General features: G+C 59.6%; 46 protein-coding genes (1 of these 46 running past the window's edge). 29 read left to right on the top strand and 17 right to left on the bottom strand.

Annotation, left to right across the window (positions count from 1 at the left end; all coding sequences use genetic code 11):
- The 16 genes from aceA to PMI36_RS25165 form a co-directional block, all read left to right on the top strand.
- Window positions 1-552 carry the end of an isocitrate lyase gene (gene aceA / locus PMI36_RS25090; RefSeq protein WP_007905048.1) on the top strand. Its footprint begins 774 nt before the window's first position, so 552 of the gene's 1326 nt are visible here — the last part of the coding sequence; its start codon lies off the left edge, out of view; its stop codon occupies window positions 550-552.
- Between the two features lie 639 nt (window positions 553-1191).
- Window positions 1192-1605 carry an NADH-quinone oxidoreductase subunit A gene (locus PMI36_RS25095; RefSeq protein WP_007905050.1) on the top strand — a complete coding sequence of 138 codons (414 nt, stop codon included), beginning with the start codon at window positions 1192-1194 and terminating at the stop codon, window positions 1603-1605.
- 10 nt (window positions 1606-1615) lie between these two features.
- Window positions 1616-2290, top strand: coding sequence for a NuoB/complex I 20 kDa subunit family protein (locus PMI36_RS25100; RefSeq protein WP_007905053.1), 675 nt, complete (start codon window positions 1616-1618; stop codon window positions 2288-2290).
- 72 nt (window positions 2291-2362) lie between these two features.
- Complete coding sequence (nuoC, locus tag PMI36_RS25105) at window positions 2363-4147, top strand: NADH-quinone oxidoreductase subunit C/D (protein WP_007905056.1); 1785 nt, start codon at window positions 2363-2365, stop codon at window positions 4145-4147.
- 2 nt (window positions 4148-4149) lie between these two features.
- Window positions 4150-4647 (top strand): NADH-quinone oxidoreductase subunit NuoE, encoded by a 498-nt coding sequence (gene nuoE, locus PMI36_RS25110; protein WP_007905058.1) that lies wholly within the window; start codon window positions 4150-4152, stop codon window positions 4645-4647.
- Entirely contained in the window at window positions 4644-5999 is a 1356-nt protein-coding gene (gene nuoF / locus PMI36_RS25115) for an NADH-quinone oxidoreductase subunit NuoF (protein WP_008068294.1), read from the top strand. Before nuoE ends, nuoF begins: the two co-directional genes overlap by 4 nt.
- A gap of 137 nt (window positions 6000-6136) precedes the next feature.
- Entirely contained in the window at window positions 6137-8851 is a 2715-nt protein-coding gene (nuoG, locus tag PMI36_RS25120; RefSeq protein WP_008068292.1) for an NADH-quinone oxidoreductase subunit NuoG, read from the top strand.
- Complete coding sequence (gene nuoH / locus PMI36_RS25125) at window positions 8848-9855, top strand: NADH-quinone oxidoreductase subunit NuoH (protein ID WP_008068290.1); 1008 nt, start codon at window positions 8848-8850, stop codon at window positions 9853-9855. Before nuoG ends, nuoH begins: the two co-directional genes overlap by 4 nt.
- A gap of 12 nt (window positions 9856-9867) precedes the next feature.
- Window positions 9868-10413, top strand: coding sequence for an NADH-quinone oxidoreductase subunit NuoI (gene nuoI, locus PMI36_RS25130; protein WP_008014903.1), 546 nt, complete (start codon window positions 9868-9870; stop codon window positions 10411-10413).
- Between the two features lie 9 nt (window positions 10414-10422).
- Entirely contained in the window at window positions 10423-10926 is a 504-nt protein-coding gene (gene nuoJ, locus PMI36_RS25135; RefSeq protein ID WP_007905076.1) for an NADH-quinone oxidoreductase subunit J, read from the top strand.
- A gap of 2 nt (window positions 10927-10928) precedes the next feature.
- Window positions 10929-11237, top strand: coding sequence for an NADH-quinone oxidoreductase subunit NuoK (gene nuoK, locus PMI36_RS25140; protein WP_007905077.1), 309 nt, complete (start codon window positions 10929-10931; stop codon window positions 11235-11237).
- Window positions 11234-13087 carry an NADH-quinone oxidoreductase subunit L gene (gene nuoL, locus PMI36_RS25145; protein WP_008068287.1) on the top strand — a complete coding sequence of 618 codons (1854 nt, stop codon included), beginning with the start codon at window positions 11234-11236 and terminating at the stop codon, window positions 13085-13087. The genes nuoK and nuoL overlap by 4 nt, the downstream gene beginning before the upstream one ends.
- A 39-nt stretch (window positions 13088-13126) precedes the next feature.
- A complete protein-coding gene (gene nuoM / locus PMI36_RS25150; protein ID WP_007905080.1) occupies window positions 13127-14659 on the top strand; it encodes an NADH-quinone oxidoreductase subunit M in 1533 nt (510 codons plus the stop codon).
- 7 nt (window positions 14660-14666) lie between these two features.
- Complete coding sequence (gene nuoN / locus PMI36_RS25155; protein WP_007905081.1) at window positions 14667-16130, top strand: NADH-quinone oxidoreductase subunit NuoN; 1464 nt, start codon at window positions 14667-14669, stop codon at window positions 16128-16130.
- A gap of 321 nt (window positions 16131-16451) precedes the next feature.
- The gene (locus tag PMI36_RS25160; RefSeq protein WP_008068285.1) at window positions 16452-16802 is read left to right on the top strand and encodes a hypothetical protein; all 351 of its coding nucleotides are present in this window, start codon (window positions 16452-16454) and stop codon (window positions 16800-16802) included.
- A complete protein-coding gene (locus PMI36_RS25165; RefSeq protein ID WP_008068284.1) occupies window positions 16792-17106 on the top strand; it encodes a helix-turn-helix domain-containing protein in 315 nt (104 codons plus the stop codon). The genes PMI36_RS25160 and PMI36_RS25165 overlap by 11 nt, the downstream gene beginning before the upstream one ends.
- Before the next feature lie 189 nt (window positions 17107-17295).
- On the opposite strand, the gene PMI36_RS25170 is transcribed toward PMI36_RS25165, so the two are convergent.
- The 6 genes from PMI36_RS25170 to PMI36_RS25195 are packed head-to-tail and all read right to left on the bottom strand — an operon-like array spanning window position 17296 to window position 23233.
- Window positions 17296-19038 carry an ABC transporter substrate-binding protein gene (locus tag PMI36_RS25170; protein WP_008068282.1) on the bottom strand — a complete coding sequence of 581 codons (1743 nt, stop codon included), beginning with the start codon at window positions 19036-19038 and terminating at the stop codon, window positions 17296-17298.
- A 48-nt stretch (window positions 19039-19086) separates the two neighbouring features.
- Complete coding sequence (locus PMI36_RS25175) at window positions 19087-19359, bottom strand: DUF2160 domain-containing protein (RefSeq protein WP_032830117.1); 273 nt, start codon at window positions 19357-19359, stop codon at window positions 19087-19089.
- Between the two features lie 10 nt (window positions 19360-19369).
- The gene (locus tag PMI36_RS25180) at window positions 19370-20170 is read right to left on the bottom strand and encodes a carbohydrate ABC transporter permease (protein ID WP_007896138.1); all 801 of its coding nucleotides are present in this window, start codon (window positions 20168-20170) and stop codon (window positions 19370-19372) included.
- A gap of 8 nt (window positions 20171-20178) precedes the next feature.
- The gene (locus PMI36_RS25185; RefSeq protein WP_008068280.1) at window positions 20179-21045 is read right to left on the bottom strand and encodes a carbohydrate ABC transporter permease; all 867 of its coding nucleotides are present in this window, start codon (window positions 21043-21045) and stop codon (window positions 20179-20181) included.
- Window positions 21042-22139 carry an ABC transporter ATP-binding protein gene (locus PMI36_RS25190; RefSeq protein WP_008068279.1) on the bottom strand — a complete coding sequence of 366 codons (1098 nt, stop codon included), beginning with the start codon at window positions 22137-22139 and terminating at the stop codon, window positions 21042-21044. Before PMI36_RS25190 ends, PMI36_RS25185 begins: the two co-directional genes overlap by 4 nt.
- Entirely contained in the window at window positions 22139-23233 is a 1095-nt protein-coding gene (locus tag PMI36_RS25195; protein ID WP_008068278.1) for an ABC transporter ATP-binding protein, read from the bottom strand. Before PMI36_RS25195 ends, PMI36_RS25190 begins: the two co-directional genes overlap by 1 nt.
- A 455-nt stretch (window positions 23234-23688) precedes the next feature.
- Between PMI36_RS25195 and PMI36_RS25200 the strand changes: the two genes are divergently transcribed.
- Window positions 23689-25554 carry a sigma-54-dependent Fis family transcriptional regulator gene (locus tag PMI36_RS25200; RefSeq protein WP_008068276.1) on the top strand — a complete coding sequence of 622 codons (1866 nt, stop codon included), beginning with the start codon at window positions 23689-23691 and terminating at the stop codon, window positions 25552-25554.
- 173 nt (window positions 25555-25727) lie between these two features.
- Here PMI36_RS25200 and cysS read toward each other — a convergent pair whose 3' ends face one another.
- Both cysS and PMI36_RS25210 read right to left on the bottom strand, forming a co-directional pair.
- On the bottom strand, window positions 25728-27110 hold the full coding sequence (gene cysS / locus PMI36_RS25205; RefSeq protein WP_008068274.1) for a cysteine--tRNA ligase: 1383 nt from the start codon (window positions 27108-27110) through the stop codon (window positions 25728-25730).
- An 18-nt stretch (window positions 27111-27128) separates the two neighbouring features.
- Complete coding sequence (locus PMI36_RS25210) at window positions 27129-28826, bottom strand: glutamine--tRNA ligase/YqeY domain fusion protein (protein WP_008068272.1); 1698 nt, start codon at window positions 28824-28826, stop codon at window positions 27129-27131.
- A gap of 262 nt (window positions 28827-29088) precedes the next feature.
- Between PMI36_RS25210 and PMI36_RS25215 the strand changes: the two genes are divergently transcribed.
- Window positions 29089-29592 (top strand): peptidylprolyl isomerase, encoded by a 504-nt coding sequence (locus tag PMI36_RS25215; RefSeq protein ID WP_008068271.1) that lies wholly within the window; start codon window positions 29089-29091, stop codon window positions 29590-29592.
- On the top strand, window positions 29589-30317 hold the full coding sequence (gene lpxH / locus PMI36_RS25220; RefSeq protein WP_008068269.1) for a UDP-2,3-diacylglucosamine diphosphatase: 729 nt from the start codon (window positions 29589-29591) through the stop codon (window positions 30315-30317). Before PMI36_RS25215 ends, lpxH begins: the two co-directional genes overlap by 4 nt.
- Before the next feature lie 131 nt (window positions 30318-30448).
- Here lpxH and PMI36_RS25225 read toward each other — a convergent pair whose 3' ends face one another.
- The 7 genes from PMI36_RS25225 to PMI36_RS25255 all read right to left on the bottom strand — a co-directional run bounded on the left by PMI36_RS25225 (window position 30449) and on the right by PMI36_RS25255 (window position 41703).
- On the bottom strand, window positions 30449-31978 hold the full coding sequence (locus PMI36_RS25225; protein ID WP_008068266.1) for a DHA2 family efflux MFS transporter permease subunit: 1530 nt from the start codon (window positions 31976-31978) through the stop codon (window positions 30449-30451).
- A 201-nt stretch (window positions 31979-32179) separates the two neighbouring features.
- Complete coding sequence (locus PMI36_RS25230) at window positions 32180-33382, bottom strand: HlyD family secretion protein (RefSeq protein ID WP_008068259.1); 1203 nt, start codon at window positions 33380-33382, stop codon at window positions 32180-32182.
- Between the two features lie 15 nt (window positions 33383-33397).
- Entirely contained in the window at window positions 33398-34867 is a 1470-nt protein-coding gene (locus tag PMI36_RS25235; protein ID WP_008068258.1) for an efflux transporter outer membrane subunit, read from the bottom strand.
- Window positions 34857-35336, bottom strand: a complete 480-nt coding sequence (locus PMI36_RS25240; protein WP_008068257.1) for a MarR family winged helix-turn-helix transcriptional regulator — start codon at window positions 35334-35336, stop codon at window positions 34857-34859. The genes PMI36_RS25235 and PMI36_RS25240 overlap by 11 nt, the downstream gene beginning before the upstream one ends.
- A 252-nt stretch (window positions 35337-35588) precedes the next feature.
- A complete protein-coding gene (locus tag PMI36_RS25245; protein WP_008068256.1) occupies window positions 35589-39263 on the bottom strand; it encodes a translocation/assembly module TamB domain-containing protein in 3675 nt (1224 codons plus the stop codon).
- Window positions 39260-40987 carry an autotransporter assembly complex protein TamA gene (locus PMI36_RS25250; RefSeq protein ID WP_008068255.1) on the bottom strand — a complete coding sequence of 576 codons (1728 nt, stop codon included), beginning with the start codon at window positions 40985-40987 and terminating at the stop codon, window positions 39260-39262. The genes PMI36_RS25245 and PMI36_RS25250 overlap by 4 nt, the downstream gene beginning before the upstream one ends.
- 65 nt (window positions 40988-41052) lie before the next feature.
- A complete protein-coding gene (locus PMI36_RS25255) occupies window positions 41053-41703 on the bottom strand; it encodes a GNAT family N-acetyltransferase (protein WP_008068254.1) in 651 nt (216 codons plus the stop codon).
- Between the two features lie 329 nt (window positions 41704-42032).
- Between PMI36_RS25255 and xthA the strand changes: the two genes are divergently transcribed.
- On the top strand, window positions 42033-42845 hold the full coding sequence (gene xthA, locus PMI36_RS25260; RefSeq protein ID WP_008068252.1) for an exodeoxyribonuclease III: 813 nt from the start codon (window positions 42033-42035) through the stop codon (window positions 42843-42845).
- Window positions 42846-43036: 191 nt separating this feature from the next.
- Window positions 43037-44377 carry a substrate-binding domain-containing protein gene (locus PMI36_RS25265; RefSeq protein WP_008068250.1) on the top strand — a complete coding sequence of 447 codons (1341 nt, stop codon included), beginning with the start codon at window positions 43037-43039 and terminating at the stop codon, window positions 44375-44377.
- Window positions 44378-44509: 132 nt separating this feature from the next.
- Here the strand turns inward: PMI36_RS25265 and PMI36_RS25270 are convergent, their stop codons facing one another.
- Window positions 44510-45739 carry an acyl-CoA dehydrogenase gene (locus PMI36_RS25270; protein WP_008068248.1) on the bottom strand — a complete coding sequence of 410 codons (1230 nt, stop codon included), beginning with the start codon at window positions 45737-45739 and terminating at the stop codon, window positions 44510-44512.
- Between the two features lie 164 nt (window positions 45740-45903).
- Here PMI36_RS25270 and PMI36_RS25275 point away from each other — a divergent pair, with 164 nt between their 5' ends.
- The 4 genes from PMI36_RS25275 to PMI36_RS25290 all read left to right on the top strand — a co-directional run bounded on the left by PMI36_RS25275 (window position 45904) and on the right by PMI36_RS25290 (window position 50320).
- The gene (locus PMI36_RS25275; protein ID WP_008068246.1) at window positions 45904-46833 is read left to right on the top strand and encodes a LysR family transcriptional regulator; all 930 of its coding nucleotides are present in this window, start codon (window positions 45904-45906) and stop codon (window positions 46831-46833) included.
- Window positions 46834-47030: 197 nt separating this feature from the next.
- Window positions 47031-47432 (top strand): MerR family transcriptional regulator, encoded by a 402-nt coding sequence (locus tag PMI36_RS25280; RefSeq protein ID WP_008068244.1) that lies wholly within the window; start codon window positions 47031-47033, stop codon window positions 47430-47432.
- A 145-nt stretch (window positions 47433-47577) separates the two neighbouring features.
- The gene (locus PMI36_RS25285) at window positions 47578-48477 is read left to right on the top strand and encodes a hydroxymethylglutaryl-CoA lyase (RefSeq protein ID WP_008068242.1); all 900 of its coding nucleotides are present in this window, start codon (window positions 47578-47580) and stop codon (window positions 48475-48477) included.
- A 781-nt stretch (window positions 48478-49258) separates the two neighbouring features.
- Window positions 49259-50320 carry a 2-oxoglutarate and iron-dependent oxygenase domain-containing protein gene (locus PMI36_RS25290; RefSeq protein ID WP_008068240.1) on the top strand — a complete coding sequence of 354 codons (1062 nt, stop codon included), beginning with the start codon at window positions 49259-49261 and terminating at the stop codon, window positions 50318-50320.
- A gap of 38 nt (window positions 50321-50358) precedes the next feature.
- On the opposite strand, the gene PMI36_RS25295 is transcribed toward PMI36_RS25290, so the two are convergent.
- Complete coding sequence (locus PMI36_RS25295) at window positions 50359-52065, bottom strand: AMP-binding protein (RefSeq protein ID WP_008068239.1); 1707 nt, start codon at window positions 52063-52065, stop codon at window positions 50359-50361.
- Between the two features lie 257 nt (window positions 52066-52322).
- Between PMI36_RS25295 and PMI36_RS25300 the strand changes: the two genes are divergently transcribed.
- From PMI36_RS25300 to PMI36_RS25315, 4 genes are all read left to right on the top strand, one after another.
- Window positions 52323-53486, top strand: a complete 1164-nt coding sequence (locus PMI36_RS25300; protein WP_007904074.1) for an isovaleryl-CoA dehydrogenase — start codon at window positions 52323-52325, stop codon at window positions 53484-53486.
- Between the two features lie 12 nt (window positions 53487-53498).
- Complete coding sequence (locus PMI36_RS25305) at window positions 53499-55106, top strand: carboxyl transferase domain-containing protein (RefSeq protein WP_008068237.1); 1608 nt, start codon at window positions 53499-53501, stop codon at window positions 55104-55106.
- Window positions 55107-55221: 115 nt separating this feature from the next.
- The gene (locus PMI36_RS25310; protein WP_007904070.1) at window positions 55222-56037 is read left to right on the top strand and encodes a gamma-carboxygeranoyl-CoA hydratase; all 816 of its coding nucleotides are present in this window, start codon (window positions 55222-55224) and stop codon (window positions 56035-56037) included.
- Window positions 56037-57671, top strand: a 1635-nt coding sequence (locus PMI36_RS25315; RefSeq protein ID WP_008068235.1) for an acetyl-CoA carboxylase biotin carboxylase subunit, incomplete at its 3' end; no start/stop codon positions are given. The genes PMI36_RS25310 and PMI36_RS25315, both read left to right, overlap by 1 nt.

Below are 57671 nucleotides of genomic sequence, written 5' to 3'. Positions count from 1 at the left end.
CCATTCGTGACTGGCGAACGCACCCAGGAAGGTTTCTACAAAGTGCGCGCCGGTCTCGACCAGGCCATCGCTCGCGGCCTGGCCTACGCGCCGTTCGCCGACCTGATCTGGTGCGAAACCGCCAAGCCGGATCTGGACGAGGCTCGTCGCTTCGCTGAAGCGATCAAAAAGGAATACCCGGACCAACTGCTGTCGTACAACTGCTCGCCTTCCTTCAACTGGAAGAAAAACCTGGACGACGCGACCATCGCCAAGTTCCAGCGCGAACTGTCCGCCATGGGCTACAAGCACCAGTTCATCACCCTGGCCGGCATTCACAACATGTGGCACAGCATGTTCAACCTGGCGCACGACTACGCCCGCAACGACATGACTGCCTATGTGAAGCTGCAAGAGCAAGAGTTCGCTGACGCTGCCAAGGGTTACACCTTCGTGGCTCACCAGCAGGAAGTGGGCACCGGCTACTTCGACGACATGACCACCGTGATCCAGGGTGGCACGTCCTCGGTGACCGCGCTGACCGGTTCGACCGAAGAAGAACAGTTCCACTGATCTGCTTCATCCGAGTAAACGGCCGTTGCGGACCGAATAAAAGCTAACCGCAGCGCTGCATATCTGACGCCCCGACTGGTTCGGGGCGTTTTTTTTGCCTGCGATTTCACAAACACCACCGACCACTGTGGGAGCGGGCTTGCTCGCGAAGGCGTCGGATCAGCCAGCATCAATGTTGAATGACACACCGCTTTCGCGAGCAAGCCCGCTCCCACAGTGGTCGGCGGTACCCCAGGGAAAACATTGATCCAGAGCAGTTTCATGACCCGGAAAATCAGGTAAAAGGAGCACGCGTGCTACTTGCAGTAACGCGCATATAAGACAACTTCCCAGCCACTCACCCGTTAAACAGTTTGAAAACCACGCCAAATAATATTGATTATCATTTATCGACAACTATGTTCGTTACATTCCCTACAAAACATATTTGACAAAACCCCCGCTAATGCCCGAGCGGCATGGGCTACAGGGCTTTGGAGGCACGCTATGTCCTTATTCTTGTAAATAATTTCGCTATCTGAATTTTACTTGCTCGGTGTTTAGCCATAAAATCACCGCGATTGATTGCTGCGACATATCGTCACTGCTTTGTTTCTTTTCAAGCTCAGAGACCTTTGCTCTCTGTTAAGGATTTCCAGCATGCCCGAAGCGACCGGACTCATGGCCCACAACTGGGGCTTTGCCATTTTCCTTCTGGGTGTCGGCGGCCTTTGCGCCTTCATGCTCGGCGTCTCCAGCCTCCTCGGGTCAAAAGCCTGGGGTCGCAGCAAAAACGAACCGTTCGAGTCCGGCATGCTACCTACCGGTGGCGCCCGCTTGCGGCTCTCAGCCAAATTCTATCTGGTCGCGATGCTCTTCGTGATCTTCGATATCGAAGCCCTTTTTCTCTTTGCCTGGTCTGTGTCCGTCCGCGAAAGCGGCTGGACCGGATTCGTCGAAGCTCTCGTTTTCATAGCAATTCTGTTGGCAGGCCTTGTCTACCTATTCCGAGTGGGCGCCCTTGACTGGGCTCCGGAAGCTCGGCGCAAGCGGCAAGCGAAGCTGAAACAATGAGGCTTTGGCAATGCAATACAATCTCACCAGGATCGACCCCGATGCTCCTAACGAGCAGTATCCGATTGGCAAACGGGAAACCGTTTCCGATCCGTTAGAAGATCAAGTCCACAAAAACATTTTCATGGGCAAGCTCGAAGACGTGCTCAACGGCACGATCAACTGGGGGCGCAAGAACTCCCTGTGGCCGTATAACTTCGGTCTTTCGTGCTGCTACGTGGAAATGACCACCGCCTTCACGGCGCCCCACGACATCGCGCGCTTTGGCGCCGAGGTTATCCGGGCATCGCCGCGTCAGGCGGATTTCATGGTTATCGCCGGTACCTGCTTCATCAAGATGGCGCCGATCATTCAGCGTCTCTACGAGCAAATGCTCGAGCCTAAATGGGTCATCTCCATGGGTTCGTGCGCCAACTCCGGTGGCATGTACGACATCTACTCCGTCGTTCAAGGGGTGGACAAGTTCCTGCCCGTGGACGTCTACGTGCCTGGCTGCCCGCCCCGCCCTGAAGCTTTTCTGCAAGGCTTGATGCTGTTGCAGGAGTCGATTGGCCAGGAGCGTCGTCCACTTTCCTGGGTCGTTGGTGATCAAGGCGTCTATCGCGCCGAGATGCCTTCCGAAAAGGAAAAGCGCCGCGAACAGCGTATTCAGGTAACCAACCTGCGCAGCCCCGACGAAGTCTGATCCAGATCTGTTCTTACAAAGAAACGAGAAACTGGCTTCATTCTTTACGTTGACCGAAAGCGATAAATAACCATGACTACAGGCAGTGCTCTGTACATCCCGCCTTACAAGGCAGACGACCAGGATGTGGTCGTCGAACTGAACAATCGTTTTGGCCCGGAGGCGTTCACCGCCCAGCCTACCCGCACCGGCATGCCGGTGCTTTGGGTTGCCCGCGCCAAACTCGTCGAAGTCCTGACCTTCCTGCGTAACCTGCCCAAGCCGTACGTCATGCTCTATGACCTGCACGGCGTGGACGAGCGTCTGCGCACCAAGCGTCAAGGGCTGCCAAGCGGCGCCGACTTCACTGTGTTCTATCACTTGATGTCGATCGAACGTAATAGTGACGTAATGATCAAGGTCGCCTTGTCCGAGAGCGACCTCAGCGTGCCGACCGTTACCGGTCTCTGGCCGAACGCCAACTGGTACGAGCGTGAAGTGTGGGACATGTACGGCATCAACTTTGCCGGTCACCCGCACCTGACCCGCATCATGATGCCGCCGACCTGGGAAGGTCACCCGCTGCGCAAGGACTTCCCGGCCCGCGCCACCGAGTTCGACCCGTTCAGCCTGACCCTGGCCAAGCAACAGCTTGAGGAAGAAGCCGCACGCTTCAAGCCTGAAGACTGGGGCATGAAGCGTTCCGGTGCGAACGAGGACTACATGTTCCTCAACTTAGGTCCCAACCACCCTTCGGCGCACGGTGCGTTCCGCATCATTCTGCAGCTGGACGGTGAAGAGATCGTCGACTGCGTGCCGGACGTCGGTTACCACCACCGTGGTGCCGAGAAGATGGCCGAGCGTCAGTCCTGGCACAGCTTCATCCCGTACACCGACCGTATCGACTACCTTGGCGGCGTGATGAACAACCTGCCGTACGTGCTCTCGGTCGAGAAGCTGGCCGGTATCAAGGTGCCCGAGAAGGTCGACGTCATCCGCATCATGATGGCCGAGTTCTTCCGGATCACCAGCCACCTGCTGTTCCTGGGGACTTACATCCAGGACGTCGGCGCCATGACCCCGGTGTTCTTCACCTTCACCGACCGCCAGAAGGCGTACACGGTGATCGAAGCCATCACCGGTTTCCGTCTGCACCCGGCCTGGTACCGCATCGGTGGCGTCGCTCACGACTTGCCGCGCGGCTGGGAAAAACTGGTCAAGGATTTCGTCGAGTGGATGCCAAAGCGTCTGGACGAATACCAGAAAGCCGCACTGGACAACAGCATCCTGCGTGGCCGGACCATCGGCGTCGCCGCCTACAACACCAAGGAAGCCCTGGAATGGGGCGTCACCGGTGCCGGCCTGCGTTCCACCGGTTGCGATTTCGACCTGCGTAAGGCTCGCCCTTACTCCGGCTACGAAAACTTCGAATTCGAAATCCCGCTGGCGGCCAATGGCGATGCCTACGACCGTTGCATCGTTCGCGTCGAAGAAATGCGCCAGAGCATCAAGATCATCGAGCAGTGCATGCGCAACATGCCGGAAGGCCCGTACAAGGCGGATCACCCGCTGACCACGCCGCCACCCAAAGAGCGCACGCTGCAACACATCGAGACCCTGATCACGCACTTCCTGCAAGTTTCGTGGGGCCCGGTCATGCCGGCCAACGAATCCTTCCAGATGATCGAAGCGACCAAGGGCATCAACAGTTATTACCTGACGAGCGATGGCGGCACCATGAGCTACCGCACCCGGATTCGTACCCCAAGCTTCCCGCACCTGCAGCAGATCCCTTCGGTGATCAAAGGCAGCATGGTCGCGGACTTGATCGCGTACCTGGGTAGTATCGATTTCGTTATGGCCGACGTGGACCGTTAAGCATGAACAGCACGCTTATCCTGACAGACCGTTTCGCCCTGAGCGAAACCGAGCGCTCGGCCATCGAGCATGAGTTGCATCACTACGAAGACCCGCGCGCGGCGTCGATCGAAGCCCTGAAGATCGTCCAGAAGGAACGTGGCTGGGTGCCTGACGGCGCGCTCTACGCCATCGGCGAAATCCTCGGCATCCCGGCCAGCGACGTTGAAGGTGTGGCGACGTTCTACAGCCAGATCTTCCGTCAACCGGTGGGCCGTCACATCATTCGCGTCTGCGACAGCATGGTCTGCTACATCGGCGGTCACGAGTCGGTGGTCAGCGAAATCCAGAGCAAGCTGGGCATCGGCCTGGGTCAAACCACCGCCGACGGTCGTTTCACCCTGCTGCCGGTCTGCTGCCTCGGCAACTGCGACAAGGCGCCGGCGTTGATGATCGATGACGACACGTTCGGTGATGTGCAGCCTGCCGGTGTTGCCAAATTGCTCGAGGGCTACGTATGACCCTGACTTCCTTCGGTCCAGCCAACCGCATCAAGCGTTCGGCCGAGACTCACCCGCTCACCTGGCGTCTGCGTGACGACGGCGAAGCCGTATGGCTCGACGAATACCAGGCCAAGAACGGTTACGCCGCTGCGCGCAAGGCCTTCGCCGACATGGCCCAGGACGATATCGTCCAGACCGTGAAAGACTCCGGCCTCAAGGGCCGCGGCGGTGCAGGCTTCCCCACGGGCGTGAAGTGGGGCCTGATGCCCAAGGACGAATCCATCAACATCCGCTACCTGCTGTGCAACGCGGATGAGATGGAGCCGAACACCTGGAAAGACCGCATGCTGATGGAGCAACTGCCCCATCTGCTGATCGAAGGCATGCTGATCAGTGCTCGCGCGCTGAAAACCTACCGTGGCTACATCTTCCTGCGTGGCGAATACACCACCGCCGCCAAGCACCTCAACCGTGCCGTGGAAGAAGCCAAGGCAGCAGGCCTGCTGGGTAAAAACATCCTGGGCAGCGGCTTCGATTTCGAACTGTTCGTGCACACCGGCGCCGGGCGTTACATCTGCGGTGAAGAAACCGCACTGATCAACTCCCTCGAAGGCCGTCGCGCCAACCCGCGTTCCAAGCCGCCCTTCCCTGCCGCCGTCGGCGTGTGGGGCAAGCCGACTTGCGTGAACAACGTCGAAACCCTGTGCAACGTGCCGGCGATCATCGCCGACGGCGTGGACTGGTACAAATCGTTGGCCCGCGAAGGCAGCGAAGACATGGGCACCAAGCTCATGGGCTTCTCCGGCAAGGTCAAGAACCCTGGCCTGTGGGAATTGCCGTTCGGCGTCACCGGTCGCGAGTTGTTCGAAGATTACGCCGGCGGCATGCGCGACGGTTACAAGCTCAAGTGCTGGCAGCCAGGCGGCGCCGGTACCGGTTTCCTGTTGCCGGAACACCTGGACGCACAAATGTATGCCGGCGGCATCGCCAAAGTGGGCACCCGTATGGGTACCGGCCTGGCCATGGCGGTGGACGACAGCGTCAACATGGTGTCGTTGCTGCGCAACATGGAAGAGTTCTTCTCCCGCGAATCCTGCGGCTTCTGCACCCCGTGCCGTGACGGTCTGCCGTGGAGCGTCAAGCTGCTGCGCGCGATCGAGAACGGTGAAGGCCAAGCCGGCGATATCGAGACCCTGCTGGGTCTGGTCGGTTTCCTCGGCCCGGGCAAGACCTTCTGTGCTCACGCACCAGGTGCCGTGGAGCCGTTGGGCAGTGCCATCAAATACTTCCGTCCAGAGTTCGAAGCCGGCATCGCGCCTACCAGCGCCGTCGTCCCGCCTCTGGCAAGGCCGATCGTAGTCGGCGCGTAAACGCTTAAAAAAGCGAAGGGTCCGTGCCCTTCGCTTTGTCGTGTGATGACGCCGTAAACGGCTGTGTTGATTCACGCGAATAACAAGATTCCATTAGCCACGCCCGCTGACACCGGGCCAACGAAGAACTTTGAACCATGGCCACTATCCACGTAGACGGCAAAGAGCTCGAAGTCGATGGGGCAGACAACCTGTTACAGGCGTGTCTGTCGCTAGGCCTCGATATCCCTTATTTCTGCTGGCACCCAGCCCTTGGCAGCGTTGGCGCTTGCCGCCAGTGCGCGGTCAAGCAGTACACCGACGAGAACGACAAGCGTGGTCGGATCGTCATGTCCTGCATGACCCCCGCCACCGACGGCAGCTGGATCTCCATCGACGACGAAGAAGCGAAAGTGTTTCGCGCCAGCGTCGTTGAATGGTTGATGACCAACCACCCTCACGACTGCCCGGTCTGTGAGGAAGGCGGTCACTGCCACCTGCAAGACATGACGGTGATGACCGGCCACAACGAGCGCCGTTATCGCTTCACCAAGCGTACTCACCAGAACCAGCAACTGGGCCCGTTCATTTCCCACGAAATGAACCGCTGCATCGCTTGCTATCGCTGCGTGCGCTTCTATAAAGACTACGCTGGCGGCACCGACCTCGGTGTATTCGGCGCCCACGACAACGTGTACTTCGGTCGCGTTGAAGACGGCACCCTCGAAAGCGAGTTCTCCGGCAACCTCACCGAGGTCTGCCCGACCGGTGTGTTCACCGACAAGACGCATTCCGAGCGCTACAACCGCAAGTGGGACATGCAGTTCTCGCCGAGCATCTGCCATGGCTGCTCCAGCGGTTGCAACATTTCCCCGGGCGAGCGTTACGGCGAACTGCGTCGCATCGAAAACCGTTTCAACGGTTCGGTGAACCAGTACTTCCTGTGCGACCGCGGCCGTTTCGGCTACGGCTACGTCAACCGCGAAGACCGCCCGCGTCAGCCACTGCTGGCCAACGGCGCCAAGCTGAGCCTCGACGAAGCGCTGGATAAAGCCGCCGACCTGTTGCGCGGTCGCAATATCGTCGGTATCGGTTCGCCGCGCGCCAGCCTCGAAAGCAACTACGCGTTGCTGGAACTGGTCGGTGCCGAGCACTTCTACTCCGGTATCGAAGCTGCTGAACTTGAGCGCATTCGCCTGGTTGTGCAGGTGCTCAAAGACAGCCCGCTGCCGATCCCGAACATGCGCGACATCGAAGATCACGATGCGATTTTCGTCCTCGGCGAAGACCTGACCCAGACTGCTGCGCGCATGGCCCTGGCCCTGCGTCAATCGGTCAAGGGCAAGGCCGAAGACATGGCCGACGCCATGCGCGTTCAGCCATGGCTCGATGCTGCGGTGAAGAACATCGGTCAGGACGCGCTGAACCCGCTGTTCATCGCCAGCCTGGCTGAAACCAAGCTCGACGACGTGGCTGAAGAATGCGTTCACGCCGCTCCCGACGACCTGGCCCGCATCGGTTTCGCCGTGGCTCACGCCCTCGATGCCAGCGCTCCAGCGGTTGAAGGCCTCGATGCCGAAGCCCTCGAACTGGCCAAACGCATTGCCGACGCCCTGCTCGCGGCCAAGCGTCCACTGATCATTGCCGGTACCTCGCTGGGTTCCAAGGCGCTGATCGAAGCTGCTGCGAACATCGCCAAGGCCCTGAAGCTGCGCGAGAAGAACGGTTCCATCAGCCTGATCGTGCCAGAGGCCAACAGCCTCGGCCTGGCCATGCTCGGTGGTGACTCGGTCGACGCAGCCCTGCAAGCGGTGATCGACGGCAAGGCCGACGCCATCGTCGTGCTGGAAAACGATCTGTACACCCGTACCGACAAAGCCCGTGTCGATGCTGCCCTGAACGCCGCGAAAGTGGTGATCGTGGCGGACCATCAGAAGACCGCCACCAGCGATCGCGCGCATCTGGTGCTGCCAGCGGCCAGCTTCGCTGAAGGCGACGGTACGCTGGTCAGCCAGGAAGGCCGCGCCCAGCGTTTCTTCCAGGTCTTCGACCCGACTTACCTCGACGCAAGCATTCTGGTTCACGAAGGCTGGCGCTGGCTGCATGCCCTGCGTTCGACCCTGTTGAACCAGCCGATCGACTGGACCCAACTGGACCACGTCACCGCTGCCGTTGCTGCGAGCAAACCGCAACTGGCGCGCATCGTCGATGCCGCACCGTCGGCCGCGTTCCGCATCAAAGGCCTGAAACTGGCTCGCGAACCGCTACGTTACAGCGGCCGGACCGCCATGCGCGCCGATATCAGCGTGCACGAACCGCGTACTTCCCAGGACAACGACACCGCGTTCTCGTTCTCCATGGAAGGTTACTCGGGCTCGGTCGAACCGCGTCAGCAAGTACCCTTCGCCTGGTCTCCGGGCTGGAACTCGCCGCAAGCCTGGAACAAGTTCCAGGACGAAGTCGGTGGTCACCTCCGTGCGGGCGACCCGGGCACTCGCCTGATCGAAAGCACCGGTGATTCGCTGAACTGGTTCGCCAGTGTTCCGCGCGCGTTCAACCCGGCTCCGGGCACCTGGCAGGTCGTGCCGTTCTTCCACCTGTTCGGCAGCGAAGAGAACTCTTCCAAAGCCGCACCGGTTCAGGAACGCATCCCGGCCGCTTATGTGTCGCTGGCCAAGTCCGAAGCCGACCGCCTGGGTGTCAATGACGGTGCCCTGCTGAGCCTGAACGTAGCCGGCCAGACCCTGCGTCTGCCGCTGCGCATCAACGAAGAGCTGGGTGCCGGTCTGGTCGCATTGCCGGCCGGTATCGCCGGTATTCCGCCAGCGATCTTTGGCAAATCCGTTGACGGTCTGCAGGAGGCAGCGCTATGACCTGGTTCACTCCTGAAGTGATCGACGTAATCATCGCGGTCCTCAAGGCCATCGTGATTCTGCTCGCCGTGGTGGTGTGCGGCGCGCTGCTGAGCTGGGTCGAGCGTCGTCTGCTCGCCCTCTGGCAGGACCGTTACGGTCCGAACCGCGTCGGCCCGTTCGGCGCGTTCCAGATCGCCGCCGACATGATCAAGATGTTCTTCAAGGAAGACTGGACCCCGCCGTTCGCCGACAAAGTGATCTTCACCTTGGCGCCGGTCGTGGCCATGAGCGCCTTGCTGATGGCCTTCGCGATCATCCCGATCACCCCGACCTGGGGCGTGGCGGATATCAACATCGGCATCCTGTTCTTCTTTGCCATGGCCGGTCTGTCGGTCTACGCGGTGCTGTTCGCCGGCTGGTCGAGTAACAACAAGTTCGCCCTGTTGGGCAGCTTGCGGGCCTCGGCACAAACCGTGTCGTACGAAGTGTTCATGGGCCTGTCGCTGATGGGTATCGTGATCCAGGTCGGCTCGTTCAACATGCGCGACATCGTTGAATACCAGGCGCAGAACATGTGGTTCATCATTCCGCAGATCTTCGGTTTCCTGACCTTCTTCATCGCTGGCGTCGCCGTGACTCACCGTCACCCGTTCGACCAGCCGGAAGCGGAACAGGAACTGGCCGACGGTTACCACATTGAATACGCCGGCATGAAATGGGGCATGTTCTTCGTCGGTGAGTACATCGGCATCGTGCTGATTTCGGCGCTGCTGGTGACCTTGTTCTTCGGTGGCTGGCACGGTCCGTTCGGCATTCTGCCGCAGATCCCGTTCATCTGGTTCGCGCTGAAAACCGCGTTCTTCATCATGTTCTTCATCCTGTTGCGCGCCTCGATTCCGCGCCCACGGTATGACCAAGTGATGGATTTCAGCTGGAAGTTCTGCCTGCCGCTGACCCTCGTCAACATGCTGGTGACCGCTGCAGTCGTGTTGCTCAACACGCCCGCCGTCGCGGCTCAGTGAGGATAGAGAATCATGAAGTACATTTTTGACATCGTGCATGGCTTCTTCACCCAGCTTCGCAGCCTGGTGATGATTTTCGGCCACGCCTTCCGCAAGCGCGACACGCTGCAATACCCGGAAGAGGCGGTGTACCTGCCGCCGCGCTTCCGTGGGCGTATCGTGCTGACCCGCGACCCCGACGGCGAAGAACGTTGTGTAGCCTGCAACCTGTGCGCCGTGGCGTGCCCGGTCGGTTGCATCTCGCTGCAGAAAGCTGAAACCGAAGACGGTCGCTGGTACCCGGACTTCTTCCGCATCAACTTCTCGCGCTGCATTTTCTGCGGCCTCTGCGAGGAAGCCTGCCCGACCACCGCGATCCAGCTGACACCGGATTTCGAAATGGCCGAGTTCAAACGTCAGGATCTGGTGTACGAGAAAGAAGATCTTTTGATCTCCGGCCCCGGCAAAAACCCTGATTACAACTTCTATCGTGTTGCAGGTATGGCGATTGCCGGTAAGCCCAAAGGCGCCGCGCAGAATGAAGCCCAGCCGATCAACGTGAAGAGCTTGCTGCCTTAAGGAAGAAAGATGGAATTCGCTTTCTATTTCGCATCGGGTATCGCTGTTGTGTCCACGCTTCGCGTGATCACCAACACCAACCCCGTGCACGCCCTGCTCTACCTGATCATTTCGCTGATCGCCGTGGCCATGACGTTCTTCGCCCTCGGCGCACCGTTTGCCGGTGTACTGGAAGTGATCGCCTACGCTGGCGCCATCATGGTGCTGTTCGTGTTCGTGGTGATGATGCTGAACCTGGGCCCGGCCTCGGTTCAGCAAGAGCGCGTCTGGCTCAAGCCCGGTATCTGGCTGGGCCCCGTCGCCCTCGGCACCCTGCTGCTGGTTGAACTGCTGTATGTGCTGTTCAGCGATGCCAGCGGGCAGGCCATCGGCCACACCACCGTAGACGCCAAGGCCGTGGGCATCAGCCTGTTCGGTCCGTATCTGCTGGTGGTCGAACTCGCCTCGATGCTGCTGCTCGCCGCAGCCGTCACGGCGTTCCACTTGGGCCGCAACGAAGCCAAGGAGCAATGACGATGCCTGCTATCCCTTTGGAGCATGGTCTGGCGGTCGCCGGCATCCTGTTCTGCCTCGGTCTGGTCGGCCTGATGGTCCGGCGCAACATTCTCTTCGTGCTGATGAGCCTGGAGGTCATGATGAATGCCTCCGCTTTGGCGTTCATCGTTGCCGGTAGCCGCTGGGGTCAACCGGATGGACAGATCATGTTCATCCTGGTGATCAGCCTGGCAGCCGCCGAGGCCAGTATTGGCCTGGCGATTCTGTTGCAGCTGTATCGCCGCTTCCACACTCTCGATATCGACGCTGCCAGCGAGATGCGCGGATGAACCTTCTCTATCTGACTTTCGTATTCCCTCTCATTGGTTTCCTGCTGCTGGCGTTCTCACGCGGTCGCCTCTCGGAAAACCTTTCGGCGCTGATTGGCGTCGGCTCCATTGGCCTGTCGGCAATCGTCACTGCTTACATAATCTGGCAGTTCAACGTTGCGCCACCTGAAGGCGGTCACTACACCCAGGTGTTGTGGCAGTGGATGGCGGTGGAAGGCTTCACGCCTAACTTCGCCCTGTACCTGGATGGTCTGTCCCTGACCATGCTGGGTGTGGTGGTCGGTGTGGGCTTCCTGATCCACCTGTTCGCGTCCTGGTACATGCGCGGTGAAGCCGGTTACTCGCGTTTCTTCGCCTACACCAACCTGTTTATCGCCAGCATGCTGTTCCTGGTCCTGGCCGATAACCTGCTGTTCGTGTACTTCGGCTGGGAAGGCGTGGGCCTGTGCTCGTACCTGTTGATCGGTTTCTACTACAGCAACCGCAACAACGGTAATGCGGCACTCAAAGCCTTCATCGTGACCCGCGTCGGCGACGTGTTCATGGCCATCGGCCTGTTCATCCTGTTCCAACAGTTGGGCACGCTGAACATCCAGGAACTGCTGGTCAAGGCGCCTGAGCACTTCAAGGCCGGCGACTTCTGGATCGTTCTGGCGACCCTGATGCTGCTGGGCGGCGCTGTCGGTAAATCCGCGCAACTGCCGCTGCAAACCTGGCTGGCGGATGCGATGGCCGGCCCGACCCCGGTTTCGGCACTGATCCACGCCGCGACCATGGTGACCGCCGGTGTCTACCTGATCGCCCGTACCCACGGTCTGTTCGCCCTGGCGCCGGATATCCTGCACCTGGTGGGTGTCGTGGGTGGTGTGACGCTGGTGCTGGCAGGTTTTGCCGCACTGGTGCAGACCGACATCAAACGTATCCTCGCCTACTCGACCATGAGCCAGATCGGCTACATGTTCCTGGCACTCGGCGTAGGTGCGTGGGAAGGCGCGATCTTCCACCTGATGACCCACGCCTTCTTCAAGGCGCTGCTGTTCCTTGCGTCCGGTTCGGTAATCGTTGCCTGCCACCACGAGCAGAACATCTTCAAGATGGGCGGTCTGTGGAAGAAACTGCCACTGGCCTATGCCAGCTTCATCGTCGGCGGCGCGGCCCTGGCGGCCTTGCCTCTGGTGACTGCGGGCTTCTATTCCAAGGATGAAATCCTCTGGGAAGCGTTCGCCAGCGGTAACCAGGGTCTGCTTTATGCAGGTCTGGTCGGTGCCTTCATGACTTCGCTGTACACCTTCCGCCTGATCTTCATCGCGTTCCACGGTGAAGCGAAGACCGAAGCGCATGCCGGTCACGGCATTGCTCACTGGCTGCCGCTGTCGGTGCTGATCGTACTGTCGACGTTCGTCGGCGCGATGATCGTTCCACCGCTGCACGGTGTGCTGCCACAAAGCGTCGGCCATGCCGGCGGCGAAGCCAAGCACAGTCTGGAAATCGCCTCGGGTGCCATCGCCCTGGCCGGTATCCTGCTGGCCGCGCTGCTGTTCCTCGGCAAGCGCCGCTTCGTCACCGCCATCGCCAACAGCGGTGTCGGCCGCTTCCTTTCGGCCTGGTGGTTCGCTGCCTGGGGCTTCGACTGGATCTACGACAAACTGTTCGTCAAGCCTTACCTTGCGATCAGCCACATTCTGCGCAAAGACCCGCTCGACCAGACCATCGGTCTGATCCCGCGTATGGCCAAGGGCGGTCACACCGCCCTGAGCCGCACCGAGACCGGTCAACTGCGTTGGTATGCCGCCTCGATGGCTGCTGGTGCCGTGCTGGTAATCGGCGCCGTCGTGCTGGTAGCGGTCTGATATGAACCTTGCGAACTTGCGAAAGGAAACGAGCCCGTCATGATTCTGCCCTGGCTAATCCTGATCCCCTTCATCGGCGGCCTGCTGTGCTGGATGGGTGAGCGCTTCGGCGCCACCCTCCCCCGCTGGATTGCGCTGATCACCATGTCCCTGTTGCTTTCCCTTGGCCTCTGGCTGTGGGCCAACGGTGACTATTCATTTGCACCGGCGCCTGGCGCCGATCCGACCTGGGCGATTGAGTTCAAGCACGTCTGGATCCAGCGCTTCGGCATCAACGTGCACCTGGCCCTCGACGGCCTGTCGCTGTTGATGATCCTGCTGACCGGCCTGCTGGGTGTCCTCTCGGTACTCTGCTCGTGGAAAGAGATCCAGCGTCATGTGGGCTTCTTCCACCTGAACCTGATGTGGATCCTGGGCGGTGTCGTCGGCGTGTTCCTCGCCCTCGACCTGTTCATGTTCTTCTTCTTCTGGGAAATGATGCTGGTGCCGATGTACTTCCTCATCGCGCTCTGGGGTCACAGTTCTTCGGACGGCAAGAAAACCCGGATCTACGCGGCAACCAAGTTCTTCATCTTCACTCAGGCTTCCGGCCTGATCATGTTGGTGGCGATCCTGGGTCTGGTACTGGTCAACTTCAACGACACCGGCGTGATTACCTTCAACTACGCCGACCTGTTGAAGACCAAGATGTCGACGACCACCGAGTACATCCTGATGCTCGGCTTCTTCATCGCCTTTGCGGTCAAGCTGCCGGTCGTACCGTTCCACTCCTGGTTGCCTGACGCTCACGCCCAGGCGCCGACCGCAGGTTCCGTGGACCTGGCCGGTATCTTGTTGAAGACTGCGGCGTATGGCCTGCTGCGTTTCGCCCTGCCGCTGTTCCCGAATGCCTCGGCCGAGTTCGCGCCGTTCGCCATGACCCTGGGTCTGATCGGGATCTTCTACGGTGCGTTCCTGGCTTTCGCACAAACCGACATCAAGCGTCTGATCGCCTTCTCGTCCGTTTCCCACATGGGCTTCGTGTTGATCGGCATCTACTCCGGCAGCCAACTGGCGCTGCAGGGCGCAGTGATGCAGATGCTGGCGCACGGTCTGTCGGCCGCGGCACTCTTTATCCTCTCCGGTCAGCTGTACGAGCGTACCCACACCCGCGATATGCGTGAGATGGGTGGCCTGTGGTCGAAGATTGCCTACCTGCCGGCTCTCAGCCTGTTCTTCGCCGCCGCGTCCCTGGGCTTGCCGGCGACCGGTAACTTTGTCGGTGAGTTCCTGATCCTGATCGGCACCTTCGCCAGCGCCCCATGGATCACTGTGATTGCGACGTCCGGTCTGGTGTTCGGTTCGGTCTACTCGCTGATCATGGTCCACCGTGCCTTCTTCGGCCCGTCGAAATCGGACGCGGTGCTGCATGGCATGGACGGTCGCGAACTGATCATGGTGGTTGGGCTTGCGGCGCTGCTGATCTACATCGGTGTGTACCCGCAGCCGTTCCTCGATACCTCTGCCGCGACGATGCATGGCGTGCAGCAGTGGCTCGGCACCGCCTTCACTCAACTCGCTTCGGCCCGGTAAGAGCGCTATGGAATTCACGACTCAACACTTTATCGCGCTTGCGCCGTTGTTGATCACCAGCGCCACGATCATCGTGGTGATGCTGGCTATCGCATGGCGCCGCAACCACTCTCAGACCTTCCTGCTGTCGGTGGCAGGTCTGAACCTGGCTCTGCTGTCGATCCTGCCAGCCCTGAAAGTCGCGCCACTGGCCGTGACGCCACTGCTGCAGATCGACACCTTCGCTTGCCTGTACATGGCGCTGATCCTGGTCGCCACCCTCGCCTGTGTGACCCTCGCCCACGCCTACCTCGGCGATGGCGGTTCGGGTTACCCGGGCAACCGTGAAGAACTTTACCTGCTGATCCTGATGTCCGCCGCCGGTGGCCTGGTGCTGGTCAGCGCGCAGCACCTGGCCGGGTTGTTCGTCGGTCTGGAACTGCTCTCGGTACCGGTCTACGGTCTGGTGGCGTATGCCTTCTTCAACAAGCGTTCGCTGGAAGCCGGTATCAAGTACATGGTGCTGTCGGCCGCCGGTTCCGCGTTCCTGTTGTTCGGCATGGCCCTGCTCTACGCCGACGCTGGCAGCCTGAGCTTCAACGGCATCGGCCAGGCCCTGGCGGCCACCGGTCTGCCAAGCTCTCTGGCTCAATTGGGCCTGGGCATGATGCTGATCGGCCTGGCGTTCAAGTTGTCGCTGGTACCGTTCCACCTCTGGACCCCGGACGTTTACGAAGGTGCTCCGGCACCGGTGGCAGCGTTCCTGGCCACCGCGTCAAAAGTCGCTGTGTTCGCAGTGATGGTGCGTCTGTTCCAGATCTCGCCAGCGGCGAGCAGCGGTGTGCTGAGCGACGTGCTGACCATCATCGCCATCGCGTCGATCCTGTTCGGTAACCTGCTGGCACTGACCCAGAGCAACCTCAAGCGTCTGCTGGGTTACTCGTCCATCGCCCACTTCGGCTACCTGCTGATCGCCCTGGTGGCGAGCAAAGGCCTGGCCGTGGAAGCCATCGGCGTGTACCTGGTCACCTACGTGATCACCAGCCTCGGCGCGTTCGGTGTGATCACCCTGATGTCCTCGCCGTACAACGGCCGTGACGCGGATGCCCTGTACGAATACCGCGGCCTGTTCTGGCGCCGTCCGTACCTGACCGCCGTCCTGACCGTGATGATGCTGTCCCTGGCCGGTATCCCGCTGACCGCGGGCTTCATCGGCAAGTTCTACATCATCGCCACCGGTGTCGAGTCGCACCAATGGTGGCTGGTCGGCTCCCTGGTACTGGGCAGCGCCATTGGCGTTTTCTACTACCTGCGAGTGATGGTCACCCTGTACCTGATGGAACCGAACCTGCGTCGCCACGATGCGCAACTGCACTGGGAACAACGTGCAGGCGGCGTGATGCTGCTGGCGATTGCCGTACTGGCGTTCTTCCTCGGCCTGTATCCACAGCCGCTGCTGAACCTGGTTCAACAGTCGGGGTTGGCGGGTTGATCGCGTAAGCGATACTCGGTAGAAAACAGAAACGGCACCTTCGGGTGCCGTTTTTGCGTTTTGGGGACAGGATCAAAAGATCGCAGCCTTCGGCAGCGCCCACAAGCGCGTAGGAGCTGCCGAAGGCTGCGATCTGTTGATCTTCATTGCTTCCCCTCTCCTCCCCGATATCCAGAATCGCCTCGCGGATGAATCAGCCGCGTCCTACATCCAGATCCTACCTGCGACTTTAACGTAATGACTTGACCGAATTGGGCAGGCACAGAAGCCTTGACCTATTCGATTCTTGTGATAGAAATATACGCAGGTAACGTACAGAACATGGACGCTCTTTTTATCGAATTACCCGTATTTCAAAAACACAGAAATGACTACCTGGACGACGAACTGTTTCGCAGCTTTCAACTGGAGCTGCTGAAAAACCCGGAAACTGGCGACCTGGTGGAAGGTATGGGCGGGTTGCGAAAGGTCCGTTTCTCCGACCAGCGACGCGGCAAAGGCAAGCGCAGTGGACTGAGGGTGATTTATTACTGGTGGTCGGGTTTTGATCAATTCTGGCTGTTCACCGTATATAGCAAAAACGAGCAAGACGACTTGTCGCCTTCCCAGAAGAAACTTTTCAGACAAACTCTATATAGCGAAATCAACACGAGATCCCACTATGAAACGTGACATTTTTGCCGAACTGATGGAAGGCCTTGAAGCCTTGGCCGACGAGCGCCAAGGCAAGGTCACGCTGCGAACCCACAAGATCAAACTGCCAAAACTGGTGCCAATCACTGCCGAGGAAGTGGTAGCCATACGCCAACAGCTCAACCTTTCCCGTTCGGTATTCGCGATGTATTTGCGTACGAATACCCGGACGCTGGAGAACTGGGAACAAGGACGGGCGAAACCTAATGCTCAGGCCACCACCCTTATCCGGCTGGTTGAGCGTTTTCCGGAAACGGTTGAACAACTGGCGGCGCTGACCTGAAGTGTTTGCGGCGTATTCAATGACGCCTTCGCGAGCAAGCCCGCTCCCACAGTTAATCGCAGGAGTTCCCCCTATGGTGTATTCACTGGAGATCCACTGTGGGAGCGGGCTTGCTCGCGAAGGCGGCCCAACAGGCACAAATGAAAACGGCACCTTTCGGTGCCGTTTTGCCTCACGCGGTCCCGCTGTTTACTTACGCGCCGCCTCCCACGATTTCAGCAGTTCGGCATAGCTCACGGTTTCGCCTTTAGGCTTCTCGTTCGCCAGTTTCGCTTTCGGCGCACCCGGTTGATCGAACCAATACTGCGCATCCCGCTCCGGATTCATTTTCGGCCCGCAGGTCGGTTGTACCTTGGAGCGTTCCAGACGGGTCATGATCGCATCCTGATCCTTGGCCAGACCGTCCAGTGCCTGTTGCGGCGTTTTCTCGCCACTGGCCGCTTCCGCGATGTGGCTCCACCACAGCTGTGCCAAACGCGGATAGTCCGGCACGTTGGTCCCGGTCGGGGTCCATTGCACGCGGGCCGGGCTGCGATAGAACTCCACCAGGCCACCGAGTTTCGGCGCCAGGTCGGTCATGGCTTGCGAGTTGATATCCGATTCGCGAATCGGGGTCAGACCGACAATGGTTTTCTTCAACGATACGGTTTTCGACGTCACGAACTGCGCGTACAGCCAGGCCGCGAGTTTTTGCTTTTCAGGCGTGGACTTGAGGAAGGTCCAGGAACCGGCGTCCTGATAACCGAGCTTCATGCCCTCCTCCCAGTACGGACCTTTTGGCGAAGGTGCCATGCGCCATTTCGGCGTGCCGTCGGCGTTCATCACCGGCAGGCCCGGTTTGGTCATGTCGGCGGTAAACGCGGTGTACCAGAAGATCTGCTGGGCGATGTTGCCCTGGGACGGCACCGGCCCAGACTCGGAGAAGGTCATGCCCGCCGCTTCCGGTGGCGCATATTTTTTCATCCAGTCTACGTACTTGGTGGTCGCATATACCGCCGCCGGGCCGTTGGTATCGCCGCCGCGGGTCACGCTGGAGCCGACCGGATGACAATCCTCGACGCGGATACCCCACTCGTCCACCGGCAAACCGTTGGGTATGCCTTTATCGCCAGCACCCGCCATGGAGAACCAGGCATCGGTGAAGCGCCAGCCGAGGGATGGGTCTTTCTTGCCGTAGTCCATGTGGCCGTAGACGCGTTTGCCGTCGATTTCCTTGACGTCTTCGCTGAAGAATTTGGCGATGTCTTCATAGGCCGACCAGTTCACCGGTACGCCCAGTTCATAACCGTATTTTTCTTTGAATTTCGCTTTCAGATCCGCCCGCTCGAACCAGTCGGCGCGAAACCAGTAAAGGTTGGCGAACTGCTGGTCGGGCAGTTGATAGACTTTGCCGTCCGGCGCGGTGGTGAATGAGATGCCGATGAAGTCTCTGATGTCCAGCGTTGGCGAGGTGTAGGCCTTGCCTTCGTTGGCCATCAGGTCGGTAATCGATTCGGTCTTGCCGTAGCGAAAGTGCGTACCGATCAGGTCCGAGTCATTGACCCAACCGTCATAGATGTTCTTGTCCGATTGCATCTGGGTCTGCAGTTTTTCCACCACGTCGCCTTCTTGCAGCAAGTCGTGGGTCAGCTTGATCCCGGTGATCTCGGTAAAGGCCTTGGCCAGCGTTTTGGATTCATATTCGTGGGTCGCGATGGTTTCCGAAACCACCTTGATGCTCATCCCGCGAAACGGCTCGGACGCCTTGATGAACCACTTCAGCTCTTCGAGTTGCTGGGCTTCGGTCAGGGTGGACGGTTTGAACTCGCTGCCAATCCATTTCTTGGCAGCGTCTTCATAGGCATCGGCCCAGGCCGCAGCGCTCAACCCACTGAGTGCCAGCATGGCTGCCAATGAAACGCTATGTCGCAGCTTATTGTTTTTGTCGAACATAGAGACCTCCTGTTTAGGTTTCGGGACATGCATGCCGATCGATTTCGACTAGCCCCAACGCATCACAGCCAACAGCCACACCAGGGACAACGCGAACGCTACCCAGATGCTCCAGTCGGTGACGCCGATTACCAGCAAATGCAGGTAGGCGCTGCCGAGAAGACCGATAAACAGCCGATCGCCACGGGTAGTGGCAATCGGCAAAAAACCACGCCGAGGGATACTCGGCGAACGCAATTCCCAGGTCGTCATGCCCGTCAGGATCAAGGCAATGACGCTGAAGAACGCCGCCGTGGGGCCAGTCCAACTCATCCATTCCATCATCAGTTCCTCATACCCGGCCCAGGGCAAAGCCCTTGGCCACGTGGTTGCGAACAAACCAGATCACCAACATGCCCGGCAGGATAGTCAACACCCCCGCTGCCGCCAGCACGCCCCAGTCGATGCCGGACGCCGAGACCGTGCGGGTCATCACCGCCGCGATGGGTTTGGCGTTCACTGAGGTCAGGGTTCGCGCCAGCAACAGCTCGACCCAGGAAAACATGAAGCAGAAAAACGCCGTGACGCCGATCCCGGAGCCGATCAGCGGGACGAAGATCTTCACGAAGAACTTGGGGAAACTGTAGCCGTCGATGTAGGCGGTTTCGTCAATTTCCTTGGGAACGCCAGACATGAAGCCTTCAAGAATCCACACCGCCAACGGCACGTTGAACAGGCAGTGAGCCAGCGCAACCGCGATGTGGGTGTCGAACAGCCCGATCGAGGAATACAACTGGAAGAACGGCAGCAGGAAAACTGCCGGTGGCGCCATGCGGTTAGTCAGTAGCCAGAAAAACAGGTGCTTGTCACCGAGGAAACGATAGCGTGAAAACGCATACGCCGCCGGCAGCGCCACGCTCAAGGAAATCACCGTGTTCAGGCTCACGTAGTACAGCGAGTTGAGATAACCGGTGTACCAGCTCGGGTCAGTGAAGATCACCTTGTAGTTGGCGAAGGTGAAATCCTGGGGAAACAGGGTCAGACCGCCGAGGATTTCGGTGTTGCTCTTGAAGGACATGTTCAGCAGCCAGTAGATCGGCACCAGCAGGAACAGGATGTAGATCAGCAGTGGAATCAGCTTTCTCTTGCTCATGGCAGGCCTCACCGATTGGCGTCAGAGTGAGTCATGGCGGTGTAGAACAGCCACGACACCAACAGAATGATCAGGAAGTACACCAGCGAGAATGCAGCCGCCGGGCCGAGGTCGAATTGCCCTACGGCCATTTGGGTCAGAGTCTGACTCAGGAAGGTCGTGGCATTCCCCGGACCACCACCGGTCAACACAAACGGCTCGGTGTAGATCATGAAGCTGTCCATGAACCGCAGCATTACCGCGATCAGCAGCACACTCTTGAGCTTGGGCAACTGGATGTGTCGGAACACCGCCCAAGCCGACGCCCGATCAATCCGCGCCGCCTGGTAATACACATCCGGAATCGCCCGCAAACCGGAGAAACACAACAGCGCCACCAGCGACGTCCAGTGCCAGACGTCCATCACCAACACCGTGACCCAGGCGTCCATGGTGTTGGATGCATAGTTGTAGTTAAGGCCCATGGCCTTGAGGCTGGCGCCGAGCAGACCAATGTCCGCGCGGCCGAAAATCTGCCAGATGGTGCCGACCACGTTCCACGGGATCAGCAGCGGAATCGCCAGAATAATCAGCACAACCGACGACCAGCGGCCCTTGGTCGGCATGGTCAGGGCGATGGCGATGCCCAACGGAATTTCGATCAGCAGCACGCAACCGGAGTAGATGAACTGGCGCAGCAGCGAGTCATGCAAACGAGGGTCGAGCAGCACTTGCTTGTACCAGTCGGCGCCGACGAAGTAGCGGCTGGACTGGTCGAAGATGTCCTGCACCGAGTAGTTGACCACGGTCATCATCGGGATCACCGCACTGAATGCCACCAGCAGGAACACCGGCAACACCAGCCACCAGGCCTTGTTGTTCTGCACCTTGTTCATGGCAGCACCTCCAGCAGGTAATCATCGGCATAGACCATCAGCCATTGCGCCGGAAAACTGATGTATGCCGTGCCTTCGGGCACCGGTTTGTCTTCGGCCAGGCGTACTTTGAGCGGAGCGCCGTCGAGGTTCAGGGTCATGATCTTGTAGGTGCCCAGGTCTTCGACGTGTACGACCTGTGCCTGCATCGCGTCATCACAGGGTTCGTCCCACACATGAACGAACTCCGGGCGAATGCCGACCTTCAGGGTTTTCCATTCGGACTCGGCGATTCGTTTCTGCATCGCGTCGGACAACGGCAAATGAGTCCCGGTAAAACCGACACCGCCGGCTTGTGGCTGGACCTCGATCAGGTTCATCCCCGGGCTGCCAATGAAATAACCGACAAAGGTGTGGCTCGGTCGCTCGAACAATTCCCGTGGCGTACCGAACTGCACGATTTGGCCGCCATACATCACCGCGATCTTGTCAGCGAAGGTCGAAGCTTCGAGCTGATCGTGGGTGACGTAGACCATGGTGATGTTGAACTGCTCGTGGATCTGCTTGAGCTTGCGCCGCAGTTTCCATTTCAGGTGTGGGTCGATCACCGTCAGCGGTTCATCGAAGAGGATCGCCGACACGTCATCGCGCACCAGCCCACGGCCCATGGAGACTTTCTGCTTTTCATCAGCAGTGAGGTTGCGCGCCTTCTTGTACAGCAATGCCTGAAGGTCGAGGACTTCAGCGATTTCCTGCACCTTGGTGTGAATTTTCGCTTCCGCCATGCCCTGATTGCGCAACGGGAAGGCCAGGTTATCGAACACCGTCATGGTGTCGTAGACCACCGGAAACTGGAAAACCTGGGCGATGTTGCGCTTTTCCGGGGTCAGTTCGTTAACCACTTTACTGTCGAACAGTACTTGGCCCTGGGACGGGCTGAGTAACCCGGAAATGATGTTGAGCAAGGTCGACTTGCCGCACCCCGAAGGCCCGAGCAGCGCATACGCGCCGCCCTGCTCCCAGACGTGGTCCATCTCGCGGATCGCGTAATCCTCGGGGCCGGTCGGCGTAGGGGTGTAGCTGTGGGCAAGGCTCTGCAAACGGATTTCGGCCATCAGGCAACCCTCGCAATGCGGCGACCGGGCGCCTGGACCAGCCGCCCCTGCATATCGAACACAAACAGTTTATGGGTCGGGATATAGATGCGAATCGGCGCATCGACGTCGTATTCGTGAACACCCGGCAAGTGCAGCACCAGCAGGAAATACTCGTTGCGCACGTGCAAGAAGGTTTCCGAACCGCTGATCTCGGCCACCTCGACGGTTACCGCCAGTTCGAGGTCATCGTCATTGCTCGGCACCAGCGAAATGTGGCTGGGGCGCACGCCGAAACGGAACTCGCCCTCGCCCACCGGCCGCAGATCGACGTTCAACGGAAAGTGCACAAAATTGGCGAAACTGACTTCGTTACCGGCGATACGCCCCGGCATCAGGTTGATCGGTGGTTCGGAGAACAATTCCGCCGCCAGCACGGTTTGTGGCTGGTGATACACCTCGGAGGACTTGCCACTTTGAACCACCCGACCTTCGTGAAGAATCGTGGTGGTGCCGCCCAGCGCCAGGGCTTCATTGGGTTCTGTGGTAGCGTAGATAGCGATGGTGTGGTGGGCCGCGAACAGCTCACGCATTTCCTGGCGCAGCTCTTCGCGCAGCTTGTAGTCGAGGTTGACCAGTGGCTCGTCGAACAGAATCAGCTCGGCATCCTTGACCAGCGCCCGGGCCATGGCCGTGCGCTGTTGCTGGCCGCCGGAGAGTTCCAAAGGATGGCGCTGGAGGAATTTCTCGATGCGCAGCATCTTCGCGGTTTCCAGCACTTTGCTCTGGATCAGCTCGTTGGAAACGCCGGACTGACGCAGCGGCGAGGCGATGTTCTCGAACACCGTCATGGTCGGGTAATTGATGAACTGCTGATAGACCATCGACACGTTGCGCAAACGCACCGGGCGTTGAGTGACGTCGACGCCGTTCATCAGGATGCGACCGCTGTCGGGCTTGTCCAGACCTGCCATCAGGCGCATGAGGCTGGTTTTGCCGGACAGCGTGCGACCGAGCAAAACATTGAACGATCCGGGTTCGAAGTTAAGGCACGCATCGTCGATCCAGGTTTGACCCTCGACGGTACGGCTGACGTGCTCCAGGATTAGTGACATGGCTCGGCCTTTTTATTATTGGAGTCAAGCGACCGGAGCACTACAGCGACATTCGTGCCAGAAACTCCAAGCGGTTGATCTGGCTTGGAAATCCTTCAAATGGAGGAAAAACCGCGTTCGTAGCTGAACAGAAATGAACAACCGCGACTGAACAATTGAACAGTTCAAAGATTGACAATGAACAAATGTGAACAACACTCTACGGATGCTTTTTGCGTGATCCACCGCATTCATCTCGTGATGAACGCGGCCACTGTAGGAGCTGCCGAAGGCTGCGATCTTTTGACTTTTAGCGTCTGTACAAACGCCGAAGATCAAAAGATCGCAGCCTGCGGCAGCTCCTACAGGTATTGTTTTCGGCGTGATATCGCGGCGGCCCAAAGAGGCTCTGTGGCGCGCTGAACGTTTTGCAAAACCCATAAAAACAATAAAAGCTTGCTCAGAGATCGACTGCCATGGCCGCACCTGCCCCGCCGCTCTCCCACGACGCCATCATCCAGGACTCCTGGTCTCGCTGCCGCGCGTTCGGGCTCGATCATCAGAGTGCGCCGGCGTTCGATCAGCTGCCGGCCGATGGCATAGCTCAGTTGCTGGAGAGTCAGCATTCACTGGTGCAAACCACCCATCAGGAAGTCCTGCCGTATTACGAGAACATCCTCAGCAACTCCAATTGCCTGATCATGCTCGCCGACAATCAGGGCCAGGTGCTGACGTCCTGGGGTACCCAGCGTTTCATCGAGCCGAACCTGACCCGCGGCTTCAGCGCCGGCGCCAGCTGGATGGAGCGTTGCAGCGGGACCAATGCGATCGGCACCGCGTTGGCCTGCGAGCAGGCGGTGCACATCGAGCATGATGAACATTTTCTCAAGGCCAACCGCTTCATGACCGGTTCCGCTGCGCCGATTTTCGATGCCGAGCGCAAAGTGATCGCGGTGCTGGATGTGTCCAGCGACAGCTACCTGCCGCCGTCGCACACCCTGGGCATGGTCAAGATGATGAGCCAGACCGTGGAGAACCGGCTGATCCTCAACCTGTTCCATGGCCAACATTTCCAGCTGACCTTCAACACCGGACTGAACAACCTCGACAGCCAATGGGCCGGGTTGCTGATCTTCGATGAGACCGGTCAGGTGCTGTCGGCCAATCGTCGGGCCGACAACCTGTTGGGCATCAGCCTGTCGCGGGTCAGCGTCGAAAGCCTGTTCAAAGTCTCATTGCTGGAACTGCTGAACCAGCCGGACGGCCTGCCGTTTGCCCTGCAAGCCTCGGGGCGCAACCGTTTCCAGTGCCTGTTGAAACGACCGAAACAGACGCCGATTCAGGCGCGACAGTTTTCTGAAATAAAGAGTTCTGAAACAAAGAGTGCTGAACCCACAGCGCCGGCTCCCATAGCGATCAGCCTCAATACCCTGCATTTTGGCGACAGCCGCGTGGAAAAAGCCGTGCGCCAGGCCGAGCGCTTGCTGGAAAAGGACATCCCGCTGTTAATCCACGGGGAAACCGGCGTCGGCAAGGAAGTCTTCGTCAAAGCCCTGCATCAGGCCAGTTCACGCAGCAAACAGCCGTTCATCGCCGTTAACTGTGCAGCGATCCCCGCCGAACTGGTGGAATCCGAACTGTTCGGCTACGAGAAAGGTGCGTTCACCGGCGCCAATCAGAAAGGCAGCATCGGGCTGATCCGCAAGGCCGACAAAGGCACCCTGTTCCTCGATGAAATCGGCGACATGCCGTTGCCGACTCAGGCGCGGCTGCTGCGGGTGTTGCAGGAGCGTTGCGTGCAACCGGTGGGCAGCAGCGAGTTGTTCCCGGTGGACATTCGGATCATTTCAGCGACCAACCGCTCGTTGCGCGAACAGGTTCAGTTGGGGCGGTTTCGTGAGGATTTGTATTACCGCATCGGCGGTTTGACCCTGGAACTACCGCCGCTCAGGGAGCGTAGCGATAAGGAAGCGCTGTTCAAACGGCTGTGGGAACAGCACCGCGAACCGAGCCAATGGGCTGGCTTGAGCCGTGAAGTGATGGAGCTGTTCAGCCGTCATCCGTGGCCGGGGAATTTGCGTCAGGTCAGCAGTGTGATGCAGGTGGCACTGGCCATGGCTGAGGAGCAGCCGGTGAGACCGGAGCATTTGCCGGATGATTTTTTTGTCGATCTGGAGATGGAGCCGGTAGATTCGCCGGAGCCGTTAACCGTCGACCTCAATGATGCCGAGGAATTGAATCGGCAGTTGCAGGCGGCTGGGGGGAATATTTCGCACCTGGCGCGGCGGTTGGGGGTTAGTCGCAATACCCTTTACAAGCGATTGCGCCAGTTGGAAGGTTAAAAGCGAAGATCAAAAGATCGCAGCCTTCGGCAGCTCCTACACAGGTCCGCGTCCAACCGCATCATTGTGGGCGAACGAAATCCCGTAGGAGCTGCCGAAGGCTGCGATCTTTTGATCTTCAACCAAACAAAAACCCGCACAAGGCGGGTTTTGTTTTGTAGCAAACGCAGCAATCAGTCAGCCAAACGCCAGGTCGTCCCGCCCTTGCCGTCTTCCAGCACCACACCCATGGCGGTGAGCTGGTCGCGGATGCGGTCGGATTCGGCCCAGTCCTTGTTGGCACGAGCCGTCAAACGAGCCTGGATCAGTGCATCGACCTCAGCTGCATCGACCCGCCCTTCGGCACCGGCCTGCAGGAAGTCATCGGCTTCGAGTTGCAACACGCCCAACACGCTCGCCAATTCCTTCAAGCGCGCCGCCAAACCAGCCGCCGCATCAAGATCGCTCTCGCGCAGACGGTTGATCTCGCGGACCATCTCGAACAGCACCGCACAGGCTTCCGGAGTACCGAAGTCGTCGTTCATCACCTGAGTGAAACGCTCGACGAACGCTTCGCCACCGGCCGGTGCCACGCTCGGCAGGCCTTTCAACGCATGGTAGAAACGCTCGAGCGCGCCTTTGGCGTCCTTGAGGTTGTCTTCCGAATAGTTGATCGCGCTGCGGTAGTGGCTCGATACCAGCAGGTAACGCACGACTTCGGGGTGGTACTTTTCCAGCACGTCGCGAATGGTGAAGAAGTTGTTCAAGGACTTGGACATCTTCTCGCCATTGATGCGAATCATGCCGCAATGCATCCACGCGTTGGCGTAGGTCTTGCCGGTGGCCGCTTCGCTCTGGGCGATTTCGTTTTCATGGTGCGGGAACTCGAGGTCGCTGCCGCCGCCATGAATGTCGAAGGTTTCACCCAGGCAGCAGGTCGACATCACCGAGCACTCGATGTGCCAACCCGGACGTCCGTCGCCCCACGGCGAAGGCCAGCTCGGCTCGCCCGGCTTGGCGGCTTTCCACAGCACGAAGTCCAGCGGGTCCTGTTTCGACTCGTCGACTTCGATCCGTGCGCCGATGCGCAGGTCTTCGATCTTCTTGCGCGACAGCTTGCCATAGCCCATGAACTTGGCGACGCGGTAGTACACGTCGCCATTGCCCGGTGCGTAGGCGTAGCCCTTGTCGATCAAGGTCTGGATCATCGCGTGCATGCCCGGGATATGGTCGGTGGCACGCGGTTCCATGTCCGGCTTCTTGATATTCAGGCGCGCTTCATCTTCGTGCATCGCCGCGATCATGCGCTCGGTCAAAGCTTCGAACGACTCGCCGTTCTCGTTGGCCCGGTTGATGATCTTGTCGTCGATGTCGGTGATGTTGCGCACGTAGGTCAGGTCGTAGCCGCTGAACCGCAACCAGCGGGTCACCAGGTCGAACGCGACCATGCTGCGGCCATGGCCCAGGTGGCAGTAGTCGTACACGGTCATCCCGCAGACGTACATGCGCACCTTGTTGCCATCCAGCGGCTTGAAAACTTCTTTGCTCTTGGTGAGCGTGTTGTAGATCGTTAGCACTTTATGTTGTTCCTTGAATCACTGGCCCCACGAATCACGCAAGGTCACGGTACGGTTGAACACCGGAGCGCCCGGTTTCGAGTCCTTGATATCCGCGACGAAGTAACCTTCGCGCTCGAACTGGAAACGGTCTTCCGGCTGTGCATTGCCCAGCGAAGGCTCGGCACGACAACCAGTGAGAACTTGCAGCGAGTCAGGGTTGATGTTGTCCAGGAAACTGGCGCTGTCTTCGGCCTTTTCAGGGTTGGCCGAACGGAACAGTCGATCGTACAGACGCACTTCGCACTCGACGCTGGCAGCCGCCGGCACCCAGTGCACCACGCCTTTGACCTTGCGGCCTTCAGGGTTTTTGCCCAGGGTTTCCGGATCGTACGAGCAACGCAGTTCGACGATGTTGCCATCGGCGTCCTTGATCGCTTCGTCGGCACGGATCACGTAGCTGCCACGCAGGCGCACTTCGCCGTTCGGCTCCAGGCGCTTGTAGCCTTTCGGCGGCTCTTCCATGAAGTCTTCACGGTCGATGTAGAGCTCACGGGCGAACGGCAGAACGCGCACGCCCATGTCTTCTTTCGGGTGGCACGCCAATTCGAGGTTTTCGACCTGGCCTTCCGGATAGTTGGTGATCACGACTTTCAGCGGACGCAATACGCACATGGCGCGTGGGGCGCTGTGGTCGAGGTCGTCACGGATGCTGAATTCGAGCATGCCAAAGTCGACCACGCCGTCGGAACGGTTGGTGCCGATCATTTCGCAGAAGTTGCGGATCGATTTCGGCGTGTAGCCACGGCGACGGAAACCCGACAGCGTGGACATGCGCGGATCGTCCCAACCGTGAACGTGCTTTTCATCGACCAGTTGCTTGAGCTTGCGCTTGCTGGTGATGGTGTAGTTCAGGTTCAGGCGGCTGAACTCGTACTGACGCGGTTTCGCCGGTACTGGCAGGTTCTCGAGGAACCATTCGTACAGCGGGCGATGGCTTTCGAACTCCAGGGTGCAGATCGAGTGGGTGATGCCTTCGATGGCATCCGACTGACCGTGGGTGAAGTCGTAGTTCGGGTAGATGCACCACTTGTCGCCGGTCTGGTGGTGATGGGCATGACGGATGCGATACATGATCGGGTCGCGCAGGTTCATGTTCGGCGAGGCCATGTCGATCTTGGCCCGCAGCACGCGTGCGCCGTCCTTGAATTCGCCGGCCTTCATGCGGGCGAACAGGTCGAGGTTTTCTTCAACCGAGCGGTCACGGAACGGGCTGTTCTTGCCCGGTTCGGTCAGGCTGCCACGGTATTCCTTGGCTTGCTCGGGGGTCAGGTCGTCGACGTAGGCCTTGCCGGCCTTGATCAACTCTACCGCCCAGTCGTGCAACTGGTCGAAATACTGCGAGGCATAGCGCACTTCACCGGACCATTCGAAGCCCAGCCATTTGACGTCGCTTTCGATTGCGTCGATGTATTCCTGGTCTTCCTTGGCCGGGTTGGTGTCGTCGAAACGCAGGTGCGTGACGCCGCCGAATTCCTGGGCCAGACCGAAGTTCACACAGATCGACTTGGCGTGACCGATGTGCAGGTAGCCGTTGGGCTCAGGCGGGAAACGGGTGACGATCTGCGTGTGCTTACCCGAGTCCAGGTCCGCCTGGATGATCGGGCGCAGGAAATTGACCGGCACGGCAGGGCCGGTCTTGGAATTCGAGGTAGGGTCGACAGTGGGCTTGCTCATAGGATCCTTGAACGTACAAGTGCGCGGCCAGTTGGCCAAATCAAAGCGGCTGTTATAAATCAAAGGGGCTTATCATAGCCGATGCTGTCAAGTGGCTGACAGAGCAGGCCGGCAATCGGCTGCATTTAATCGGCCAGCAATGAAAAACAGCCTCGAAATTCGCGCCCGGCACGCTAAACTGCGTGCCTTGGCCGACACTGGCCGGACCGGTTGAGGGCTGTAGAGCCCCGAAACCCACGAATTCCTAGAATGAGTACCCATCATGACCCAAGTCAAACTGTCTACCAACTTCGGCGACATCGTCCTGGAACTGAACGCTGAGAAAGCCCCGATCACCGTGGCCAACTTCATCGAATACGTCAAAGCCGGTCACTACGAAAACACCGTTTTCCACCGTGTCATCGGCAACTTCATGATCCAGGGCGGCGGTTTCGAGCCAGGCATGAAAGAAAAGAAAGACAAGCGCCCAAGCATCCAGAACGAAGCCGACAACGGCCTGCCGAACGTGAAGTACAGCGTGGCCATGGCCCGCACCATGGAGCCGCATTCGGCTTCCGCCCAGTTCTTCATCAACGTGGCTGACAACAGCTTCCTGAACCACAGCGCCAAGACCGTTCAGGGCTGGGGCTACGCCGTATTCGCCAAAGTAGTCGAAGGCACCGACGTGGTCGACAAGATCAAAGGCGTGGCCACCACCTCCAAGGCCGGTCACCAGGACGTACCTGCAGACGACGTGATTATCGAGAAAGCCGAGATCATTGAGTGATACTGCTGATTTCAGACTTGCATCTGGAAGAGGAGCGCCCGGACATTACCCGGGCGTTTCTGGATTTGCTCGCTAGACGTGCCCGCTCAGCGAGTGCGTTGTACATTCTGGGCGACTTTTTCGAGGCGTGGATTGGCGACGATGCCATGACGCCGTTCCAGCGTTCCATCTGCCAGGCCCTGCGCGACCTCAGCGACAGCGGCACGGCGATTTTTCTGATGCACGGCAATCGCGACTTCATGCTTGGCCAGGCCTTCTGCAAACAGGCCGGCTGCACATTGTTGAAAGACCCGAGTGTCGTGCAGTTCTATGGCGAGCCCGTGCTATTGATGCACGGTGACAGCCTCTGCACCCGCGACGAGGCTTATATGAAGCTGCGTCGCTATCTGCGCAACCCGATCACCCGGTTCATCCTGCGAAATCTGCCCTTGCGCACTCGCCATAAACTGGCGCGCAAGCTGCGCAGCGAAAGCCGCGCGCAAACGCGGATGAAGGCCAATGACATTGTCGATGTCACGCCGGAAGAAGTGCCGCGGGTCATGCAGCAATATGGCGTGAAAACCTTGATCCACGGGCACACCCACCGCCCGGCCATCCACAAGTTGCAGATTGGCGAGCAGGCGGCCAAACGCATTGTGTTGGGGGATTGGGACCGTCAGGGCTGGGCGTTGCAGGTGGATGAGCAAGGGTTTGCGTTGGCGCCGTTTGATTTCGTTACGCCATAAAAACCAAAGATCAAAAGATCGCAGCCTCGTTTCGCTCGACAACTCCTACAGGTAACGCGGTCAATGTAGGAGCTGTGTAGGAGCTGTCGAGTGAAACGAGGCTGCGATCTTTTAACCAGGCGCCGCTAAAATCAATGCCCAGCCGAGGCCGGCCCCGCCTTCGCCGCAAACGGCGGTTTCGCCAGCCACACCAACAGAATCAACCCCATGAACGCCCACCCCAGCAACGTGAAGTAATCCACGGTGGAGAGCATGTACGCCTGGCTGGTCAGCACATGATCCAGTTGCGCGTAAGCCGGGTTACCCGCCCCGCCGAGCGTGTTCAACGCCTCCCGGGTCGCCGGCTCATACGTGGTAATGCTTTCACTCAAATATGCATGGTGTTGATCGGCGCGGCGAATCCAGATCCAGGTGGTCAACGATGCCGCAAAACTACCGCCCAGGGTCCGCAGGAAGGTCGCAAGGCCTGCGCCGTCGGCAATCTGGCTCGGTGGCAAGTCCGACATCAAAATGCTCAGGGTCGGCATGAAGAACAGCGCCACCCCGATGCCCATGAACAACTGCACCAAAGCGATGTGCTGGAAGTCCACTTCGTTGGTAAACCCGGCGCGCATGAAACAACTCAAACCGATGCAGAGGAACGCGCCACCGGCCAGCAGTCGCAGGTCGAACTTATGCGCATACTTACCGACAAACGGCGACAACAGCACCGGCAAAATACCGATCGGCGCCACCGCCAGACCCGCCCAAGTCGCGGTATAGCCCATCTGGGTTTGCAGCCATTGCGGCAGGATCAGGTTGATACCGAAGAACCCGGCATAACCGCCCACCAGCACGATGGTGCCGATACGGAAGTTGCGGTAAGCGAACAGCCGCAGGTTGACCACCGGGTGTTTGTCGGTCATTTCCCAGATCACGAACACCGCCAGCGCAATCACTGAAATAGCCGCGCCGACGATGATGAAGTTCGATTCGAACCAGTCCAGATCATTGCCCTTGTCGAGGATCACCTGCAACGCGCCGACACCGATGATCAAGGTGATCAAACCGACGTAATCCATTGGCTGGTAACTGGTCACCACCGGCCGCGCCTTGAGCTGCGAGCGCACGACCATCACCGCGAAAACCCCGATCGGTACGTTGATAAAGAAAATCCACGGCCAGCTGTAACTGTCGGTGATCCAGCCGCCGAGGATCGGCCCTGCAATCGGCGCCACCACCGTAACCATCGCCAGCAACGCCAGGGCCATGCCTCGCCTGGCGGGCGGATAGACTGCAATCAGTAACGTCTGGGTCATCGGGTACAAGGGACCTGCTACCAGGCCTTGAAGCACCCGAAAGCCGATCAGCTCTGGCATCGAGGTCGAGATGCCACAGAGAAACGAGGCCAGCACGAACAGCATTGTCGCCCAGAGAAACAGCTTCACCTCACCAAAACGCCGGCTGAGCCAACCGGTCAGCGGCAGCGCAATGGCGTTGCTCACGGCAAACGAGGTGATGACCCAGGTGCCCTGCTCCGAACTCACGCCCAGGTTACCGGAAATCGTCGGCAAGGCCACGTTGGCGATGGTGGTGTCGAGCACCTGCATGAAGGTCGCCAGCGACAGGCCGATGGTACTGAGCAGCAGGCTGGGCGGCGTGAAAGACGCGTTATTGCTCATCGCGAATCCTTTGAAACCTGATTGGCACGGCGCCTGTTACTGACGCAGCTGACCTTATGGGAGCGAGCTTTTGTGGCGAGGGAGCTTGCTCCCGCTCGGCTGCGAAGCAGTCGCAGAGCTTTTGGGGTCGCTTCGCGACCCAGCGGGAGCAAGCTCCCTCGCCACAAAGGCTCACTCCCACAGGGTCGGTGTGATGACCAATCAGCGCTGTGCGGTTTTACTGACCGCGGCGCTGTTGTCGTGAATCAATTGGGTGATCATCGCGTCGGCCTCGGCCAACTGACGGTCGTAGATGCCGGTGCTGAACGAAGCCTTTTGCGGCGACTGTTGGGCCAGCACCGGACCACTCTGGTCACGCAGGTTCACATCGACCTGAGTCGACAGGCCAACCCGCAATGGGTGCCTGGCCAGCTCTTCGGCATTGATGTGAATCCGCACCGGCACCCGCTGCACGATCTTGATCCAGTTACCGGTGGCGTTCTGTGCCGGTAGCAAGGCAAACGCGCTGCCGGTCCCGGCGCCGAGGCTGTCGATGGTGCCGCTGTATTTGACGTCGCTGCCGTAGAGGTCGGCCTCGATGTCCACCGGCTGACCGATGCGCATGTCACGCAGTTGGGTTTCCTTGAAGTTGGCGTCGATCCACAGCTGATCCAACGGGATCACCGCCATCAGCGCGGTGCCCGGCTGGACCCGCTGCCCCAGTTGCACGCTGCGTTTGGCAACGTAACCGGTGACCGGCGCGATCAAGGTGCTGCGGGCATGGGTCAGGTACGCCTGACGCAATTGCGCGGCGGCGGACATCACGTCCGGGTGCGACGACACCACGGTGTCATCCACCAGCGCGCTGGTGGTCATGAGCTGTTGTTTGGCGTTGGCCAGGGCGTTTTGCGCCGAGGTCAGGTCATCGCGGGCGTGGGACAGTTCTTCCTGGGAAATCGCCCCGCCAGCGGCGAGGTTTTTCCGGCGATTGAAGTTGTCCTGGGCCTTTTGCACTTCGGCCTGTTGCGCATTGACCTGGGCTTTCATGCCGTCGACATTGCTGTACAAACCGCGCACCTGGCGCACGGTGCGAGCCAGATTGGCCTGGGCACTTTGCAGACCGACTTCCGCGTCGTTCGGGTCGAAGTTGACCAGCACCTGGCCTTCGTGAACCAGGTCGCCATCATCGGCGCCGATGCTGACCACGGTGCCAGTGACCAGCGGGGTGATTTCCACCACGTTGCCGTTCACATAGGCGTCGTCGGTGCTTTCATTCCAGCGACCGTAAAATTCTTGATAACCCCAGACGCCGAGCCCGGCGAGAACCACCACGATGGTCAGGGCAAACAGCATCACTTTGCGTTTGCGTAGATTGCTCGTGTCTTGAGCGTTGTCAGGGGCTTGGGATATATCAACAGTGGCCATGACGGGTACCTTGAATTAGTTGTGCTGCGTGGCTGGGGTTGCGTTGGCTGCGGTCAGGGTTTTGCCCTGGAAGCCGCCGCCCAGCGCTTGCATCAGTTGAATCGACAGGTCGATCTGCTCGGCATTCAGGTTGGCCAGTTGACGCTGGGCCTGGAGCAATTGCTGCTCGATGCTGAGCACATCCAGGTAATTACCGATACCGGAACCGTAGCGCTGGACCACGGTGTTGTAAGAATCCTGGGCAATGTCGGTGGCATGTTGCTGGGCGCCGATTTGCCGGCCGATATCGCGCAACTGGTTGATGGTGTCGCTGACATCGCCCAGGGCTTTCACCAGACTTTTGTTGTACTGCGCCACCGCGAGGTCGTAATCGGCGTCGCGGGAATCGAGATCGGCCCGCAAACGGCCACCGTCGAAAATCGGCACCGAGATCGTCGGCGCGACGTTGAAGAAACGACTCGCCGAACCGAACATCGCATCGCCCAGCAACGACTCCACACCCGCCGCCGCACTCAGGTTGAGGTTGGGGTAAAACCGGGTCTTGCCCGCCGCGATGTTTTTGCTCGCGGCTTCAACCCGCCAGCGCGCCGCCACCAGGTCCGGGCGACGACCGAGCAACTCCGCCGGCAGCACCGACGGCAACGCCACGGCGCTGGTCTGAAGCACTTTCGGGCGGGCGATTTCATTGCCGCGGTCCGGGCCTTTACCCAACAGCACCGCCAAGGCGATTTTCGCGCTTTGCAGGCGTTTCTCGGCGTCGATCAAGCTGGCTTCGGCGCTGGCTTCCAGGCTTTCGGTCTGCTGGAACTGGTACTGGCTGTCGATCCCCGAGCTCAGGCGACGCTGGCTGAGGTCGAGCATTTGTTGGGTGCGCTTGAGGTCTTCGCTGGCCAGGTCATGGATGATGTGCGCCTGCCCCAGATCGCTGTAGGCGCGGGCGACATCGGCGGACAAGGTCAGCTGCGCGGCCTGCTGATCGACTTCGGCGGCACGGGCCTGGCCCAATGCGGCTTCCCAGGCATCGCGCTGGCCGCCCCAAAGGTCGAAGTTGTAATTGAAACTCGCACCGAGATTACGCACGGTGGAATAGGTGCCGCCCTGCCCGCTCGGGTCCTGATCGCGGGCCAGACGCGAACGGCTGACACCGGCGCTGGCATCCAGGATCGGCATCCGCGCAGCGTCGGCGGCATACGCGGCAGCACTGGCCTGATGGGCCCGGGCGTCGGCGATTTGCATGTCGGGGCTGTCGTGCAGGGCTTCGCGGATCAGGCCGTCGAGCTGCGGATCGCCGAGGCTTTTCCACCAGTCGCTTTTCGGCCACGCCGCGGGCGACAGAGTTACACCGTTGAGGGATTGCGCGGCTTTGAGATTTTTCGCATCGAGGCTGACGCTTTCGGTGGTCAGGCCGCTGTAACTGGCGCAACCGGCGAGGCTCATGGCCAACAGCACCAGGCTCAGGCCGCTACGCAGGCTTTTACTGTTCATGGCCACCTACCCGCAGCAGAGTGATCGAGTCACCCGCGGCTACCAGAATTTTCTTCAGGATCTGTTCCAGGGTTTTCAATTCTTGCGGGGTGATGGCGCCGGCCAGTTCATTCATGGCGTCGGCACCGATCTGCGGCAGCTGGTCGGTCAGCTGCTGGCCCTGTTCAGTCAGCACCAGTTGAACCTGACGCCGGTCCGCCTCGCTGCGTTGGCGGGCGAGGAAACCTTTCTGTTCCAGACGATCGAGCATGCGGGTCATCGAACCGCTGTCCAGCGACAAGTGACGGCACAGCTCGGCCGGGGTATCGACGCCGAACTGGGCCATGATAATCAGCACTTTGAACTGCGCGGCGGTAATGCCGTGGGGCTCCATGTGCGTGTCGATGATCCGGTCCTTGAGCAGCGCGGCGCGCCCGAGCAAGAGGCCGAGATGGCAATGCTGGAAATTTTCTGGGGTGAAATGCTTCATCTGACCACCGATTAGCTGCCTAGGCAGTGAATGTATGTCGAGATGTTACTGCCTAGGCAGATAATGTCAACGCAATAGTTAGGGAGCTTTGTATTTAGTTGATAAGTGGCGACGGGATTTGTAGTGACCACACTGCCGCCTTCGCGAGCAAGCCCGCTCCCACATTTGATCGCATGCTTATGTAGCGACTCGGTCGAATGTGGGAGCGGGCTTGCTCGCGAAGGCAGCGACTCGGTTATGAAGTGGGCGGGTCTAGAAATCCCGCTTGTAGAAGATGTCCAGCGAACTGGCCACGCCGCTGGCGGCTTCGAGGTAGACCTTTTTGCTCAGTTTGTAGCGCAAGGCAATGGTGTTGGCCGGTTCGAATACGCCTACGCCATAACGCAGGCTGAGTTTTTCCGAGATGTTGCCGCTGGCCACTACGGCGGTGCTGGTGCCGCTGCCTTGGGTGTCGAGTTGGAAGTCCTGAATGCCCAGGTCCTTGGCCAAGCCGCTGGTCACCCCGGAACTGCCCATCAAGCCCAACCCGAGGGCGGCCTGGGCGAGCATGTTGTTGTCTTCACCGGTGGTGCTCAGCGGACGCCCCAGCACCAGATAGGACAATGCCTGCTCCTGACTCATCGTCGGTTCGGAAAAGATCTGTGTGGTCGGCTGCTCGGCGCTGCCACTCAGGCGAATGCCGGCAATGACATCGTCGGTCTGGCGAATTGCTTCGATATCCAGATACGGCTGATCGATGGGACCTGCAAACAACAGACGCGCCCGGCGCACCGTCAGTCGCTGACCGTAGGCGCGGTAACGCCCGTCGTTGAGCCACAGCTCACCACGGGTGTCCATGTTGTCGCCGATGTGCACCTGACCTTGCAGGTTGGCGGTCAGGCCGAACCCGGCAAAGCTGAGTTTGTCCTGCCCCACCACCACATCGATGTCCATCGCCATGGCCATCGGCGGTTTACCCTCTTCAGTCTGCTGACCGACGATCACCGTGTCATCGGAGACCTTGACGGTCGACGGCGGCAGTTCGCGCACGGTGATTTCACCCTTGGGCACCAGCACTTTGCCGACGACTGCCAGTCTGTCGTCCTTCATGGAGATCTTCAGGTCCGGCGCGACTTCCAGCGCGGCGTAGGGCTCGACGGTGACCGGCAACTGCGAGCCCTTGAGTGCCAGATCCACCACCAGCGCCTGACCCCAGGCGATGTTGCCATTGAGGCTGCCCTGCCCGCTCTTGCCGCTTTTCCAGCCGCCGTTCAGTTGCACGGTTTCGCCGGCAATCACAGCTTGAAGATGCAAGGCTTCGAGCGCCATCGGCAACTCAGGCCCGGAGATCTCACCGTCGCGCAGCTCAAGGTTGCCATTGACCAGCGGCGCCAGCAGTCCGCCGGACAATGTGCCGCTGCCGCTCAAATGCCCGGTGAGTTTCTCGACCATCGGCACAAACGGCCGCGCCACCGACAAGTCCAGACCACTGAGGCGGAATGAACCGGTCAGCGGTTTGTTCTTCGGTAGCGGATTGATTTGCGCCTGAACCATCAGTTCACCGAGCTTGCCGCCGACAAAGTTGAGGTCGGTGTCGATGCGTTTTGGCGTGAGTTTGCTGGTGAGTTTCAGGGTCTGGTACGGGAAGTCCAGCCATTGCTCCTTCTCGCGCATACGCAAGGTGCCGCCGCTGGCGTCGATGCTGATCTGGCCGTTCGGACCGCTGGCCGGCAAGTCCAGTTGCAGGTCGGCGTTGAGCTTGCCCTTCCAGGCAAAATCCTTCGGCAACCACTGTGCGAGGCTGTCGATGGGGAACTGCTTGAGGTGGTAACGCAGTTTTGGCTCGGGCATCAAGCGCTGGTCTTCGCCGCACAGGCTAGCCGGGCCGGACATCCAGCAATGGGCGCCGAAGTTGATCTTGCCGTCCGCCAGTCGCTCAAGCTTCGCCGGGTTTTGCAGTTTCCAGTCCTGACCGCCGGCCTGGATATCGCCACTGGCCAGACGTCCACGCCAATTGCCCTTGTCCAGCGCGCCGTCGAGACCGAGCGCCAGTTTCAGCTTTGGTCCTTGCAGGTCGAGGGCCAGTTTCTGGTTTTTGATGTCACCCTGACCGCTGGCGGTCAATGTGCCCAGTGACGTGTCGCCGGTCTGAATGCCGCTGCCCTTGAGGTCGATTTTCGCCCGCTGGGCGCTGTCGAGGGTGGCGTCCAGATTGAGGCTTTGCAGGCGATTGTCTTGGAAGGCCAGTTGCGTACCTTGCAGACCGAGCTTGCCTTGTGGCGCCTTGAGTGTGCCGGCGACATCGACCCGGCCATTGAGCTGACCGCGCAGCTGCGGCCAGAGCTGGGCCAGGCGCGGCATTTTAATGTCGATCTGCCCGGCAAGTTTCTGTTGCAGGCTGCCTTTGCCGTTGATGCTGTTGTCTCCGAGGCGAATCTGCAAGGTATTGAGGTTCCACTGCTCGCCGGCGCCATCAGCCTTGGCTTGCAACACCGCCGGTTGCCCGCGCAGCTTGCCTTTCAGGTCCAGGTCGGCGGTCAGGCTGAGCGTTTCGTTCTTCATCTCACCTTTGCTACGCAATGGCCCAGCCAAGGTGCCTGGCAACTCCGCGAGCCAGTACGCCGGGTTGATTGCCGAGAGGTCCAGCGCCGTATCCCAGGCGATACCGTCGGCAAACTGCAGATTCAAGTGCCCTTCGGCCTTGCCCTGCCCGGCTTCAAGCTTGAATTGCGGCAGATGGATTTGGGTTAGGTTGCCGCTGAACGGGCTGTTCAGACTGAACGCCCCCGCCGGGCCATCCAGTGCGGCTTTGAAGTTACCGATGTAGTTGCCGTCGGTATAAGAGACCTCACCGTTGAAGCTGCGCAGCGCCACTTGCGGCTCGTCGATCAGCGGATAGAGACGGCGCCACGGGAAATCCAGCCAGTCGATTTTCGCTTCAGCACTCAGGCCTTTGCTCCAGTCCACTTGCCCGTTGAGCTTGAGGCTTTGTTTGTCGTTGGCCGTCAAATCAAGACCGGCGATCTGCGCGCCCTTGGCGTCGACCTTGCCTTGCAGCAACAGCGCAACCGGGCCTTGCTCTGCGGGTAACGTGGCTTTGCCGAGCAATTGGTAACCGTTTTTCAGGTCGCCGTCGCCGGTGAGCTCCAGTTGATTGAGTTGCAAGGTATCCGGCAGATCGGCGCCAGGTTTGAAGCCGTCGGCGGAGATGCGCACTTTGGCCGGGAGGTTTTCCACCAGCGGTTGCAACTCGCCGGTGAGTTGCCCGTTCAGGTAGCCGCTGCTGTCGGCTTTCAGGTTCAGGGTTTTCAGCAGATCGCCATCGACCTTCAAGGCCAGTGCCCATGGTTCGGTACCCGGCGCCGGCAAGGTCAGTTTGCCTTCAGCGGTCAGCGGCCAGTTACCGCTCGGTTGCAACAGGCCGGACAGGTTCAGGCTCAGCTCATCACGCTGCAAGTGCACCGAGTCGATCTGCAAACCCTTCTCGGTCCAGTGCGCTGCCAGTTGCAGGCCCTTGAGCTCTTCACTGCCGTTGAACAGCAGGCGGCCGATTTTGACGTCGCCCAATTCGATGGCCAGCGGCAATTTCAAGTCCGGCAGACTGATCGGCCCGCTGCTTTCCTCTTCCACGCCCGGCGGGAATTGCAGGCTGACCTGCTCCGCCTGCAATTGCTCGATGCACAACGTCATGCGCATCAGGCACAGCGGCGACCAGGCGAAAATCGCTTTGTTCAGCTCAACCCGGCTGTTGTCCTGCTGCCACACCAGATGATCGGCGCTCCACTGCCCACCCAAACGGCCCTGGAAATTCTCCACGGTCAAACCCGGCACAAACCCGAGCGCCCAGCGACTGCCCGTCGGAGTGCCTAGCACGCTGACCAGTGTCAGCACGATCAGCATCAACAGCGCCGGAATCGCCAGCAGCGTTATTTTCAAACCACGCTTCACAGCTCAGGCCCCATGGAAAAGTGCAATCGAATGCCGCCGTCGTCGTCCATCGCGTGGGCCAGGTCGAGGCGAATCGGCCCCACCGGTGAGACCCAGCGCACACCAATACCGACCCCGGTCTTGAGGTTCGGCAGTTCAAGTGTGTTGAAGGAGTTGCCCTGGTCGATGAAGGTCGCGACCCGCCATTTTTCGGCGATGGAGTATTGATACTCGACGCTGCCGGCCACCATGTAGCGGCCACCGATACGGTCGCCATCGGAGTTTTCCGGAGACAGGCTCTGGTAGTCGTAACCGCGCACGCTCTGATCGCCACCGGCGAAGAAGCGCAAGGACGGCGGCACCGATTTGTAGCCGTTGGTGGCGCTGCCGCCGACCTGCACCCGACCGAGCAAACGGTGTTTGTCGAAGACCGTGGTCAGGCCTTTGACCAGCGCCGTACCGTAGACCAGGTTGGTGTCCGAACCCAACCCTTCCTTGGCGACCTTGGTTTCGAATTGCAGGCGATAACCGTTGTGCGGGTCGATGCGGTTGTCGCTTTTGAGGTACGAATAGCTCACGCCGGGCATCAGCAAGGTGCTGAGCCCCGAGTCGTCGCCCAGTTTGTATTCCTCGCGCTGCCATTTGAGCGACACCACCCGCTGCCAGCCGCTGGGCAACTTGCTGTGCCATTCGGGGCCGAGGGTCAGCAGCTTGCTGAGGGTGTCGGTGCCAGCGATTTCTTCATATTGATAACCACCGGCAAAGCGCAGTTTGTCGGTCAATGGCGGGTCCAGAGGAACGTCATAAAACAGCCCGACGTTCTGCCGTGGCGCCGAAATCTCCGCCTCCCAGCCGTAACTGTGCCCTTGAGGATTGACCCAATGCCGAGTCCAGTTGGCTTTGGCCCGTGGACCGACGTCCGTGGAAAAGCCCAGACCGAGGCCCATGGTCCGTGGCTTGCGGGTTTCCAGTTTGACTGCCACCGGGATCACGTCGTCCTTGGACGCGGTCGGCGCCGCGTCCACGCGAACGCCCTCGAAATAGCCGCTCGATTGCAGCGCCTGATTGAGTTCGGCGATCAGTTCAGAGTCATAGGGCGCACCGGCCTTGAACGGCACCATGCGTTGCAGCAGGTCTTCGTCGAACGGCGTGTCGCCTTCAAAACTGACCTTGCCCAGCGCATAGCGCGGGCCGCTGTCGTAGATCAATTCGATGTCGGCGACACCAGCCTGCGGGTCCACCAACAGTTTCTGGCGGGTGAAGCGCCCACTGAAATAGCCGTAGCGCGAGGCCTGGTTCTGGATCAGCCGCTTGGCGTCTTCGTAACGGCCATGGTTAAGCACCGCGCCGGGTTTGAGCAGGTCGCTTTTCGGTACACGAAAGGATTTGAACGAGGCCGCCGGACCATCGATGCGCACCGTGACGTTGCGCAAATGGATCGGCTCGCCAGGGTCGATATTCAACACCAGGCGCGGCGTCTTGCCGCCCTTCACGTCGCTGTCGATTTGCGGCTGGTAATAACCCAAGGCCTGGGCGGCCTTGCGCGCCTGTTCTTCGGCGCCACGACTGAAGCGCAGCAAGGCTTCTTCATCGCGATCGCCAAGGCTACCGATATAGCCTTCTATATTGGCTTTCAGTTCATCGTTGGACGGTTTGATCCGCACATCCAATTCACTTTGCGCCAGCGCCGCGCAGCTGGAGATCAGCATCAGCACGCCACTGGTAAATCTTCGTGGAAACTTCATAGGCGCGGATGCTATCACGAGCTTGGGAGCGTGATAGAGCCTGGCGTGCGCTGAAAGTTCTACCTTTATCCCGTTGCTGTTTGTAACACCTGCGGGTTGGCGTGGAAAAATACGTGTTCACGAATCGGTCCTACGGCCACTTCACCGATTTCCTCGTAGCCCTGACGCTTATAGAACTCCAGATAACGAGGATTCCCGGTGTCGAGGATCACGCCTTGGGAGTGTTCATCGACCGCGCACCAGTTGTGGACCGCTTGTAGCAATTGTTCGCCGAAGTGCTTGCCCTGGAATTGCGGATGAACCCCCAGTAATGGCAGGACATGCACCGAGTCGGACGGCACGCACGCCATCACGGCGGCGTGGTAATCGAGGTAGCGTCGGGTACAGCGAAACCCGGTGCTGAGCACCATCCGCAGGCGCCAGGCCCAGCTTTCGGTAATGCCCAGGCGGCGTTGTGGTGGTGCGATCAGGGCGATGCCGATCAAGCGGTCATTCACTAGCAGGCCGATGGCTGGCAACTCCTGAAGAAAGTGTTGCTTGACCAGTTCGCGCACCGTGGCCCGTACTCGCTGTTCATAACCGGGGCGTTCGGCTTCGAACAGGTAGCCGAACGTCGGCTCGTGCCGGTACGCCTGATACAACAAGGAGCGTGCTTCGCGGGAATAGCCACTGTCGAGCATGTGAATATCGGCGATGACGGTTGAGGTTTCGGGCATAACGGTAGTTCTCCCCTGGGCGCGGCTCAGAAGGCCGCGTTCTTATTGGTACGAGCCTTTGGGTGGCTTCACAGTTCCCCACACAGGTATAGACCAAGCCAGGATCTTCATCGACTGGGCTGACGCCTTCGCTGGCAAGCCACGTCCCACAGTTTCAGTGGCGTTCACAGATTTTGTGTACGGCACGGATACTGTGGGAGCGGGCTTGCCCGCGAAGAGGCCCGATCTGCCAACACATCTCTGACAGAACACAACGAATCGCCTCACCCCAAGGCTGGCCCCATTCCTACATGTCAGCTAGCATCGCACTTTTGCCAGGACTGCCGACCATGAAGATCGTCTCCTTCAACATCAACGGGCTGCGCGCTCGCCCGCATCAGCTGGCGGCGCTGATTGAAAAGCATAATCCGGACGTGATCGGGTTGCAGGAAACCAAGGTCCACGATGATCAGTTCCCCCTGGCCGAGGTTCAGGCACTGGGTTATCACGTGCATTTCCATGGACAAAAAGGCCATTACGGCGTGGCCCTGCTCTCGCGCCAGGAACCGATTGCGTTGTACAAGGGTTTCACCACTGACGAAGAAGACGCTCAGCGACGCTTCATCTGGGGCACTTTCGCCGATGCCAATGGCCTGCCGGTGACCATCATGAACGGCTATTTCCCACAGGGCGAAAGCCGCGACCACCCCACCAAATTCCCGGCCAAGGAACGTTTCTACAGCGATTTGCAGCAGTTGCTGGAAAGCCAGTTCAGTAACGACCAGCCGATTGTGGTGATGGGCGATGTGAACATTTCCCCGGAAGACTGCGACATCGGCATCGGCCCGGACAACATGAAGCGCTGGCTGAAAACCGGCAAATGCAGCTTCCTGCCGGAAGAACGCGAATGGATGGCTCGCCTGAAGAATTGGGGCCTGGTCGACAGTTTCCGTCACTTGCACCCAGACGTTGCCGACCGTTTCAGTTGGTTCGACTACCGCAGCCGCGGGTTTGAAGATGAGCCCAAGCGCGGGCTGCGGATTGACTTGATCATGGCGTCCCATGGGTTATTGCCGCGAGTGAAGGATGCCGGCGTGGATTACGATTTGCGCGCAATGGAAAAGCCCTCCGATCACGCACCGATCTGGCTTGAGTTGAGCTGATCCTACAAAATCTACACAAAGCTAATGTGGGAGCGGGCTTGCTCGCGAAGGCGGTCAATCATTCAACATTGATGTCGACTGACCCAGCGCCTTCGCGAGCAAGCCCGCTCCCACATTTGTTAATTGTCATCGTTCAGCAACCTTACTGACTTATTCTCCCGGCACTTTCTTTGGCTTCATTAGGTACCGGCATGACGCTGCGCGTGTTGTTCCTGTTGCTGCTCGGCGCTGTGCTGCCGGCGTCGGCGTCGGCCGGCGACTTGCCGACGTCCGAACGTGGGCCGGTGTTGCGCATCCAGGGCTCCAACACCATTGGCGCAGCATTGGGCCCGGCGCTGGTCGAGGGCCTGATGCGTGAACAGGGCTTGCTCAAGGTTCATCGCGAAACCCCGGACAAGGCCAACGAACAACGCATCGTAGGCGAAACCGTTCAGGGACGCCGAGTCGAGGTGGAGGTCGCGGCCCATGGTTCCAGCACCGGGTTCAAAGCCCTGAAAAACGCCTGGGCCGATCTCGCGGCCTCGTCGCGCCCGATCAAGGACAGCGAACGGGTGGATCTCGAACCGCTAGGCGATCTGAAAAGCCCGGTTGCCGAACAAGTCATCGCCATCGATGGGCTGGCAATCATCCTTCATCCGCACAATCCGCTGAAGCAACTCAACACCGTGCAACTGGCGCGTATTTTCAGCGGCGAAGCGAAAACCTGGGAAGCACTCGGCGGCAGCGGTGGGACGATTCATCTCTATGCGCGGGATGATCAATCGGGCACCTACGACACGTTCAAGGAACTGGTCCTCAGCCCGCGTGGGAAAACCCTGAGCAGCAACGCGAAACGCTTCGAATCCAGCGAGCAATTGTCGGATGCCGTCAGTCTGGACCCGCAAGGCATCGGTTTCATCGGTTTGCCTTATGTGCGCCAGGCCAAAGCTGTAGCGATTGTCGATGGCGACTCCCAAGCCATGCTGCCGGTCAATAGCCTGATCGCGACGGAAGATTACCCGCTGTCCCGTCGGCTGTTCTTTTACCTGCCACCGAATGGGAAAAGTCCCTGGGCCAAGGCCTTGGTGAAGTTCGCGCAAAGCAGCAAAGGCCAGGCGATCGTCGCGGCCAATGGCTTTATCGCACAGACTGTTCAGGCCATGGCGGTCACGCCGAATGCGTTGATGCCCGAGGGTTATCAGGCACTCAGCCGTCATGCCCAGCGGCTGACGGTGAACTTTCGTTTCGAAGAAGGCAGCGCAACGCTGGACAACAAGGCCCGACAGGACCTGTCGCGGGTGCTCGACTATATAAAGCAGCACGACAAAACCAATCGGCAGGTGACGCTGGTAGGGTTTGGCGACGCCAAGAGCGACCCGGCGCGGGCTGACCTGCTGTCGAAACTGCGGGCCATGGCGGTGCGGCGAGAATTGGTGAAAAGCGGCGTGGTGTTTCGCGAGATTCGCGGGTTCGGCGCCGAAATGCCGGTGGCGACCAACAGCGGGGATGAAGGGCGGATCAAGAATCGGCGGGTTGAGGTTTGGGTGTATTGAATCAGACACCCTCGCGGTGAAAGGTCCGACGCATTCGCGAGCAAGCCCGCTCCCACAGGTGACCGAGTTCTCTCAGGGGAGTGCGGTCAAATGTGGGAGCGGGCTTGCTCGCGAATGGCAGGCGCCGCGGATTTACTGACCGCTACGCATCATTTCTTTAGGCACATACTTGCCGATCTCGAACTTGCCGATCGCCGCGCGGTGCACTTCGTCCGGGCCGTCGGCCAGGCGCAGGGTGCGTTGCATGGCATACATGTAGGCCAGCGGGAAATCGTTGGAAACCCCTGCCCCGCCATGGATCTGGATCGCCCGATCGATCACCCGCAATGCCACGTTCGGTGCGACGACTTTGATCTGCGCGATTTCGCTCTTCGCCACCTTGTTGCCAACGGTGTCCATCATGTATGCCGCTTTCAACGTCAGCAGGCGCGCCATGTCGATCTCCATCCGCGAGTCGGCGATTTTGTCGATGTTACCGCCCAGACGCGCCAGGGGTTTGCCGAACGCTGCGCGGTTGACCGCACGTTTGCACATCAGCTCCAACGCTCGCTCGGCCATGCCGATCGAACGCATACAGTGGTGAATCCGGCCCGGGCCGAGGCGACCCTGAGCAATTTCGAAGCCGCGGCCTTCACCCAACAGGACGTTTTCGTACGGCACCCGGACGTTTTCGAACAGCACTTCGGCGTGACCGTGAGGCGCGTCGTCGTAACCGAACACCGGCAGCGGACGCACAATCTTCACGCCTGGGGTATCCACCGGCACCAGAATCATCGAGTGCTGCGCGTGGCGCGGCGCATCCGGATTGCTCAGGCCCATGAAGATCAGGATCTTGCAGCGTGGATCGCAGGCGCCAGAGGTCCACCATTTCTTGCCGTTGATCACCCATTCGTCGCCATCACGCACAGCGCGGGCGGCCATGTTGGTGGCATCAGACGAGGCCACGTCCGGCTCGGTCATGGCGAACGCCGAGCGAATCTCGCCGCGCAACAGCGGTTCGAGCCAGCGTTGCTTCTGTTCTTCATTGGCGTAACGCACCAGCACTTCCATGTTGCCGGTGTCCGGCGCAGAGCAGTTGAACGGCTCAGGGCCCAGCAGCGAGCGGCCCATGATTTCCGCCAATGGCGCGTATTCGAGGTTGGTCAGGCCGGCGCCGAGTTCGGATTCAGGCAGAAACAGATTCCACAGGCCTTCCGCTTTGGCCTTGAGTTTGAGTTCTTCCATGATCGCTGTCGGCTGCCAGCGATCGCCCTCGGCGACCTGGCGTTCGAACACCGCTTCAGCGGGATAAACGTAGGTGTCCATGAACGCGGTCACGCGCTCACGCAGTTCTTGCACTTTGGGCGAATAAGCGAAATCCATGGGCAGCTACCTTCTAAAGGGAGGTTGTTCAGGTCATGCAATCGATGCTAGAACAGCGTTGATAATTTACCTAGCCTATTCTCGGCGTGTATTAACATTCATCACCGATATATGATCGACTGATCGAGCCACCTTCCTAAAACAAGAGCAGAGAGCGCAGCGCAATGAATCTGAGCAAGGTCGACCTCAACCTTTTCATCGTCTTCGACGCGATCTACACCGAAGCCAACCTGACGCGCGCCGGGCAGATTGTCGGCATTACTCAACCGGCAGTCTCGAACGCTCTGGCCCGCCTGCGCGAGACCTTCAACGATCCGCTTTTCGTGCGCACCGCCCAAGGCATGGTGCCCACGCCGATGGCACAGAACATCATCGGCCCCGTGCGCAACGCCCTCTCCTTGCTGCGGGTGTCGGTGCAGGAAAGCCGGATCTTCAACCCGTTACAGGCGGTCAAGACCTACCGCATCAGCATGACCGACCTCACCGAAGCGGTGATCCTGCCGCCGCTGTTCCAGCGCCTGCGACGCTTGGCGCCGACGGTGATCATCGAAAGCTTCTTGTCCAAACGTCGTGAGACCACCAAGGAACTGGCGGCCGGGCGTCTCGATTTTGCGGTGGATGCGCCACTCAACACCGACCCGCAGGTGCGTCACGTCAAGTTGATGGAGGACCGTTACGTGTGCGCCATGCGCAAGGGCCATCCGTTGGCGGGCAAAGAGAAATTCACCCTCGACGATTATCTGTCCCTGACCCACATCCATATCTCCAGCCGGCGCAGCGGCCTGGGCTATGTCGACCTGGCCCTGGGCAAAATGGGCATCCAGCGCAAGATTGCCCTGCGCTCCCAGCATTATTTGATGGCGTCCCAGGTGTTGCAGCAGACCGACATGGTCATGACCGTGCCGGAACGCTTCGCCCGTCGCCATGACTTGTACTCGGTGAACCTGCCGGTTAAAGAGGTTCCGCCGGTGGAAACCCACCTCTACTGGCACGAAAGTACTGACCAGGACCCGGCCAACCGCTGGATGCGCGAGCAGATGATCGAGTTGTGCCAACAGGTTACGGCGCATGAGAAGAAGCTGGATAAGGTGTAGGGTTTTTGGACCGTGTAATCGTTCTTCGCGGGCAAGCCCGCTCCCACAGGTGATCGCATTCCCCTGAGAGAACGCGATCACCTGTGGGAGCGGGCTTGCTCGCGAAGAGGCCGGTGATACCAACGAAGATCCATGCCCCTTGACGTAAACGTCAACCTGCCATTAGCTTAGCGCCATGACCTTTTTCGAGCGCTTCCATGAGCAGCCAGACCTATAGCATTTCCGACCTCGCCCGCGAGCTCGACATCACCACCCGGGCTATTCGCTTCTATGAAGAGCAAGGCCTGCTCAGCCCCGAGCGCCGCGGTCAGGAACGCATTTATTCGCCCCGTGACAAGGTCAGCCTGAAGCTTATTCTGCGGGGCAAGCGCATTGGTTTTTCCCTGGCCGAATGCCGCGAGCTGATCGAGCTTTATGACCCCTCCAGCGGTAACACCAAGCAACTGCACAGCATGCTGGCGAAAATCGCCGAGCGTCGGGAACAACTCGAACAGCAATTGCTGGACATCGAACAGATGAAACTGGAACTCGATACGGCCGAAGAGCGCTGCACTCAGGCGCTGGAACAGACAATCAAGAGCCAGCAGGCCGTCCAATAACCGTACAACGATTTAATGTGGGAGCGGGCTTGCTCGCGAAAGCGGTCTGTCATTCAACACTGATGTCGGCTGGCCCGACGCCTTCGCGAGCAAGCCCGCTCCCACAGTAGATCGTCGTTCGCCCACTACTACAGGTGAATCCTCCATGTCCCTACCCTCCCACGTACGCCTGGTCGAAGTCGGCCCCCGCGACGGTCTGCAAAACGAAGCCCAGCCCATCAGCGTTGCAGACAAGGTGCAACTGGTCGACGCACTGACCGCCGCAGGCCTGGGTTATATAGAAGTCGGCAGTTTCGTCTCGCCCAAATGGGTGCCGCAAATGGCCGGCTCCGCCGAGGTCTTCGCGCAGATCCAGCGCAAGCCGGGCGTGACCTATGGCGCCCTCGCCCCCAACCTGCGGGGTTTTGAAGACGCCATCGCCGCCGGGGTCAAGGAAGTCGCTGTGTTTGCCGCAGCGTCCGAATCGTTTTCCCAGCGCAACATCAATTGCTCGATCAGCGAGAGCCTTGAGCGCTTCGTGCCGATCATGGACGCCGCCAAACAACATGGCGTCAGCGTGCGCGGTTACGTGTCCTGCGTGCTGGGCTGCCCTTACGAAGGGGACATCGCACCGGAACAAGTCGCCCGGGTTGCTCGTGAGCTCTATGCGATGGGCTGCTACGAGGTTTCGCTGGGAGACACCATCGGCACCGGCACCGCTGGCGCGACCCGCAAGATGTTCGAAGTGGTATCGGCCGATGTACCACGTGAAAAACTGGCCGGGCACTTTCACGATACCTACGGCCAGGCCATGGCCAACATCTACGCCAGCCTGCTGGAAGGCATCGCGGTGTTCGACAGCTCCATCGCCGGCCTCGGCGGCTGCCCGTACGCCAAGGGCGCCAGCGGTAATGTCGCGACCGAAGACGTGGTTTACCTGCTCAACGGCCTGGGTATCGAGACCGGAATCGACCTGGACGCCTTGATCCGCGCCGGCCAGCAGATTTGCGCGGTGCTGGGGCGCCCTACCGGTTCACGCGTGGCCAAGGCCCGCAGCGCGCAGTGACAATGTGGATGTGTCCAGGTGTTACCGCGTGTGCTGAAACGTGGGCGCAAGCGAGTAACACGGAAACAAATTGTCGGGTTTGGGTCGGATGAAAAACCCCACGAAAAACTCAACTTGTTGAATTTAAAGGGTTTTTAAAAGTTGGCACGGCTTCTGCTATCTCTATGGCATAACAAGAATAAAAACTGCAAACCAATAAAAATAAGACGTAACGACTCTGACATAACAAGAACAACACGGCAGAGACGCAGCTAACAGATTTTTTTGGAGAAGGTGTGCTTTTCAGGGTGCTTTTCGAAGTAACCCGCAACCGGGCAGAGAACAATAAAACTACCTTCAGGTAGCTCCCGAACTGGTTGGATCGCTTAGCGAAAAAGTAGATCAGCGCTCAAAAAAATACGTTTGCTCTTGATCCCGGATGGGGATCGACAAAAACAGCGGTAAAGGGCCACGGTTGCCAAAAACAACAACAGACCGCCCCTCAATAATAAAAAAAGAGCACGTAACGACAAAATTAAAGGGGAGCTTCGGCTCCCCTTTGTGCTTTCTGCCCCTTGTATACCCCCTGCGCAACACCCTCTGACTGCCCGCTCGTCGAAACTGTCATAAATGACAGGTCAAATCAAAACCCGGATGTCCTATAAATCGCCTTCCCTCCGGGGATTGCAGGGACACTCATGATCCATGCCATGAAGGTCTGGAGCTGTTCCGTTGGCCACCGCTGTTCGTCAACGTCTCTCGAATGAGTACACGTCCCTTTACTGGATAAAAGGAGACGAACATGATCACGTTGAAAACCTTCAAGCTGCCCGCCAAGGTAACGGGCAGTACCGCCGATATCACGTTGGGAGAACAACTGATCCGCGCCTGGCAGACAGATGGCATTTTCCAGATCAAGACTCGTGTCGAACAGGATCGCAAGACGCAAGCGGCAATAGCCGTCAGCAAGCGCTTTTTCAAGAAACCTCAAACCTTCAAAAGCGGTTGCATCAACGATTCAGCCTACAGCGGCTATATCGCTTCCGGCGAGGAAATCACTGCCGGCCAGGCGGATTACTCGGAGATTTTCACCATTTGCAAAGACTTGCCCGAGAGTGACCCGCGCGTTCGAAACGGCTGGCCTTGCCATGGTCCGGTGCCATGGCCCGATAGCGTTTATCACAAACGCATGAAAGCGTTCATGGACGAGCTCGGCGCAGAAGGCGAGAAACTACTCAAGCTCACGGCGCTGGGCATGAACCTGCCAATCAGCACCTTCACCGACCTGACACGCGATGGCTGGCACCACATGCGCGTACTGCGCTTCCCGACCGAAACGTCCAAATCGTCCCGAGGCATTGGTGCACACACGGACTATGGCCTGCTGGTCATCGCAGCCCAAGACGATGTCGGCGGTCTGTACATTCGCCCACCGGTCGAGGGCGAGAAGCGCAACCGCAACTGGCTGCCGGAAGAAAGTTCGGCAGGCTTGTTCGAACACGAGGAACCCTGGACTTTCGTGACACCCACGCCAAGGGTGTGGACGGTGTTCCCTGGCGACATCATGCAGTTCATGACCAATGGCTACCTGCTTTCCACCCCACACAAGGTCAAGCTCAATACTCGTGAACGCTTCGCCTGCGCGTACTTCCACGAACCGGGTTTCGAAGCTTCTGCCCGACCGTTGTTCGAACCAGGCAGCCAAGAGCGCATTCATTACGGCGAGCACTTCACCCATATGTTCATGCGCTGCTACCCGGATCGAATCACCACCCGACGCATCCACGAGCAGAATCGCCTCGCGCGGCTGGAAGAACTGAAAGCGCGCGACAAGCGAGCTCCGCAAATTGCAACCCACTCATAGGCTGAGTGTGCCCTGGCCGGTATTACCGGTCAGGGCATTCAAACCTCGTGGCGATCCGTTGAGGCCAATTCCTCAATGCTGATCTCACGCATCCGGAACTTCTGGATCTTGCCGGTCACCGTCATCGGAAACTCCTCGACGAACTTGAAGTAACGCGGCGTCTTGAAGTGCGCAATGCGCTCCTTGCACCAGGCTTGCAACTCCTGCTCGGTGGCGTTGTGGCCGGGATGGAACTTGATCCAGGCGACGATCTCTTCGCCGTACCGGGAGCAAGGAATGCCGATCACCTGCACGTCGGCGACCGCCGGGTGGGTGAAGAAGAACTCTTCCAGCTCCCTTGGGTAAATATTCTCACCGCCGCGGATGATCATGTCTTTGTTACGCCCGGCAATGCACACGTAGCCTTCGTCGTTCATGCTCGCCAGATCGCCGGTGTGCATCCAGCCCGCCTCATCGATAGCCTCGGCGGTGCCTTGCGGGTTGTTCCAGTAGCCGAGCATCACGCTGTAGCCCCGGGTACACAGCTCACCGATGGTGCCACGTGGCACCAGGTTGCCCGCCTCGTCGATGATTTTGCTTTCCAGTTGCGGCTGTGTTCTGCCAACGGTGGTGACGCGCAATTCCAGCTCGTCTGACGGACCGGTCTGCAAAGACACGGGGCTGGTTTCCGTCATGCCGTAGGCAATCTGCACTTCGCTCATGTGCATTTCATTGATAACCCGGCGCATCACCTCGATCGGACACGTCGCCCCGGCCATGATCCCGGTGCGCAGGCTCGACAAATCAAACTCGGCGCGCTTGGGCTGATCGAGCATGGCGATGAACATGGTCGGCACGCCGTAAAGCGCGGTGGCTTTTTCTTCGGCGACGGTGCTCAGCGTCAGCAATGGATCGAAAGCGTCGTTGGGATAAATCATGGTACTGCCGTGGGTGACGCAGCCGAGATTGCCCATGACCATCCCGAAGCAGTGATACAGCGGCACCGGAATCACTAGCCGATCATTGGCCGTCAGCCCTAGGCTTTCGCCGACCATGTAGCCGTTGTTGAGAATGTTGTAGTGGCTGAGAGTCGCGCCCTTGGGGAAACCGGTGGTGCCGGAGGTGTATTGGATGTTTACCGCTTGATCGAAATGCAGACTGTCCTGACGTTCGCGCAATTGCTCGACTGACACGCTGGCCGCCAGATCGATCAGCTGCGACCACGGCAGGAAACCCGATGGCGGCTGCGCATCCAGGCTGATCACCCCGCGCAGTTCCGGCAGGCGTTCGCTCTGCAACTGGCCGATGGATTGCTCCGCCAGTTCCGGAATCAATCCTTGCAACATGCCGTGATAGTCGGAGGTCTTGAAGGCACCGGCACAGACCAGCCATTGGCAACCGGACTGCTTCAACACGTATTCGAGTTCGGAACTGCGGTAAGCCGGATTGATGTTGACCAGGATCACACCGATTTTCGCGCTGGCGAACTGGCTGATGCACCACTGGGCACAGTTCGGCGCCCAGATGCCGAGCCGGTCACCGGTCTGCAAGCCCAGCGCCAAAAATGCTCTGGCGTGCAGGTCGACGGTCTCTGACAGCTGCTGCCAGGTGCAGCGCAACTGCTGATGGCGCACGACCAGCGCCTCCCCGTTCGGGTGTTGCGCGACCGTGTTATCAAACGCCTGACCGATGGTCATCGCCAGCAAGGCTTTGTCCTGGGAACCACGGGTATAGCTGCGCTGCGGGCTTGCACTGGGTTGATCCATGACGACCCCTATTGTCTTTATTAGTGGGTTGCCGAACGTCACCTGTGGGAGATTCTATGGTTGAGGGGAAGCCCTCAACCATAGAATCTCCTACAGAGTCGGTCCGCTTTACCGTGTCGAAACTGGCTCTACTCTCGCTCAAGTTGACGTTAACGTAAAGGGTGATTGACAGCCATTCGTCACAGGCTTACGTTAACGTAAAGGTGAGAGCCGGATCACTGCCCTCCCCACCCTACAAAAAAGCCAAAAGGTGCCCCATGAGCTACCCATCCCTGAACTTTGCCCTCGGTGAAACCATCGACATGCTGCGCGATCAGGTTCAGTCCTTCGTCGCCAAAGAGATCGCCCCGCGCGCCGCTCAGATCGACATCGACAACCTGTTCCCCGCTGACCTGTGGCGCAAATTCGGCGACATGGGCCTGCTGGGTATCACCGTGCCTGAAGAGTACGGCGGTGCGGGCCTGGGTTACCTGGCGCACGTCGTCGCCATGGAAGAAATCAGCCGTGGCTCGGCCTCGGTCGCCCTGTCCTACGGCGCCCACTCCAACCTTTGCGTCAACCAGATCAACCGCAACGGCACTCACGAACAGAAAAGCAAATACCTGCCAAAACTGATCAGCGGCGAGCACATCGGTGCCTTGGCCATGAGCGAACCGAATGCCGGTTCCGACGTGGTGTCGATGAAACTGCGCGCCGATAAACGTGGCGACCACTACGTACTCAACGGCAGCAAAACCTGGATCACCAACGGCCCTGACGCCAACACCTACGTGATCTACGCCAAGACCGACCTGGAAAAAGGGCCGCACGGCATCACCGCGTTCATCGTTGAACGTGATTCCAAAGGCTTCAGCCGCAGCAACAAATTCGACAAGCTCGGCATGCGCGGGTCGAACACCTGCGAGCTGTTTTTCGATGACGTCGAAGTCCCGGAAGAAAACATCCTCGGCGTGCTCAACGGTGGCGTGAAAGTACTGATGAGCGGCCTCGACTACGAGCGCGTGGTGCTTTCCGGTGGCCCGACCGGGATCATGCAGGCCTGCATGGACTTGATCGTTCCGTACATTCACGACCGCAAACAGTTCGGCCAGAGCATCGGCGAATTCCAGCTGATCCAGGGCAAAGTCGCCGACATGTACACCCAACTCAATGCCAGTCGCGCCTACCTCTATGCGGTGGCCCAGGCGTGCGAGCGTGGCGAAACCGCCCGCAAGGACGCCGCCGGAGTCATCCTCTACAGCGCCGAATGCGCGACCCGAATGGCCCTCGACGCGATCCAGATTCTCGGTGGTAACGGCTACATCAACGAATTCCCGGCCGGTCGTCTGCTGCGTGACGCCAAGCTGTATGAAATCGGTGCCGGCACCAGTGAGATCCGTCGCATGCTCATCGGTCGCGAACTGTTCAACGAAACCCGCTAAACGGAGCTGCACATGGCTATCCTGCATACCCAGCTCAACCCCCGTTCGGCGGAGTTCGCGGCCAACAGCGCGGCAATGCTCAAACAGGTCGACGCCCTGCACACCCTGCTCGCGCAAGTGCAGCAAGGTGGCGGCCCGAAGGCCCAGGAGCGGCATACATCGCGGGGCAAACTGCTGCCCCGTGAGCGGATCAATCGCCTGCTCGATCCGGGTTCGCCATTTCTCGAAATCAGCCAATTGGCGGCCTACGCGGTGTACGGCGAAGACGTTCCCGCCGCTGGCGTGATTGCCGGAATCGGCCGGGTGGAAGGCGTCGAATGCATGATCGTCGCCAACGATGCCACCGTGAAAGGTGGCTCGTACTACCCGCTGACCGTGAAAAAACACCTACGCGCACAAACCATCGCCCAACAGAATCGCCTGCCCTGCATTTATCTGGTGGACTCCGGCGGCGCCAACTTGCCGCGTCAGGATGAAGTGTTCCCGGACCGCGAACACTTCGGGCGGATCTTCTTCAACCAGGCCAACATGAGCGCCTTGGGCATTCCGCAGATTGCGGTGGTCATGGGCTCCTGCACCGCCGGTGGCGCTTATGTACCAGCGATGGCCGATGAAGCGATCATGGTTCGTCAGCAGGCGACAATTTTCCTTGCCGGCCCACCGCTGGTGAAAGCCGCGACGGGTGAAGTGGTCAGCGCCGAAGACCTCGGCGGGGCCGATGTGCACTGCAAGATTTCCGGTGTCGCCGACCATTACGCCGAGAGCGATGAACATGCCCTCGCATTGGCCCGGCGCAGCGTCGCCAACCTCAATTGGCGCAAGCTCGGTGAACTGCAACAACGCGCGCCGATCGCGCCGCTGTACAGCAGCGACGAGTTGTACGGCGTGGTGTCGGCGGACGCCAAGCAACCGTTCGACGTGCGCGAAGTGATCGCGCGGCTGGTGGACGGCTCGGTGTTCGATGAGTTCAAGGCGTTGTTCGGAACTACGCTGGTGTGCGGCTTTGCCCACCTGCACGGTTACCCGATCGCGATCCTCGCCAACAACGGCATCCTGTTCGCCGAAGCCGCGCAGAAAGGCGCGCACTTCATCGAACTGGCCTGCCAGCGCGGCATCCCGTTGCTGTTCCTGCAAAACATCACCGGTTTCATGGTCGGCCAGAAATACGAAGCCGGCGGCATCGCCAAGCACGGCGCGAAACTGGTGACCGCCGTGGCCTGCGCGAAGGTGCCGAAATTCACCGTGATCATCGGCGGCAGCTTCGGCGCCGGTAACTACGGCATGTGCGGTCGGGCTTACGATCCACGCTTCCTGTGGATGTGGCCGAACGCGCGGATTGGCGTGATGGGTGCCGAACAGGCGGCGGGCGTACTGGTGCAGGTCAAGCGTGAGCAGGCTGAGCGCAGTGGCCATGGTTTCAGCGCCGAGCAAGAAGCCGAGATCAAGCAACCGATCCTCGATCAGTACGAAGAACAGGGGCATCCCTATTATTCCAGTGCGCGGCTGTGGGACGACGGTGTCATCGACCCGGCGCAGACCCGCGACGTGCTGGCCCTGGCCTTGTCGGCATCGCTGAATGCGCCAATAGAACCGAGCCGCTTCGGCGTGTTCCGGATGTGATTTTCTGTGGGAGCGGGCTTGCTCGCGAAGGATTCACCGCGGTTTACCTGATGCACCGCGTTATCGTTCTTCGCGAGCAAGCCCGCTCCCACATGAGTTGTGGAGACGGACAAACATGAGCGACTTCAACACCCTCGAACTGCTGAGCGATCCAAGGGGTTTTGCGACCTTGTGGCTCAGCCGTGAAGAAAAAAACAACGCCTTCAACGCCGAAATGATCCGCGAACTGATCCTCGCGCTGGACAAAGTGTCGAGCGATGCCAGCCTGCGTTTTCTGTTGATCCGCGGGCGTGGCAAACACTTCAGCGCCGGCGCTGATCTGGCCTGGATGCAGCAATCGGCCGAACTCGATTACCACACCAACCTCGACGACGCCCGGGAACTGGCGGAGTTGATGTACAACCTCGCCAAGCTGAAAATCCCGACCGTGGCGGTGGTACAAGGCGCGGCCTATGGCGGCGCGCTGGGCCTGATCAGTTGCTGCGACATGGCCATCGGCGCCGATGACGCGCAGTTCTGCCTGTCGGAAGTGCGCATCGGCCTGGCACCGGCGGTCATCAGCCCGTTCGTGGTGCAAGCCATCGGCGAGCGCGCGGCACGGCGCTATGCCTTGACCGCCGAACGTTTCGGCGGGCAACGGGCTCGGGAAATCGGCCTGTTGTCGGAGAGTTATCCGATGGCTGAACTGGAACAGAAAGTCGATCAGTGGATCGACAACCTGCTGCTCAACAGTCCGGCGGCCATGCGCGCCAGCAAGGACTTGCTGCGTGAAGTCGGCCACGGCGCGCTGACTCCGGCGCTGCGACGCTACACCGAAAACGCCATCGCCCGAATCCGCGTCAGCCCCGAAGGCCAGGAGGGCCTTCGCGCCTTCCTGCAAAAACGCTCGCCAACCTGGCAAGCCGAAACCACCCTCAAGGAGCCGCGTTGATGAGCGCACCTGTTCTCACCACCTTGCTGGTGGCCAACCGCGGCGAAATCGCTTGCCGGGTGATGCGCACCGCCAAAGCCCTGGGCCTGACCACCGTGGCCGTGCACAGCGCCACCGACCGGGATGCCCGGCACAGCCGCGAAGCCGATATCCGCGTTGACCTGGGCGGCAGCAAAGCCGCCGACAGTTACCTGCAAATCGACAAACTGATCGCCGCTGCGAAAGCCAGCGGCGCTCAGGCAATTCATCCCGGTTATGGTTTTCTCTCGGAAAACGCCGGGTTCGCCCGCGCAATCGAAGCGGCCGGCCTGATTTTTCTCGGCCCGCCCGCCTCGGCCATCGACGCCATGGGCAGCAAGTCCGCGGCCAAAGCCTTGATGGAAACCGCAGGCGTGCCACTGGTACCCGGCTATCATGGCGAAGCCCAAGACCTCGACACCTTCCGCGATGCCTGCGCACGCATCGGTTATCCGGTGCTGCTCAAGGCCACGGCGGGCGGCGGTGGCAAAGGCATGAAAGTGGTCGAGGACGTCAGCCAACTGGCCGAAGCCCTGGCCTCGGCGCAACGTGAAGCGCTGTCCTCGTTCGGCGACTCGCGGATGTTGGTGGAGAAGTACCTGCTCAAGCCACGCCACGTGGAAATCCAGGTATTCGCCGACCAGCATGGCAACTGCCTATACCTCAACGAACGTGATTGCTCGATCCAGCGTCGGCATCAGAAAGTCGTCGAAGAAGCCCCGGCGCCGGGTCTGAGCCCGGAACTGCGTCGAGCCATGGGCGAAGCCGCCGTGCGCTCGGCACAGGCCATCGGTTACGTCGGCGCCGGCACCGTGGAGTTTTTGCTGGATGCGCGCGGTGAGTTCTTCTTCATGGAGATGAACACGCGTCTGCAAGTTGAACACCCGGTCACCGAAGCCATCACCGGCCTCGACCTGGTGGCCTGGCAGATTCGCGTGGCCCGCGGTGAAGCGCTGCCGATGACTCAAGACCAGGTGCCGCTGATCGGCCATGCGATTGAAGTGCGGCTGTATGCCGAAGACCCGGGCAACGACTTTCTACCGGCGACCGGGCGTCTGGCGTTGTATCGTGAATCCGCCGCAGGACCGGGGCGTCGCGTCGACAGTGGTGTTGAAGAAGGCGACGAGATTTCGCCCTTCTACGACCCGATGCTCGGCAAGCTGATTGCCTGGGGCGAAGACCGTGAACAGGCACGGCTGCGTTTGCTGAGCATGCTCGATGAGTTTGCCATCGGCGGGCTGAAAACCAACATCAACTTCCTGCGCCGAATCGTCGGCCACCCGGCATTTGCCGCGGCGGAGCTGGATACCGGGTTTATTCCGCGTTATCAGGAACAACTGCTGCCAGCACCTTCAGACCTCAGCGATGAATTCTGGCAAGCGGCCGCGCAGGCATTTGCCCAGAGCCAGTCGAGCACGACCCGCGCTGATGACCTGAGTTCGCCTTGGGGTATTGGCAACGGATTCCGTGCCGGACTGCCAACAGAAATCACCCTGCATTTGAGTTGCGAAGAGCAAGACCGGGCGCTGACCCTGGGCGATGCCGACGCTCATACCGCGCAGCTCAAGGGTGAATACCTGCTGACCGAACACAACGGCTTTCGCCGCCAGCATCGG

Source organism: Pseudomonas sp. GM79 (assembly GCF_000282495.1).
Taxonomy (GTDB): Bacteria; Pseudomonadota; Gammaproteobacteria; order Pseudomonadales; family Pseudomonadaceae; genus Aquipseudomonas.
The sequence above is the reverse complement of the archived record's forward strand: the minus strand, read 5'-3'. Positions and strand labels throughout refer to the sequence as shown.

Bases quoted from the DNA above. Each gene is read 5' to 3' on its own strand.
- PMI36_RS25200 (WP_008068276.1), top strand. From the start codon at position 23,689: ATGGCCGCACCTGCCCCGCCGCTCTCCCACGACGCCATCATCCAGGAC.
- PMI36_RS25280 (WP_008068244.1), top strand. From the start codon at position 47,031: ATGAGCAGCCAGACCTATAGCATTTCCGACCTCGCCCGCGAGCTCGAC.
- PMI36_RS25310 (WP_007904070.1), top strand. From the start codon at position 55,222: ATGAGCGACTTCAACACCCTCGAACTGCTGAGCGATCCAAGGGGTTTT.
- PMI36_RS25190 (WP_008068279.1), bottom strand. From the start codon at position 22,139: ATGGCCGAAATCCGTTTGCAGAGCCTTGCCCACAGCTACACCCCTACG.
- PMI36_RS25195 (WP_008068278.1), bottom strand. From the start codon at position 23,233: ATGTCACTAATCCTGGAGCACGTCAGCCGTACCGTCGAGGGTCAAACC.
- nuoL (WP_008068287.1), top strand. From the start codon at position 11,234: ATGAACCTTCTCTATCTGACTTTCGTATTCCCTCTCATTGGTTTCCTG.
- PMI36_RS25290 (WP_008068240.1), top strand. From the start codon at position 49,259: ATGATCACGTTGAAAACCTTCAAGCTGCCCGCCAAGGTAACGGGCAGT.
- PMI36_RS25215 (WP_008068271.1), top strand. From the start codon at position 29,089: ATGACCCAAGTCAAACTGTCTACCAACTTCGGCGACATCGTCCTGGAA.
- xthA (WP_008068252.1), top strand. From the start codon at position 42,033: ATGAAGATCGTCTCCTTCAACATCAACGGGCTGCGCGCTCGCCCGCAT.
- PMI36_RS25165 (WP_008068284.1), top strand. From the start codon at position 16,792: ATGAAACGTGACATTTTTGCCGAACTGATGGAAGGCCTTGAAGCCTTG.
- PMI36_RS25100 (WP_007905053.1), top strand. From the start codon at position 1,616: ATGCAATACAATCTCACCAGGATCGACCCCGATGCTCCTAACGAGCAG.
- PMI36_RS25255 (WP_008068254.1), bottom strand. From the start codon at position 41,703: ATGCCCGAAACCTCAACCGTCATCGCCGATATTCACATGCTCGACAGT.
- nuoG (WP_008068292.1), top strand. From the start codon at position 6,137: ATGGCCACTATCCACGTAGACGGCAAAGAGCTCGAAGTCGATGGGGCA.
- nuoK (WP_007905077.1), top strand. From the start codon at position 10,929: ATGCCTGCTATCCCTTTGGAGCATGGTCTGGCGGTCGCCGGCATCCTG.
- PMI36_RS25175 (WP_032830117.1), bottom strand. From the start codon at position 19,359: ATGGAATGGATGAGTTGGACTGGCCCCACGGCGGCGTTCTTCAGCGTC.
- PMI36_RS25235 (WP_008068258.1), bottom strand. From the start codon at position 34,867: ATGAACAGTAAAAGCCTGCGTAGCGGCCTGAGCCTGGTGCTGTTGGCC.
- nuoN (WP_007905081.1), top strand. From the start codon at position 14,667: ATGGAATTCACGACTCAACACTTTATCGCGCTTGCGCCGTTGTTGATC.
- PMI36_RS25240 (WP_008068257.1), bottom strand. From the start codon at position 35,336: ATGAAGCATTTCACCCCAGAAAATTTCCAGCATTGCCATCTCGGCCTC.
- nuoH (WP_008068290.1), top strand. From the start codon at position 8,848: ATGACCTGGTTCACTCCTGAAGTGATCGACGTAATCATCGCGGTCCTC.
- PMI36_RS25225 (WP_008068266.1), bottom strand. From the start codon at position 31,978: ATGAGCAATAACGCGTCTTTCACGCCGCCCAGCCTGCTGCTCAGTACC.
- nuoJ (WP_007905076.1), top strand. From the start codon at position 10,423: ATGGAATTCGCTTTCTATTTCGCATCGGGTATCGCTGTTGTGTCCACG.
- PMI36_RS25275 (WP_008068246.1), top strand. From the start codon at position 45,904: ATGAATCTGAGCAAGGTCGACCTCAACCTTTTCATCGTCTTCGACGCG.
- PMI36_RS25250 (WP_008068255.1), bottom strand. From the start codon at position 40,987: ATGAAGTTTCCACGAAGATTTACCAGTGGCGTGCTGATGCTGATCTCC.
- PMI36_RS25180 (WP_007896138.1), bottom strand. From the start codon at position 20,170: ATGAGCAAGAGAAAGCTGATTCCACTGCTGATCTACATCCTGTTCCTG.
- nuoC (WP_007905056.1), top strand. From the start codon at position 2,363: ATGACTACAGGCAGTGCTCTGTACATCCCGCCTTACAAGGCAGACGAC.
- PMI36_RS25295 (WP_008068239.1), bottom strand. From the start codon at position 52,065: ATGGATCAACCCAGTGCAAGCCCGCAGCGCAGCTATACCCGTGGTTCC.
- PMI36_RS25265 (WP_008068250.1), top strand. From the start codon at position 43,037: ATGACGCTGCGCGTGTTGTTCCTGTTGCTGCTCGGCGCTGTGCTGCCG.
- nuoF (WP_008068294.1), top strand. From the start codon at position 4,644: ATGACCCTGACTTCCTTCGGTCCAGCCAACCGCATCAAGCGTTCGGCC.
- nuoM (WP_007905080.1), top strand. From the start codon at position 13,127: ATGATTCTGCCCTGGCTAATCCTGATCCCCTTCATCGGCGGCCTGCTG.
- nuoE (WP_007905058.1), top strand. From the start codon at position 4,150: ATGAACAGCACGCTTATCCTGACAGACCGTTTCGCCCTGAGCGAAACC.
- PMI36_RS25160 (WP_008068285.1), top strand. From the start codon at position 16,452: ATGGACGCTCTTTTTATCGAATTACCCGTATTTCAAAAACACAGAAAT.
- PMI36_RS25185 (WP_008068280.1), bottom strand. From the start codon at position 21,045: ATGAACAAGGTGCAGAACAACAAGGCCTGGTGGCTGGTGTTGCCGGTG.
- PMI36_RS25305 (WP_008068237.1), top strand. From the start codon at position 53,499: ATGGCTATCCTGCATACCCAGCTCAACCCCCGTTCGGCGGAGTTCGCG.
- PMI36_RS25300 (WP_007904074.1), top strand. From the start codon at position 52,323: ATGAGCTACCCATCCCTGAACTTTGCCCTCGGTGAAACCATCGACATG.
- PMI36_RS25285 (WP_008068242.1), top strand. From the start codon at position 47,578: ATGTCCCTACCCTCCCACGTACGCCTGGTCGAAGTCGGCCCCCGCGAC.
- PMI36_RS25170 (WP_008068282.1), bottom strand. From the start codon at position 19,038: ATGTTCGACAAAAACAATAAGCTGCGACATAGCGTTTCATTGGCAGCC.
- nuoI (WP_008014903.1), top strand. From the start codon at position 9,868: ATGAAGTACATTTTTGACATCGTGCATGGCTTCTTCACCCAGCTTCGC.
- PMI36_RS25210 (WP_008068272.1), bottom strand. From the start codon at position 28,826: ATGAGCAAGCCCACTGTCGACCCTACCTCGAATTCCAAGACCGGCCCT.
- PMI36_RS25095 (WP_007905050.1), top strand. From the start codon at position 1,192: ATGCCCGAAGCGACCGGACTCATGGCCCACAACTGGGGCTTTGCCATT.
- PMI36_RS25270 (WP_008068248.1), bottom strand. From the start codon at position 45,739: ATGGATTTCGCTTATTCGCCCAAAGTGCAAGAACTGCGTGAGCGCGTG.
- PMI36_RS25230 (WP_008068259.1), bottom strand. From the start codon at position 33,382: ATGGCCACTGTTGATATATCCCAAGCCCCTGACAACGCTCAAGACACG.